This is a genomic window from Polaromonas sp. YR568 (assembly GCF_900116715.1).
Lineage (GTDB): Bacteria > Pseudomonadota > Gammaproteobacteria > Burkholderiales > Burkholderiaceae_C > Polaromonas.
This window is the reverse complement of sequence record NZ_FPBM01000005.1, coordinates 57,672-112,561: the sequence shown is the minus strand read 5'-3', so window position 1 is coordinate 112,561 and position 54,890 is coordinate 57,672. Positions and strand designations below refer to the sequence as shown.

At 64.1% G+C, this 54,890-nt stretch carries 56 protein-coding genes (2 of these 56 cut by a window edge); 27 read left to right on the top strand and 29 right to left on the bottom strand.

The genetic code is table 11. From position 1 onward, the window contains the following. From kdpE to BM408_RS12445, 3 genes are all read left to right on the top strand, one after another. Positions 1-565 carry the 3' portion of a two-component system response regulator KdpE gene (gene kdpE / locus BM408_RS12455; protein WP_092130191.1) on the top strand. 143 nt of this gene lie to the left of the window's left edge, so 565 of the gene's 708 nt are visible here — the last part of the coding sequence; its start codon lies off the left edge, out of view; the stop codon is at positions 563-565. Positions 566-609: 44 nt separating this feature from the next. Next, positions 610-1,464: a pseudouridine synthase gene (locus BM408_RS12450; protein WP_092130190.1), complete on the top strand. Its 855-nt coding sequence runs from the start codon at positions 610-612 to the stop codon at positions 1,462-1,464. A gap of 116 nt (positions 1,465-1,580) precedes the next feature. Next, on the top strand, positions 1,581-1,994 hold the full coding sequence (locus BM408_RS12445) for a response regulator (RefSeq protein WP_092130189.1): 414 nt from the start codon (positions 1,581-1,583) through the stop codon (positions 1,992-1,994). Positions 1,995-2,057: 63 nt separating this feature from the next. Here the strand turns inward: BM408_RS12445 and BM408_RS12440 are convergent, their stop codons facing one another. Next, complete coding sequence (locus tag BM408_RS12440) at positions 2,058-2,480, bottom strand: STY0301 family protein (RefSeq protein WP_139237340.1); 423 nt, start codon at positions 2,478-2,480, stop codon at positions 2,058-2,060. A gap of 248 nt (positions 2,481-2,728) precedes the next feature. Here BM408_RS12440 and BM408_RS12435 point away from each other — a divergent pair, with 248 nt between their 5' ends. Together BM408_RS12435 and BM408_RS12430 are read left to right on the top strand one after the other, a co-directional pair. Continuing rightward, positions 2,729-3,970 carry a serine hydrolase domain-containing protein gene (locus BM408_RS12435; protein WP_092130187.1) on the top strand — a complete coding sequence of 414 codons (1,242 nt, stop codon included), beginning with the start codon at positions 2,729-2,731 and terminating at the stop codon, positions 3,968-3,970. An 83-nt stretch (positions 3,971-4,053) separates the two neighbouring features. Further along, positions 4,054-5,391 (top strand): esterase/lipase family protein, encoded by a 1,338-nt coding sequence (locus tag BM408_RS12430; RefSeq protein ID WP_092130186.1) that lies wholly within the window; start codon positions 4,054-4,056, stop codon positions 5,389-5,391. 3 nt (positions 5,392-5,394) lie between these two features. Here BM408_RS12430 and BM408_RS12425 read toward each other — a convergent pair whose 3' ends face one another. The 5 genes from BM408_RS12425 to BM408_RS12405 form a co-directional block, all read right to left on the bottom strand. After that, the gene (locus BM408_RS12425; protein ID WP_092130185.1) at positions 5,395-6,315 is read right to left on the bottom strand and encodes a Csu type fimbrial protein; all 921 of its coding nucleotides are present in this window, start codon (positions 6,313-6,315) and stop codon (positions 5,395-5,397) included. Continuing rightward, on the bottom strand, positions 6,312-8,666 hold the full coding sequence (locus BM408_RS12420) for a fimbria/pilus outer membrane usher protein (RefSeq protein ID WP_254774795.1): 2,355 nt from the start codon (positions 8,664-8,666) through the stop codon (positions 6,312-6,314). Before BM408_RS12420 ends, BM408_RS12425 begins: the two co-directional genes overlap by 4 nt. Positions 8,667-8,744: 78 nt before the next feature. After that, positions 8,745-9,488, bottom strand: a complete 744-nt coding sequence (locus tag BM408_RS12415) for a fimbrial biogenesis chaperone (protein ID WP_092130183.1) — start codon at positions 9,486-9,488, stop codon at positions 8,745-8,747. A 3-nt stretch (positions 9,489-9,491) separates the two neighbouring features. After that, positions 9,492-9,923 (bottom strand): hypothetical protein, encoded by a 432-nt coding sequence (locus BM408_RS12410; RefSeq protein WP_139237339.1) that lies wholly within the window; start codon positions 9,921-9,923, stop codon positions 9,492-9,494. Positions 9,924-9,954: 31 nt separating this feature from the next. After that, the gene (locus BM408_RS12405; protein WP_092130181.1) at positions 9,955-10,410 is read right to left on the bottom strand and encodes a spore coat protein U domain-containing protein; all 456 of its coding nucleotides are present in this window, start codon (positions 10,408-10,410) and stop codon (positions 9,955-9,957) included. A 322-nt stretch (positions 10,411-10,732) separates the two neighbouring features. Here BM408_RS12405 and htpG point away from each other — a divergent pair, with 322 nt between their 5' ends. Beyond that, on the top strand, positions 10,733-12,616 hold the full coding sequence (htpG, locus tag BM408_RS12400; protein WP_092130180.1) for a molecular chaperone HtpG: 1,884 nt from the start codon (positions 10,733-10,735) through the stop codon (positions 12,614-12,616). Between the two features lie 76 nt (positions 12,617-12,692). On the opposite strand, the gene BM408_RS12395 is transcribed toward htpG, so the two are convergent. Further along, positions 12,693-13,607, bottom strand: coding sequence for a LysR family transcriptional regulator (locus BM408_RS12395; RefSeq protein WP_092130179.1), 915 nt, complete (start codon positions 13,605-13,607; stop codon positions 12,693-12,695). A gap of 287 nt (positions 13,608-13,894) precedes the next feature. On the opposite strand from BM408_RS12395, the gene BM408_RS12390 reads away from it, so the two are divergent. From BM408_RS12390 to BM408_RS12355, 8 genes are all read left to right on the top strand, one after another. Next, positions 13,895-14,680 carry a VOC family protein gene (locus tag BM408_RS12390; protein ID WP_139237338.1) on the top strand — a complete coding sequence of 262 codons (786 nt, stop codon included), beginning with the start codon at positions 13,895-13,897 and terminating at the stop codon, positions 14,678-14,680. A gap of 165 nt (positions 14,681-14,845) precedes the next feature. Continuing rightward, the gene (locus BM408_RS12385) at positions 14,846-15,307 is read left to right on the top strand and encodes a tripartite tricarboxylate transporter TctB family protein (RefSeq protein ID WP_092130177.1); all 462 of its coding nucleotides are present in this window, start codon (positions 14,846-14,848) and stop codon (positions 15,305-15,307) included. A gap of 21 nt (positions 15,308-15,328) precedes the next feature. After that, on the top strand, positions 15,329-16,837 hold the full coding sequence (locus BM408_RS12380; protein ID WP_092130176.1) for a tripartite tricarboxylate transporter permease: 1,509 nt from the start codon (positions 15,329-15,331) through the stop codon (positions 16,835-16,837). Positions 16,838-16,891: 54 nt separating this feature from the next. Beyond that, positions 16,892-17,869 (top strand): Bug family tripartite tricarboxylate transporter substrate binding protein, encoded by a 978-nt coding sequence (locus BM408_RS12375; RefSeq protein WP_092130175.1) that lies wholly within the window; start codon positions 16,892-16,894, stop codon positions 17,867-17,869. A gap of 156 nt (positions 17,870-18,025) precedes the next feature. Further along, positions 18,026-18,751, top strand: coding sequence for a molybdate ABC transporter substrate-binding protein (locus BM408_RS12370; RefSeq protein WP_175541770.1), 726 nt, complete (start codon positions 18,026-18,028; stop codon positions 18,749-18,751). 21 nt (positions 18,752-18,772) lie between these two features. Continuing rightward, the gene (locus tag BM408_RS12365; protein ID WP_092130173.1) at positions 18,773-20,158 is read left to right on the top strand and encodes an MmgE/PrpD family protein; all 1,386 of its coding nucleotides are present in this window, start codon (positions 18,773-18,775) and stop codon (positions 20,156-20,158) included. A 27-nt stretch (positions 20,159-20,185) separates the two neighbouring features. Then, positions 20,186-20,947, top strand: coding sequence for an SDR family NAD(P)-dependent oxidoreductase (locus BM408_RS12360; RefSeq protein WP_092130172.1), 762 nt, complete (start codon positions 20,186-20,188; stop codon positions 20,945-20,947). Then, positions 20,940-22,067 (top strand): AbrB family transcriptional regulator, encoded by a 1,128-nt coding sequence (locus BM408_RS12355; RefSeq protein ID WP_092130171.1) that lies wholly within the window; start codon positions 20,940-20,942, stop codon positions 22,065-22,067. Before BM408_RS12360 ends, BM408_RS12355 begins: the two co-directional genes overlap by 8 nt. A 5-nt stretch (positions 22,068-22,072) precedes the next feature. On the opposite strand, the gene BM408_RS12350 is transcribed toward BM408_RS12355, so the two are convergent. From BM408_RS12350 to BM408_RS12305, 10 genes are all read right to left on the bottom strand, one after another. Further along, the gene (locus BM408_RS12350) at positions 22,073-23,326 is read right to left on the bottom strand and encodes an Hsp70 family protein (protein WP_092130170.1); all 1,254 of its coding nucleotides are present in this window, start codon (positions 23,324-23,326) and stop codon (positions 22,073-22,075) included. A 6-nt stretch (positions 23,327-23,332) separates the two neighbouring features. Further along, positions 23,333-24,409: an isocitrate/isopropylmalate dehydrogenase family protein gene (locus tag BM408_RS12345; RefSeq protein WP_092130169.1), complete on the bottom strand. Its 1,077-nt coding sequence runs from the start codon at positions 24,407-24,409 to the stop codon at positions 23,333-23,335. A gap of 167 nt (positions 24,410-24,576) precedes the next feature. Further along, entirely contained in the window at positions 24,577-25,293 is a 717-nt protein-coding gene (locus BM408_RS12340) for a molybdate ABC transporter substrate-binding protein (protein WP_092130168.1), read from the bottom strand. Positions 25,294-25,314: 21 nt separating this feature from the next. Next, positions 25,315-26,292 (bottom strand): Bug family tripartite tricarboxylate transporter substrate binding protein, encoded by a 978-nt coding sequence (locus tag BM408_RS12335; RefSeq protein WP_092130167.1) that lies wholly within the window; start codon positions 26,290-26,292, stop codon positions 25,315-25,317. A gap of 31 nt (positions 26,293-26,323) precedes the next feature. Beyond that, positions 26,324-27,301, bottom strand: a complete 978-nt coding sequence (locus tag BM408_RS12330; RefSeq protein WP_092130166.1) for a tripartite tricarboxylate transporter substrate binding protein — start codon at positions 27,299-27,301, stop codon at positions 26,324-26,326. Between the two features lie 139 nt (positions 27,302-27,440). Next, entirely contained in the window at positions 27,441-28,505 is a 1,065-nt protein-coding gene (locus BM408_RS12325) for a serine/threonine protein kinase (RefSeq protein WP_092130165.1), read from the bottom strand. 75 nt (positions 28,506-28,580) lie between these two features. Beyond that, on the bottom strand, positions 28,581-29,687 hold the full coding sequence (locus tag BM408_RS12320; RefSeq protein ID WP_092130164.1) for a DUF2855 family protein: 1,107 nt from the start codon (positions 29,685-29,687) through the stop codon (positions 28,581-28,583). Positions 29,688-29,773: 86 nt separating this feature from the next. Then, positions 29,774-30,190, bottom strand: coding sequence for an organic hydroperoxide resistance protein (locus tag BM408_RS12315; protein WP_092130163.1), 417 nt, complete (start codon positions 30,188-30,190; stop codon positions 29,774-29,776). A gap of 75 nt (positions 30,191-30,265) precedes the next feature. Next, positions 30,266-30,715, bottom strand: coding sequence for a MarR family winged helix-turn-helix transcriptional regulator (locus BM408_RS12310; protein WP_092130162.1), 450 nt, complete (start codon positions 30,713-30,715; stop codon positions 30,266-30,268). A 190-nt stretch (positions 30,716-30,905) separates the two neighbouring features. Next, on the bottom strand, positions 30,906-31,310 hold the full coding sequence (locus BM408_RS12305) for an RNA recognition motif domain-containing protein (protein WP_092130161.1): 405 nt from the start codon (positions 31,308-31,310) through the stop codon (positions 30,906-30,908). A gap of 280 nt (positions 31,311-31,590) precedes the next feature. On the opposite strand from BM408_RS12305, the gene BM408_RS12300 reads away from it, so the two are divergent. Then, positions 31,591-32,520, top strand: a complete 930-nt coding sequence (locus tag BM408_RS12300) for a class I SAM-dependent methyltransferase (protein ID WP_092130160.1) — start codon at positions 31,591-31,593, stop codon at positions 32,518-32,520. On the opposite strand, the gene pcaQ is transcribed toward BM408_RS12300, so the two are convergent. Next, positions 32,517-33,473, bottom strand: coding sequence for a pca operon transcription factor PcaQ (gene pcaQ / locus BM408_RS12295; RefSeq protein ID WP_092130159.1), 957 nt, complete (start codon positions 33,471-33,473; stop codon positions 32,517-32,519). The two genes, BM408_RS12300 and pcaQ, sit on opposite strands and share 4 nt — an antisense overlap. A gap of 152 nt (positions 33,474-33,625) precedes the next feature. Between pcaQ and pcaH the strand changes: the two genes are divergently transcribed. The 3 genes from pcaH to BM408_RS12280 are packed head-to-tail and all read left to right on the top strand — an operon-like array spanning position 33,626 to position 35,621. Further along, complete coding sequence (gene pcaH, locus BM408_RS12290; RefSeq protein WP_371327012.1) at positions 33,626-34,339, top strand: protocatechuate 3,4-dioxygenase subunit beta; 714 nt, start codon at positions 33,626-33,628, stop codon at positions 34,337-34,339. 19 nt (positions 34,340-34,358) lie between these two features. Further along, positions 34,359-34,949 carry a protocatechuate 3,4-dioxygenase subunit alpha gene (pcaG, locus tag BM408_RS12285; RefSeq protein ID WP_092130158.1) on the top strand — a complete coding sequence of 197 codons (591 nt, stop codon included), beginning with the start codon at positions 34,359-34,361 and terminating at the stop codon, positions 34,947-34,949. A 60-nt stretch (positions 34,950-35,009) separates the two neighbouring features. After that, entirely contained in the window at positions 35,010-35,621 is a 612-nt protein-coding gene (locus tag BM408_RS12280) for a hypothetical protein (protein ID WP_092130157.1), read from the top strand. 71 nt (positions 35,622-35,692) lie between these two features. Here the strand turns inward: BM408_RS12280 and BM408_RS12275 are convergent, their stop codons facing one another. Then, positions 35,693-36,520, bottom strand: a complete 828-nt coding sequence (locus BM408_RS12275; RefSeq protein ID WP_092130395.1) for a siderophore-interacting protein — start codon at positions 36,518-36,520, stop codon at positions 35,693-35,695. Between the two features lie 229 nt (positions 36,521-36,749). On the opposite strand from BM408_RS12275, the gene purT reads away from it, so the two are divergent. Further along, complete coding sequence (purT, locus tag BM408_RS12270; protein ID WP_092130156.1) at positions 36,750-37,955, top strand: formate-dependent phosphoribosylglycinamide formyltransferase; 1,206 nt, start codon at positions 36,750-36,752, stop codon at positions 37,953-37,955. Positions 37,956-37,974: 19 nt separating this feature from the next. After that, positions 37,975-39,078, top strand: a complete 1,104-nt coding sequence (locus tag BM408_RS12265) for a mechanosensitive ion channel family protein (protein ID WP_092130155.1) — start codon at positions 37,975-37,977, stop codon at positions 39,076-39,078. Positions 39,079-39,080: 2 nt separating this feature from the next. Here the strand turns inward: BM408_RS12265 and ddpX are convergent, their stop codons facing one another. The 3 genes from ddpX to BM408_RS12250 are packed head-to-tail and all read right to left on the bottom strand — an operon-like array spanning position 39,081 to position 41,537. Continuing rightward, the gene (gene ddpX, locus BM408_RS12260; RefSeq protein ID WP_092130154.1) at positions 39,081-39,650 is read right to left on the bottom strand and encodes a D-alanyl-D-alanine dipeptidase; all 570 of its coding nucleotides are present in this window, start codon (positions 39,648-39,650) and stop codon (positions 39,081-39,083) included. 14 nt (positions 39,651-39,664) lie between these two features. After that, positions 39,665-41,164 (bottom strand): AMP nucleosidase, encoded by a 1,500-nt coding sequence (locus tag BM408_RS12255; RefSeq protein WP_092130394.1) that lies wholly within the window; start codon positions 41,162-41,164, stop codon positions 39,665-39,667. Positions 41,165-41,195: 31 nt separating this feature from the next. After that, positions 41,196-41,537 (bottom strand): hypothetical protein, encoded by a 342-nt coding sequence (locus BM408_RS12250; RefSeq protein ID WP_092130153.1) that lies wholly within the window; start codon positions 41,535-41,537, stop codon positions 41,196-41,198. A gap of 96 nt (positions 41,538-41,633) precedes the next feature. Here BM408_RS12250 and BM408_RS12245 point away from each other — a divergent pair, with 96 nt between their 5' ends. Both BM408_RS12245 and BM408_RS12240 read left to right on the top strand, forming a co-directional pair. Next, the gene (locus BM408_RS12245) at positions 41,634-43,004 is read left to right on the top strand and encodes a S1 family peptidase (RefSeq protein ID WP_254774793.1); all 1,371 of its coding nucleotides are present in this window, start codon (positions 41,634-41,636) and stop codon (positions 43,002-43,004) included. After that, positions 43,001-44,005 carry an FHA domain-containing protein gene (locus BM408_RS12240; protein WP_092130151.1) on the top strand — a complete coding sequence of 335 codons (1,005 nt, stop codon included), beginning with the start codon at positions 43,001-43,003 and terminating at the stop codon, positions 44,003-44,005. The genes BM408_RS12245 and BM408_RS12240 overlap by 4 nt, the downstream gene beginning before the upstream one ends. A gap of 21 nt (positions 44,006-44,026) precedes the next feature. Here BM408_RS12240 and BM408_RS12235 read toward each other — a convergent pair whose 3' ends face one another. From BM408_RS12235 to BM408_RS12225, 3 genes are all read right to left on the bottom strand, one after another. After that, a complete protein-coding gene (locus BM408_RS12235; protein WP_092130150.1) occupies positions 44,027-44,227 on the bottom strand; it encodes a YqaE/Pmp3 family membrane protein in 201 nt (66 codons plus the stop codon). A gap of 73 nt (positions 44,228-44,300) precedes the next feature. Next, on the bottom strand, positions 44,301-45,668 hold the full coding sequence (gorA, locus tag BM408_RS12230) for a glutathione-disulfide reductase (protein WP_092130149.1): 1,368 nt from the start codon (positions 45,666-45,668) through the stop codon (positions 44,301-44,303). A 55-nt stretch (positions 45,669-45,723) separates the two neighbouring features. Beyond that, the gene (locus BM408_RS12225; protein ID WP_092130148.1) at positions 45,724-46,614 is read right to left on the bottom strand and encodes a LysR family transcriptional regulator; all 891 of its coding nucleotides are present in this window, start codon (positions 46,612-46,614) and stop codon (positions 45,724-45,726) included. Positions 46,615-46,763: 149 nt separating this feature from the next. Between BM408_RS12225 and BM408_RS12220 the strand changes: the two genes are divergently transcribed. Next, entirely contained in the window at positions 46,764-47,417 is a 654-nt protein-coding gene (locus BM408_RS12220) for a glutathione S-transferase family protein (protein ID WP_092130147.1), read from the top strand. Continuing rightward, positions 47,414-48,370: a pyridoxamine 5'-phosphate oxidase family protein gene (locus tag BM408_RS12215; RefSeq protein WP_092130146.1), complete on the top strand. Its 957-nt coding sequence runs from the start codon at positions 47,414-47,416 to the stop codon at positions 48,368-48,370. Before BM408_RS12220 ends, BM408_RS12215 begins: the two co-directional genes overlap by 4 nt. 32 nt (positions 48,371-48,402) lie before the next feature. On the opposite strand, the gene BM408_RS12210 is transcribed toward BM408_RS12215, so the two are convergent. After that, positions 48,403-49,326 carry a LysR substrate-binding domain-containing protein gene (locus BM408_RS12210; protein ID WP_092130145.1) on the bottom strand — a complete coding sequence of 308 codons (924 nt, stop codon included), beginning with the start codon at positions 49,324-49,326 and terminating at the stop codon, positions 48,403-48,405. 95 nt (positions 49,327-49,421) lie between these two features. Here BM408_RS12210 and BM408_RS12205 point away from each other — a divergent pair, with 95 nt between their 5' ends. Genes BM408_RS12205 through dbpA form a run of 3 tightly spaced genes read left to right on the top strand, consistent with a single transcriptional unit; the run spans position 49,422 to position 51,940 of the window. Beyond that, complete coding sequence (locus tag BM408_RS12205; RefSeq protein WP_092130144.1) at positions 49,422-49,700, top strand: DUF2917 domain-containing protein; 279 nt, start codon at positions 49,422-49,424, stop codon at positions 49,698-49,700. After that, a complete protein-coding gene (locus tag BM408_RS12200) occupies positions 49,694-50,479 on the top strand; it encodes a crotonase/enoyl-CoA hydratase family protein (protein WP_092130143.1) in 786 nt (261 codons plus the stop codon). The genes BM408_RS12205 and BM408_RS12200 overlap by 7 nt, the downstream gene beginning before the upstream one ends. A gap of 36 nt (positions 50,480-50,515) precedes the next feature. Beyond that, positions 50,516-51,940 (top strand): ATP-dependent RNA helicase DbpA, encoded by a 1,425-nt coding sequence (gene dbpA, locus BM408_RS12195; protein WP_092130142.1) that lies wholly within the window; start codon positions 50,516-50,518, stop codon positions 51,938-51,940. Here the strand turns inward: dbpA and BM408_RS12190 are convergent. The 3 genes in view from BM408_RS12190 to BM408_RS12180 are tightly spaced (each overlapping or abutting the next) and all read right to left on the bottom strand, a layout consistent with a single transcriptional unit that may run on beyond the window. Then, complete coding sequence (locus BM408_RS12190) at positions 51,937-53,415, bottom strand: hypothetical protein (protein ID WP_092130141.1); 1,479 nt, start codon at positions 53,413-53,415, stop codon at positions 51,937-51,939. The genes dbpA and BM408_RS12190 overlap by 4 nt on opposite strands. Beyond that, positions 53,412-54,218 (bottom strand): ABC transporter ATP-binding protein, encoded by an 807-nt coding sequence (locus BM408_RS12185; RefSeq protein ID WP_092130140.1) that lies wholly within the window; start codon positions 54,216-54,218, stop codon positions 53,412-53,414. The genes BM408_RS12190 and BM408_RS12185 overlap by 4 nt, the downstream gene beginning before the upstream one ends. Further along, on the bottom strand, positions 54,215-54,890 hold the 3' portion of the coding sequence (locus BM408_RS12180; RefSeq protein WP_092130139.1) for an ABC transporter permease. It continues 266 nt past the right edge of the window; only the last 676 of its 942 coding nucleotides appear in the window; its start codon lies beyond the right edge, outside the window — the gene reads right to left on this strand; its stop codon occupies positions 54,215-54,217. Before BM408_RS12180 ends, BM408_RS12185 begins: the two co-directional genes overlap by 4 nt.

Below are 54,890 nucleotides of genomic sequence, written 5' to 3'. Positions count from 1 at the left end.
CAAGCCCGACCTGCTGGTGCTGGACCTGGGCCTGCCTGACGGTGACGGGCTGGACGTGATACGCGACGTGCGCGGCTGGTCGGCGGTGCCCATCGTGGTGCTGTCGGCGCGCGCCGACGAGGCCGACAAGATCGCCGCGCTGGACGCCGGCGCCGACGACTACCTCACCAAACCTTTTGGTGTGGGCGAGCTTCTGGCGCGTGTGCGCGCCAACCTGCGCCGCCCGCGCGCGGCCGGAGCCGACGGCGCGCCCGAGGAGCCGCTCTTTAGCTTTGGCGATGTGGAGGTGGACCGCCAGGCACGGCTGGTGCGGCGCGCAGGCGTGGAAGTGCACCTGACGCCCATCGAATACCGCCTGCTCACCGTGCTGATGAGCAATGCAGGGCGCGTGTTGACGCACCGCCAGCTGCTGCGCGAAGTGTGGGGCCCGGCGCATGCGGGGCAGAATCACTATTTGCGCATCTATATGGGCCATTTGCGCCAGAAGCTCGAAGCCGACCCGGCCCAGCCCAAACACCTGCTGACGGAAACGGCTGTGGGTTACCGGCTCTGGGTGGGACAATAAGCGGCGATCCGGCCGTCCAGGCCGGCCCCTACCTTACACAGCCCATGCAAGATCCCCTCAAACCCGGCGCAGGCCCCAAACCCGTGGGCGCCGCTGTTCGCATTCCCAAAGCCGCCGCCCCCGCAGCCGCACCCGGCGCGCCGGCAGCCACCGTGCGCCTGAACAAACGCATGGCCGAGCTGGGCCTGTGCTCACGCCGCGAGGCCGATGACTGGATCGCGCGCGGCTGGGTGCGCGTGAACGGCGCGCCCGCCGTGATGGGCCAGCCAGTGGCGGCGGATGCGCGCATCGAGGTCGACCGCCAGGCCGAGCAGCAGCAGCGCCAGCAGGTCACGATTCTGATCAACAAGCCGGTGGGCTACGTCAGCGGCCAGGCCGAGGACGGGCATGAACCGGCGGTGGTGCTGGTGCAGCCGCAAAACCGCTGGCGCGAATGCAACAGCCGCATGCGCTGGGGCCATGAGCAATTGCGCGGGCTGGCCCCGGCGGGCCGGCTGGACATCGACTCCATAGGCCTGCTGGTGCTGACGCAGGACGGGCGTGTGGCGCGCCAGCTCATCGGCGAAGACTCCGAGATTGAAAAGGAGTATCTGGTGCGGGTCAGCTACGGGCCTGAATCGGTCAATGTGCAGGCCTTGTTCCCGCGCGAAAAGCTGGCCTTGCTGAACCATGGCCTGAGCCTGGACGGCCAGGCGCTCAAGCCCGCGCAGGTGTCATGGCAAAACCCCGAGCAGCTGCGTTTTATCCTCAAGGAAGGCAAAAAGCGCCAGATACGCCGCATGTGTGAGCAAGTGGGTCTTTTTGTGACAGGACTCAAACGCGTGCGCATCGGCCAGGTCAACCTGGGCCACCTGCCGGTGGGGCAGTGGCGCTATCTGGCGCCGCACGAGCGCTTTTAACCCTACCGGCGTGGGGGCGGTTTTGTCCCTTTGCGGCGGCCGCGAGTGTGCTGTCCTACTCCGATGTAGGTCAACGGATGGCAGTGTCTTTTGACATGCGGCCTAAAGTGGGTTGCATGGCACTCATCACTTACCTCGTCGAAGACAACAAGATCGTTCTGGACAACCTCATCGAGGCGCTCCAGGAGATCGCCGCTGTCGAAATCACAGGGCACAGTGCCACCCAGGCCGAAGCCACCCATTGGCTGAAGACCCACAACGGTGATTGGCATCTGGCCATCGTCGACCTTTTCTTGAAGGAAGGCAGCGGCCTGGGCGTGCTGGCAGGTTGCCGCAACCGCAATTCGTATCAAAAGGTGGTGGTGCTGACCAACTATGCGACGCAGGACATCCGGCGGCGCGCCGCCGACCTGGGCGCCGACGCCGTGTTTGACAAGTCCAGCGAGCTGGAGGGCCTGTTTGCCTATTGCATGGCGCAGACAGCCCAGCACGCGGACCCTGCCGAAGCGCAGGCCCAGGGCCGGGGCTGAAATCTGTTTTACCGCCTGGCGGTGCGCACCAGCGCGTGGCGCGACGCCAGCGTGATGCGGCGCCTATTCACAGCGCAATTCCGGGCTGGCTTGCAGCGCGGCGTTGGGGCCTGTGTGCGTGGCGGTGCAGCGCGTCAAACCTGCGGGCAGGGGCTGGGCGGCCTGCAGCGCACTTTGGGTATAACCGCAGGCCAGCCAGTAGCGCTCGCTGCCGCCGGGCAGGTTCCAGGTCGATAGCAGCTGTTTGCCGCTGCGATTCTGTTTGTCCGGCACCAGGCTGGCCATCTCGCGCGGATGGCCAGAGAAAAGGCCGAGGTTGCTGAACGCACGCGGGTGGCCGGCCGGCACGGCCTCCCAGCCGGCGGGCGGCTTGGCGCTTTCCGCCACTGCAAGGGTGGAGGGGCAGGTGAGGACGACGGGCGCGGCGTGCGCCCCCAGGCTGGCCATCGACAGGGAGGCCAGGGCGATCCAGGAAATTCGGCGCATGTAAAACCTTTTGTTGTGGTTCATAGGCAGAGAGAGGCGCAGGATTGCCTCCGGAAGGGCTGCCTCACTCCATGCAGCCCATCACCCCGGATTTGAATTCATCCGCGGTGTTTTGAACAGGCCCCGGCGGTGGTGTCATGTTTCAGTTGCAATGCGGGCGCTGGTTCTGAAATACTCCGGACATCAAAAACGGCCCCGCGGCCGCTAAGCTGGCGGGCAGTTCAAACCCATACCGGAGGAGCAGGCAGATGCGAGTAGATGATCATGCAAAAGGTTTCCCGCGGCGAGTGATCGCGGGCTTGGTGGCGGCAGCGGCATGTTGCCTGGCGCCGGTGGCCGGCGCACAACCGGCGTTTGAACGTTCACCCGATATCTCACCGGCGCTTGCTGCGCAGATCGACGCGCTGGTGGCCGAGTATGTGCCGGCCATGCTGCCAGGCCTGCAACTGGCTATCGGCAAGGGCGGCACGGTTTTGTATGCGCGCGGCTACGGCGCGGCCGATATCAGGGCCGGCGTGCCCATGTCGGCCGCCACGCCGGTGAAGATCGGCTCGGTCACCAAGCAGCTGACGGCCGCCGCGCTGCTGAAGCTGCAGGAGCAGAACAAGATTTCGCTGGCCGATCCGCTGTCGCGCTGGATCCCCGAGGTGCGCTACCAGCCGGACCCGACCATAGGCCAGGTCATGCAGATGGTGGCGGGCATTCCCGGTGCGGTGCACGATGCCGATGACGTGCTGCTGGACAGCGTGCCGGCACTGTTGCAGGAGCCGCCCATCAGCAAAGAAAAGCTTTTTGCCAACCTCACCGCCCGCGGCCTCTTTGCACCGCCGGGCTCGGCCTACGATTATTCAAACGCCGGCTACATCCTGCTGGGCCGCGTGATCGAACGTGTCAGCGGCCTGCCGCTGGAGCAGGCCTTCACGCAACTGCTGTTCAGGCCTGCGGGCATGTCGGCGTCTTATCTGTTGGGGCCGGTGGCCCGGCCTGAAGCGGCGCGCGGCTACTACCGCGTCAAACCGGGCGATGCCTGGCTGATGTGCCCCGACCTCAATTCGGGTTTCGACGCGACGGGCGGCGTGGTGTCTACCGCTTCCGACATGGTGCGCTGGAACGGCGCGCTCAGGGGCGGCGCCGTGTTGTCGGCGCCCAGCCTGGCTTTGATGCGCACACCTGCTCGCTTGACCGACGGCAAGTTTGCCCCCATCGGCATGGGCCTGGCCTCGCTCGGTGGGCCGGGCAGCTATGGCGCGGCCGGGCAGACGGTGAGCTTTGCCGCGGCCAATGCCGGCTATGGCAGCGGCTATGACGTGATCTTGCTGGCCAATGGCAGCAACACCGTGGGCGACGCGGCTTATCCGCGTTTTGTGCTGGCGGCGCGCATCCACAATGTGCTCAACCCCTCGGCGCCCGAGCCTGTGCCGGCCTTGCCGCCTAATGGCGGCGTCATTGAGCCGGCGGTGCCGACGGAGTTGCTGCGCCTTTGCCAGTAGGGCGAGTAGGGCGAGTAGGGCGCTTGCGCCCGGCGGCACCGGCTTTGCTGGCCTCCGCGCGTGCGTAGCCCCACAATGGCGGCATGCACACACCAGACCCGACCACGCCTTCATCGAAGCTGCTGCCCACCTGGCTGCATGTCTCCGACATCCAGGGGCTGGCGCAACTGGCCACGCAGGCCACGCTAGGCATCACCGGCGTGGCCGAAACCGTGCAGGGCAATGTGTACAAAGCCGTCGCCGCACCTTTTGGGCAGGCAGGCGCGAAGTTTATTGATCGCATGCCCGGTAGCAGCGGCGTGCGGCGTCTGGGCATCACGGGGCTGGTCTACGGCAGCATCAAGGGCGTGACGAAACTGGCCGGCGGCGCGGCCAATGCGGCGCTCGCTCGCGCGGCGCCGCTGACGGCGCACAAGGCCTCGACGCCGCAGCGCGAGGCCATGCTGTCGGCCCTGAACGGCGTGCTGGGCGACCAGCTGCAAGAAACTGCCAATCCGCTGGCGATTTCCATGAGCTTGCGCAGCGAAGGCCGGCCCCTGGTCATGGAACCGCATGCGCTGGCCGCGCAACTGCCGGCCGCCACAGGCAAGGTGTTGGTGCTCATTCACGGCCTGTGCATGAACGACTTGCAATGGCTGGGCGGCAAAGCGGGCTCGCCGGGCCACGGCGAATTTCTCGCGCGCGAGCTGGGTTACACACCGGTTTATCTGCACTACAACACGGGGTTGCACACATCGGCCAACGGCGAGCAACTGGCCAACCTGCTGCAGCAACTGAGCAAGGCCTGGCCGCAGCCGGTGCAGGAGCTGACGCTGCTGGTGCACAGCATGGGCGGCCTGGTCGCACGCAGCGCCTGCCACCATGCGGCGGAAGCCGGCCACAGCTGGCTGGCGCAGCTCAAGTCGCTGGTGTTTTTGGGCACCCCGCACCACGGCGCGCCGCTGGAGCGCCTGGGCAGCTGGGTCGACGGCGTGCTGGGCAGCAACATCGTGACGCGCCCTTTCGCCAAAATCGGCCAGGTGCGCAGCGCCGGCATCACCGACCTGCGCCACGGCAATGTGCTGCAGTCGCACTGGCACGGCGCTGACCGCTTCAAGCGCGCGGCGGATGCACGTGAGCCGCTGCCTTTGCCCGAAGGCGTGGCGTGTTTCACTGTGGCGGCCAGCACCTCGGCCGAGCCGGCTGGCGCGCGCGCATCCGCGACCTTCAAGGCCTCACTGGCAGACGAGTTATGGGGCGACGGGCTGGTGCCCGTGCACAGTGCGCTGGGCTTGCATGCGGATGGCTCGCGCAGCCTGGTGTTTGCGCCGCAGCGGCAATACACCGCCTGGCAAACCGATCACATGGCTTTGCTGACCTCAGCGAACGTGCAGCGCTGCGTGCGCCAATGGCTGGCCGGTGAGGCCACCATTCAAGACTAATCGCTAATAGGTGATCGTGACGGTATGGACGATCTTGGCGGCGCAACTGCCGAGGGCGCAGGTGCCGGTCTGGCCGGCCGGCATGTTGCCAGTCAGCGTGATGGCCTGGTTGGCGCCGGTGCCGGTGCCGCTGGCCGGCGCGATGCTCATCGTGTAGTTGAGCCCGAGCGCCGTGCCGGTGGTCGGGCTGACCGCCACCGTCCAGGGCAGGCTGTCGCTGCAGCGCAGGTTGAAGGGTTCGGTGTCGGTCTGCGCCGTGGGGGAAAACGAGGTGTAGTTGAAGTTGATGCTGGTCGGGAAAGAGTTGAACACGCACTGCTCCTTCACGCCTATGGTGTAGTTCAGCGGCACCTCGGGCGTGAGCGCGCCGCCGTCCACACCCGGGTATTGCGCGTAGATGTACACCGTGTCGGTGTAGATGCCGGCCGTCGCGAAGATGTAGGAGATGATATTGACCGAAGGCAGCCGCACGCAGTAACCCCAGACGGCCGAGGCGCTGAGCGAGGTGCCGAAGTTCAGCGTGCCGGTGATGACATTGGTGTTGCCCGTGGCCGGCTCCAGCCAGTTGGTGGCGTTGGCGCAGGCGGCAGAGCCGCCCACCGTTGTTCCGCGTTGCAGCCAGTAGCCCATGTAGTTGCCGGAAGTGCCGAGCCGCGCGCGCCGCTGGGTGGAGTAATTCAGGCCGTTGTCGGCCTTGATGCGGTAGGTCAGCGTGGTGGCTTCGGCGCTGCTGCGCGTGCAGTTGAGTGTGACGGTGCCGTTGCTGTCCTGGTTGGCGCCGTAGGTGTCCAGCAGCACGCCGGTGCCCCCGGCCGACATGTTGCAGCTGTAAGACCAGGCGCTGCCGGCGAATAGGGCCAGGAGACCCGCGGCGATGCGGGGCAAGAGATGGGCGAGGATGCGGGCGCGCCAGAAATTCGTCATCGTTTTACTCCTGAGCAGCGCACCGGTCCGATGCGGGTAATGTCGTCAAGGGCGCCTGCGGGCAGCTCGATCGCCAGGTTGCAGCTTTGGCCGTTCCAGGCCAGGCGCAAATTGTTTTTGGCCTGCATGCCGGTGATAAAGGCTTCGCCGCGGCGCGCCACAAAAAATTCCTTGGCATCGCCGCCCAGCGTGACCAGGGCGCCTGCGGGTGCGGCCTCGCCGTCATCAAAATCAATCTTGATCAGCGCCGCGCGGCCCGAGCGCACCGGGAAGGTCACTTTAACCCCGGTGCGTGATGCCGGCACGGCGACCAGCTCGATGTTGTCGATTTCCGCGCTGATGGGCAGCTCGCTGGGGTCCAGCCGGATGCTGTTGCGCTGGTAGGGCTGCAGGCGCGGCAGCAGGGCGACGCCGTCCTTGTCGGTGTGCGTCAGCTTGCTGCCCTGAAAGCCCACGCTGACATCGGGGTAGCCCGCCACTTCAACCAGTGCAAAGCTGTTGTCCACACGGCGCGAGGCGAAGAAGCGGCCGTCGATTGCCACCGCACCGCCCTGGGCGCCCAGGCGCACCGTCTGCTGGTCGCGCGAGGCGCTGATGTCGGCCGTCAGCAGCGATTTGTCGCCCTGGACGTAAACGCCGCCTTCGCTGTAGGCCTTGTCGGCGCGCGTGCCGGCCAGCGCGCGCCAGCCGGTGCCGGTGTCGCTGCTGAGCGAGCGGCTGGCGCTGATGTAGGCGTCTGTCTCGCCGGAGCGGCGCGTGACGCTGGAGGACACCGTGATGCCGCTTTCCAGCGGCAGCAGCAAGGTGGCGCCGACCGAGTTGCCCTGCGAGCTGCCCGACACGCGCGTGGCGGTGAAAGACAACGCGCCGCGCTGGCCGACCCGCATGGAGTAGTTCAGGCTGGCGGTGGAAAGCGAGCCGCGGTCATAGGTGTTGATACGGGCATAGCCCAAGCCCCATGCGCCCCAGGTCTCGGTGGCGTAGTTGTAGCTGGCTGAAATCTGCATGCGGTTGGCCAGCCGCGTGTCTTCCCAGCCCAGTTCGCGGTAGTCCCGTCCGGCGCCTTCTACCCGCGCCGTGAAGCTTTGCTTGAGGCTGGTGCGCTCGACGCCGGCGGCCCACTTGCTGCCCTGGCCGGACAGCTTGCTGCGCGAGCGGCTGATTGCCAGCAGGCCCAGCGACTGCAGCGGCAGTTCGTAGCTCAGGCCCAGCGAAACGGCCGAGGCGTCGGCCGAGAGCTTGCCCTCGGCCTCGGCCGTGACGGATTTGCTCAGGCCCTGCCGCCAGAGGCCCGAAGCGAAGGTAGCGCCGTAGTTGGCGTTGTCCTGCCCGAGGTTGCGCCTGAGTTTGCCGGCCTCGAAACTCCAGTCCGACAAACCCTCTTCGAGCAGGTCGTTGTGGGTGAAAAAGGGCTGCACCACCACGGTCTCGCGGCCCAGCACGTCGCGCACCACCACGCGGGCCTCGCCCGTGCCGGTGATCAGCGGAAAGTTGTCGATGGTGAAGGGCCCCGTCGGCACGCTGGAGGTTTGCCTCAGCGCGTCATTGATATAGAGGTCCACCGTGCTGGGCGCGCTGGAGGTGCCGGCGATCACCGGGATCGGCTGCGTGATGAAGCCGGGGCGCAGCGCGAAGTTGCGCGTGAGCTGCACGCCGCCGTAATACAGGTTGTTGCCGAACACGCCGGTGCGCGTGATGGTGTCACCTATCCGTAGCGTGGTGGTGCTCTCCGGGAAATCGCGGCTGAAAACCGTCTCGAGCCGGCGCCAGCTGGCCGGGCCGGCGGGGCTGTTGGGGTCGGAGGCCGTCAGGTTGCGGCCCACATAACTGGAGGTCAGCACGCCCCAGTTGCCCGAAAAGCCCAGCTCGGTCAGTGCGCTCAGGTCGCGCACCGAAGAAGCGCCCCTGAAGCGGGAGCCGGTGTAGCTGATGTCGTAGTTCACAAAGGCCGACGGAACGGCCGGTGTGAGCGTTAGCGCGGCCTCGTTCTCGCGCGCCAGCCGCGTGGCGGCAAATGAGGCCGGCGAAAACACCAGGTCAACCGACTGGTTGGCAAAGTTGAAGCGGGCCTCAAAACCCGGCACGCCGGTCAGCGGGTACCAGGTCTGGCCGCGGTAGTCGACGGAGACGGCCGTGGCGCGCAGCTTGATGCGCCACTCTTCAAATGCGTCGGCCGGTGCGTACAGGATGCCGTTGCGCTCGAGCAGCGCCCACTGGCCGCTGACCGCGCCGTTGACGGAGACTTCGAGCGGAATGATCCGCTCCTTGCTGGTGGCGCTGACGACGGGAAGGCTGGCGGCCGGAGGTGATTGCTGCGCCTGCACGAGCTCCTGACCGCGTGCCACAGACATGGCCAGGGTGCTGGCCAGGACGATTGCAACGGGGCTTAGGTTTGCACGATTTTTTCTCAGGCCGGGCATCTTTGAGGACTAGGGGAGGACAGCCTCGAACGACTGGCTTTTCCCGTCATCAAAAGTCACCGTGACCTGCATTGGCCCGGGCGAGACGGGTTGGGTCGAGTTGGCGCTGAGCGGCCGGCTGGCGCCGGGCAGGATGTAAGTGCCGCCTTCCAGGCGTGCCAGCTGTTGCTCGCCGCGCTTGAAGGTGACTTCCCTGATCTGGGCGTAGGCGGTGCCGGTGTTGGCGCAGGTGGCGACCAATGCCTGCGCGGCGCCGCGTGCGGCCGTGCAGCTGATATCGCGTTTGGCCACGGGCGGCGTGATGAACACCGGCAGCGACAGCGCCAGGGCAATCGGCACTTCGATGGTTTTGTTGGAAGCAGCCGTCGCTTCAGGGACCTCGCGCACGATCATGCGGTAGGTCAGCTGACGGCTGGCATCGGCCGGCTTGAGCAGCGCCAGGCGCACGACTTGCCGCGCCTTGGGCGCCAGCTTGATGATGGGCGGAGACAGGATCAGGTCTTCGGTCAGCACCAGGTCGTCCGTGCCGTCGGGCTTTTGCGTCCAGACATTGATGTCGGCCTGCAGGGCGACTTCCGTGTCGCCCTCATTGGTCAGGGTGATGGCGACGGCCCGGTCGCGCGGCTGCATGTAGATGCGAACCGGTGTGACCGAGAAAACGCCGGCATCGGCGTGCCCGGGCAATGCGGAAAAAACTGCGCCCAGCAACAAGGCGGGCAACAGGGCTGCAATCCCGGGCTTTGGAGTATTCATGGCTCAGAAGCTTACCAAGAATTCCAGAATGCCCTCCTGGCCGCTGATGTCAAGCACACGCAGCGAGGTCACGGTGCCCGTCCCCACGTAGGGATTGAGCTGCGAGTTGGTGCTGGGGCCCGCGGCCATGCCCGGGCCGAAGATGTAGCGAAAAGCGCCGCCGTGGGTGCCGGTAAAGGGTTTACCCGGCATGGGGCGGATGCTGACGAACTGGCCGGTGCCGCAAACCACGGTGACCAGGGCGTTGCTGGCCTGGCTCAATGATTCGCTGGTGCAAAAACCGCTCGTGGCCGGGACCTGGCCCAGCCCGCTGTTGGGGCTGGCCGGCACCATGAGATTGATATTGACGTTAAAGCTGCCTGTTGCAGAGCCGGCCCCGGCCTGCGTTGACAGGCCGCCCAGGGCCAGCAGGGCTGCGGCAGCCATACGTCGCATGGTGTGCGGCATGAGGCTGGCCTTGCGCTGCTTAGTAAGAGATCGTCAGCGTGCGCTGCTTGTTGGCGCTGCCGGTGTTGGTACACACGCCGCCAGCCGTGGCGCAGGTGCCGCCCTGGTTGCCGGCGATAGAGCCGTTGACCGTGTAAGACTGTGCCGAACCGTTGCCGGTGGCGCTGGAAGAGCTCAGCGTCAGGGTGTAAGCCAGGTTGGTGGCCGCGTCGGTGTAGCTGCCTGCGCTGTCCAGTGCCAGGGTGTAAGGCAGCGTGTTGGTGCACTTGACGGTGAAGGCGCCGGCCGTGGTCTGGGCGGCGGCAGCGGTCTGGAATGAGGTGTAATTGAAGACCACGTCGGAAGTCTTGGTGTAGACACAGGCGCTGGTCAGCGTGATGTTGACGTCAAAGTTGCCGGTTTGCGTGGCAGCCTGGGCGGGGGCGGCAGCCATTGCGGCGAAACCGAGGGCGGCGATCAGTAGCAGTTTGTTCATGGTGGCTCCTTAGGGGGTTGGTAACAATTGGTGACTGAACTGTAAGCGCCCGCCAAAACCCTGTCAGTGATAAAAGTCTCACAAAATCAACGACTTGGATAAACCTCGTGAGACCGAGATATATGTCACAAATTGTGTTGCCTCTCTAAATTCCGGATACATGTAACTACTTTGTTTCAATTGCCCTCTGAAAATTCTTGAGATTTCACGGTCTATTTCCATATGCTCCGGGTCGCCTCCAAATCTGTTCCGGGCTGCTCTTTTTCCCGTTCTTCTCCCGTTTTTTCTCTTTTTTTCTTCCAAATTCATCTTTTCAGGTCCCATGAGCTCAAAACAAACGCTTTCTTTTCAAGCCGAAGTCGCCCAGTTGCTCAAGCTGGTTACCCATTCCCTGTACTCAAACCCCGAGATCTTTCTACGCGAGCTGATTTCCAATGCGTCGGATGCCTGCGACAAGCTGCGTTTTGAGGCGCTCAATGAGGCGGCGCTGTACGAAAGCGATACCGAACTCAAGGTGCGGGTGAGCTTTGACAAGAAAGCCAGCACCCTGACCATCACCGACAACGGCATTGGCCTGTCGCAGCAGGAGGCCATCGACAACCTGGGCACCATTGCCAAGAGCGGCACGCGCGACTTCATGGCCAAGCTCTCGGGAGACCAGAAAAACGATGCGCAGCTGATCGGCCAGTTCGGCGTGGGCTTCTACTCGGGCTTTATCGTGGCCGACAAGATCACGGTGGAAAGCCGGCGCGCCGGCCTGCCGGCCGGCCAGGGCGTGCGCTGGAGCAGCGACGGCACCGGCGAATTCGAGGTCAGCGAGATCGAGCGCGCCGAACGCGGCACCAGCATCATCCTGCACCTGAAAGAGGATGCGCTGGATTACCTCAACGCCTGGAAGCTCAAGGGCATCATCAACAAGTACTCCGACCACATCTCGCTGCCCATCCTCATGCAGAAAGAAGAGTGGAAAGACGGTGAGAACGACCAGCCTGGCGAGATGGTGTTCACCGGCGAATGGGAAACCGTCAACCAGGCGGCGGCCCTGTGGACCCGCGCCAAGAAAGACATCACCCAGGACCAGTACGACGAGTTCTACAAGCAGATCAGCTACGACAGCGAAGCGCCGCTGGCCACCACGCACAACCGGGTCGAAGGCTCGACCGAGTACACACAGCTGCTGTTCATCCCGGCCAAAGCGCCCATGGACATGTTCAACCGCGACAAGGCCGCGGGCGTGAAGCTGTATGTCAAACGTGTGTTCATCATGGACGACGCCCAGGCGCTGATGCCGACTTACCTGCGATTCGTCAAAGGCGTGGTGGATTCGTCCGACCTGCCGCTCAACGTCTCGCGCGAGCTGCTGCAGGAAAGCCGCGCCGTCAAAGCCATCCGCGAAGGCTGCACCAAGCGCGTGCTGTCCATGATCGAAGACATGGCGGCCAACGACGCCGAGAAGTTCAAGGCCTTTTACGCCGAATTCGGCGCGGTGCTCAAAGAAGGCCTGGGCGAGGATTTTGCCAACCGCGAGCGGCTGGCCAAGCTGCTGCGCTTTGCGTCATCGACGACCGATACCGTGAGCGTGGGCTTTGCCGACTACAAGGCCCGCATGAAGGAAGGCCAGGACGCGATCTACTACATCACCGCCGACACGCTTGCCGCCGCGAAGAACAGCCCGCAGCTGGAGATCTTCCGCAAAAAGGGCATCGAAGTGCTGCTGATGGCCGACCGAGTCGATGAGTGGGCGCTCAACTACCTGCACGACTTTGACGGCACGCCGCTGCAGTCGGTGGCCAAGGGCGCGGTCGACCTCGGCAAGCTGCAGGACGAGGACGAGAAGAAGGCCGCCGAAGAAGCGCAAACCCAGTTCAAACCCATCCTCGACAGGCTCAAGGATGCGCTGAAAGACAAAGCCAAAGACGTGCGCGCCACCACGCGCCTGGTCGATTCACCGGCTTGCCTGGTGGTACAGGACGGCGATATGTCCACCCAGCTGGCCCGCATGCTCAAGCAGGCTGGCCAGGCAGTGCCCGAATCCAAACCGATTCTTGAAGTCAATGCCCAGCACCCGCTGGTCAAAAAACTCGAAAGCGGCGAACACTTCGATGACCTGGCGCACATCCTGTTTGACCAGGCCTTGCTGGCCGAAGGCGGCATGCCGAACGACCCTGCTGCCTATGTGCGTCGGGTCAACGCGCTGCTTGTGTAAAGACCGCGTCTTTACACAAGCGCTTCCTCCGCCTACTCCACTTACTCCGAAAGAGCCCGCTTCATGCGGGCTTTTTTCATCGCAAGGTTTTCTTCCGCCGGGCTTTGGGCGCCAGCGCAGCCATCTGGTCATAGAGCTGCTGCGCGGCCGACGACAACGGGCGGCCGCGCCGGCGGATCAGGCCCACAGTGCGCGAAATGACGGGGTCTACCAGCGGCACGCTGACCAGCACCGGGTGGCCGTCCGGCGGCATGGACAGGCGCGGCACGGCGGCCACGCCCAGGCCGGCCTCGACCAGGCTGACGAGTGTGGAGACGTGCTGCGCCTCGCAGTACCAGCGCGGCCGGTTGGCGTTTTCGCTCAGGGCAAGGTCCAGCAAAAAGCGGTTTCCGCTGTTTTTGGTGACCGACATGTATTCGTGCGAGGTCAAGTCGGCCCAGGTGACTTTTTTCTTGCGCGCTAGCGGGTGTTCCACGCGGCAGGCCACCACAAAAGCTTCTTTCAGGATGGGCTCGAACTCCAGGTCGGGCTCCTGCGTGCCGATGTAGTTCAGGCCGAAGTCCGCCTCATTGCGCAGCAGGGTGGTCAGCACCTCGTTGGCGCCCTGGTCGATGATGCGCACCATGATCTGCGGATAGCGCTCGTGATAGGCCTTCAAGATGCCGGGCAGGAAATAGCGAACAGCCGACGGAATGCAGGCGATGGTGACCTCGCCGCTCACGTGTGTCGCGACGTCGCGTATGCCCATTAACGATTGCTCGAGGTTGCTGAGCAGCTCGTTCGCGCGGTGCGAAAACTCGCGGCCCACCGTCGTCATGTCTACCTTGCGTGTGGTGCGGTGGAACAGGCGCACGCCCAGGGCGCCCTCCAGTTTCTCGATACGCCGCGACAGCGCCGGCTGCGAAAGGTGCAGTTCTTCGGCGGCGGCGCGGAAGCTGCCCAGCTTGGCCACCGCCACAAAGGCGCGCAAATCGGGTAAATCGAAATTCATGTGCGTGACGCATTAATCATAAGAAAGATTGCATTTTACAGAGCAATAGTCTTGGCCCATCATTCGTCCCATGTTGTTTTCGATGTTGCTGCCCGCATGCGCATGCGCCGCGGCACCGTTGAAACGGCGAGGTGCCGGAATCTCCTGCAGTAAGAACCCTCCGGTGAGGCATGAACCCATTTTCGGAAGCTGTCTGGCGGCTTTGCGCTGAAGCTGCTGGCTGGCTACCGCCCAAAAAATCATCTTGGGGGACTCCCCGGAGTCCCTCAAACGTAAAGGAGATACCCATGAGCCGAATAGTCCATCTGTCGCTGAAAGTCGACGATATCCAGAAAACCGGTGACTTCTACCAGAAGATGTTCAACTTCCAGGACGCCGAAACCAAGAAGACGCGCGACCACACCTCGCGCCACATGACGGACGGTGAAATCGATTTCACGCTGCTCACCTATGACGACGACGCCACCTCGGCCGAGTCCACCGCGGCCGGCGACGGCCCCTGCATCCACCACTTCGGCATCGAGGTGGAAGACCTGGCCAAATCCACGGAAGAGATCAAGGCCAACGGCTGCGTGGTGGTGAGCGACCCGGGCGTGATTCCGGTCAAGTTCCGCGCGCCGGGCGGCACCATCGCCGAGCTGGTGGAAATCGGCCGCTACAAGACCGACAACCGGGGCCAGAAGATCAGCCGCATCACGCACATCTCGCTGAAGGTTGAAGACATCAAGGCCGTTGGCGACTTCTATATCAAGCTGTTCGACTTCCGCGACACCGAGACCAAGAAGACGCGTGACCACACCTCGCGCCACATGACGGACGGTGAAATCGACTTCACCCTGATCAAGTACGACGCGGGCACGACCTCTGCGGAATCCACCGCTTCCGGCGAAGGCCCCTGCATCCATCATTTCGCCGTCGAGGTGGAAGACCTGGAGAAGTCCACCCGTGACATCCAGGCCATGGGCTGCAAGGTCATCAGCGACCCGGGCGTGATTCCGGTCAAGTTCCGTGACCCGGGCGGCACCATTGCCGAGCTGGTGGAGATCGGCCGCTACACGCAGCTGGGCCGCTAAAGGGCCCGGTAGCAGACCAAGAGAAAAGGCAAGCCCGCAGGCCGTAGAGGGCCGGCGTGCATGCCGACAGGGACCATCCGCCGCCCGCGAAGAGGCGGTGAGAAAAACAAAAGACGCATAAGCCGGCGTGAGCCGGCATAAGTCGGAAGAAGACGGAGACAAGCAATGAACGCATTCACCCGAAAGGGCGATTTCTGGGCCGGCCTGGCATTGGCCGCGCTAGGCATCTACATCGTTACCCAGGCCTGGGGCTGGAACTACATGACCGAGGAAGGCCCGGGGCCGGGATTTTTCCCGCTCTGGTACGGCTCGGTGATGGTGCTGCTGTCGCTGGCGCTGGTCGCCGGCACGGTTCTGAAGAATGACCCCAAGAGCCAGAAAGTCCTGCGCTGGTCGGAGCTGCGCCGCGCCATGACCTGCTGGGCAGCGCTGGCGGTGTGCGTGGCCATCATCAAATACGTGGGCTTCATGATCGCGTTCGGCCTGCTCACCTGGTTCATCATCGCCATCATGTTCAAGCGCCCGCAAAAAGCGGCGCTGGCCTATGCCGTCGGTGGGGCTGTCGGCTTTTATGCATTGTTCTCGTGGGGGCTGGAGCTTCAGCTTCCCGTCGGCACGCTGTTTTAAGAATACAAAGAGACACCCACCATGGATATTTTTAATGGATTGATGCAGGGGTTTTCGGTCGCGTTGACGCCGATGAACCTGGGCATGTGCTTTCTGGGCTGCTTTCTGGGCACTGTCGTCGGCGTGCTGCCCGGCCTCGGCCCTCCGGCAACGATTGCAATGCTGTTGCCGCTCACCTTCAAGATGGACCCGACCGGCGCGATGATCATGCTTGCCGGCATCTATTACGGCGCCAAATACGGCGGCTCCACCACCTCCATCCTGCTGAACGTGCCGGGGGAGACCTCTTCCGTGGTGACCTGCCTGGACGGCTATCAGATGGCGCGCAATGGGCGCGCAGGCGCGGCGCTGGGCATCAGTGCCATTGCCTCGTTTGTCGCCGGCACCATAGGCACCGTGCTGCTGATGCTGGTGGCGCCGCCGCTGGCCAAGCTCACGCTGGCCTTCAGTGCGCCTGAGTACTTTGCCCTCATGGTGCTGGGCCTCACGATGGTGGTGCTGCTGGCTGGTGACTCATTGACCAAGGCCTTGCTGTCCATGATGGTGGGCCTGTGGATTGCCAGCATGGGCACCGACCTGTTCACGGCGACGTCGCGCTTTACCTTCGGCCAGACCGAGCTGCTGGGCGGGATTGAGTTCGTCATCGTCGCCATTGGTATCTTTGCCGTCGGTGAAGTGATGTCCAACATGGAGCCCGAAAAACCACTGGACATGCTGCCGGTGCCCAAGGGCCTGAAAAACCTGTTGCCGAGCTGGCAGGATCTGAAGGATTGCAAATACGCTTTCCTGAACGGTTCGCTGATCGGCTTTTTCATCGGCATCCTGCCCGGTGCGGGCGCCACGATCTCGTCCTTCCTGAGCTACGGCATCGAGAAGTCGTATTCCAAACACCCTGAAAAATTCGGCACCGGTGTGATCGAAGGCGTGGCCGCACCTGAAGGCGCCAACAACGCCGACACCGCCGGCGCGATGGTGCCCCTGCTGACGCTGGGCATCCCAGGAAGCGGCACAACGGCCATCCTGCTCGCGGCGCTGGTGCTCTGGGGCTTCAAGCCCGGCCCGCTGTTCATCGAAGAAAGCCCGGCGCTGTTCTGGGGCCTGGTGGCCAGCATGTACATCGGCAACGTGGTGCTGCTGATCCTGAACCTGCCACTGGTCGCGCTGTTTGCCCAGCTGCTCAAGATGCCGGGTTATGTGATGTATCCGCTGATCCTGGGCGTGTCCATCATCGGCATTTACACCTCCGACTCCAGCATCTTCCAGCTTTGCCTGCTGGTGCTGTTTGGCCTGGTGGGTTATGTGATGCGCAAGCTGGACTTCCCGACGGCGCCCCTGGTGCTGGGCCTGGTGCTCGGTGATTCGATGGAAAAAGCCTTGAGGCAGGCGCTCATGATGTCGCAGGGCCACCTGTCCATCCTGTTCCGCCCGATTCCCGCTGTGCTGCTGTGCATTGCCGCCTTCCTGCTGATCGTTCCGCTGATCAAGAAATTCAATTCGGCGCGGGTGCAGATGATCGACGCCGAAGCCTGATCCACGTATGAGTTCCCTTTGCATTCTTTCCATACCCAAAACAGGAGACAAACCATGAAATTTTCCAAAACACTTTGTGCCGTCGGCATGATGGCGCTGGCCGGCTTTAGCGGCCTGGCCCAGGCCCAGTGGAAGCCGACCAAGACGGTCGACGTCATCGTCCACACCGGCCCCGGCGGCGGCAATGACCTGCTGGCCCGCGCGGTCGCGCAAATGCTGGAGAAGGAAAAACTGCTGCCGGTGCGCATGCAGGTGGTCAACAAACCCGGTGGCAACGGCGCTGTGGCGGCCGCAGCGATCGCCGAGCGCAAAGGCGACTCGCACACCATCGGTTTTATCACCAGCGTGTGGATTGCCAACCCGCTGACGACCAGCGAAGCCAAGGTAACGCTGCACGACCTGACACCGGTGGCGCGCCTGCTGCTGGAGCCCGCGGTGTTCGCCGTGCGTGCCGACTCGCCCTACAAGACGCTGAAAGACTTCATCGACGCCGCCAAGGCCAAACCGGGTGAACTCAAGCAGTCCGGTGGTTCGGTCACTTCGCGCGACAACATCGTGCGCCAGCAGCTGCAACAGCACACCGGCGCCAAGTGGGCGTTTGTTTCCTTCCAGGGCGGTGGTGAGCGCCTGGCTGCCCTGCTGGGCGGGCACGTCGACATGATGGTGATCGAACCCCAGGAAGCCGGTGAGCAGATTCGCGCCGGCAAGCTGCGCGTGCTGGCGCAGATCGCAGACACCCCGCTGCCCGGTTACCCCAACACGCCTACGCTGAAGCAGGCCGGTTTTGACATCGTGGCCACGCCGCAGATCCGCGCTGTCGTTGCGCCCCCGGCGATTCCGAAAGAGGCGCTGGCCTATTACGAAGACCTGTTCTCCAAGCTGCGCCAGACCGCTTCGTGGAAGAAGTACGTGGCCGACAACCAGCTGGAAGACAGCTATGCCGGCGGCGCTGAACTGGGCAAAGCCATCGAGGCGATCGAAAAAGACATGCGCACCCAGTTCCAGCTTGCCGGCATGAAGCTGGTGCGCTGAGCGGCAATTATTTAAACGGTCGATTTTTTAAAACAGCGGCAGGGCCGCGGCGAGAAGCCGCACCCTGCCCGTGGGTGGACTTGCGCCTTTCAAGGTACGCGTCAACGTGTTGCCGGCTGCAAAAAGACGGCGAAGAAGCCCATTTTGGAGAGATGTTTGGAAGCTCTTAATATTCTCAGTGCCGGTGCCGCGCAGGCCGTGGTGGCACGGCTGGTGGAGGCCCTCCAGCTGGAAAACCCCGGCACCGTCAATGCCTGTTATGGAGCTGTCCAGTCCATGAAGTCGCGCGTGCTGGTGGGTGAACCTGTCGATGTCATCGTGCTGACCGACGGCCTGCTCGATGAGCTGGTACAGAAAAAACTCGTGGTGCCGGGTACACGCGCAGCACTCGGCACTGTGGGCACAGGCCTGGCCGTGCGCGCCGGCACCCCCGTGCCCGAGGTCGCCAACATGCAGGCCTTGCGCGCAAACCTGCTGGCTGCGGAAAAAATTGTCTGCCCCGACCCCGCCGTGGCCACCGCCGGCATGGTGCTGATCAAAGTGCTGGAGCGGCTGGAGATTCTGGAGCAGCTGCGCCCGCGCCTGGTTTATTGCAGCAGCGGCCACGCGGCCATGGCCGAGCTGGCGCGCGGCACCGGCCCGCGTGAGCTTGGCGTCATGCAGATGACGGAAATCATCGCCGGCGCCGGCATGGTGCTGGCCGGCCCGTTGCCGGCCGAGCTGCAAAGCAAAGTCATTTATTCCGCGGCCCTGGCCGCGCATGCCAAAAGCCCTGAGCGCGCCCGCGACTTCATGCGCCGCCTGACGGGCGACCGCCAGGCGCTTCGCGTCGCCGGTTTCGGTGAAGCCCAGAACGCCGGCGCCGCGCCCGCAACCCTTTAAAAGAAACGAGGAAACACGCACATGTCCAGCAGCCCTAAATCAACCGTCACCTCTCCCACTATTTCCGAACGCCTGGCCAAAGGCATCCTGGCTTGCAAGCCCGCGGACTACGCCGGCACGCGCGCTGTCGCCAACCGCCTGCTGCTTGACATCGCCGGCCTGTGCCTGGCCGCGCGCAGCCAGACCTATGTGACCGCGGCGCTGGCTTCGCTGGACGGCGACGGCCAATGCACCGCCATCGGATTTCCACGCAAGCTGACGGCCGAAGGCGCTGCCTTTGTCAACGGCATCGCCGGCCACGGCGAAGATTTCGACGACACCTATGAAGGCGGGCCCGTGCATGCCGGCGTGGTCATCATCCCGGCGCTGCTGGCCGCGGCCGAACGCCACCAGCTCTCGGGCGCCGACCTGCTGCGCGGCATCGCGGTGGGACTGGAAGTGACCTGCCGCCTGTGCAAGGTCGCGCCCATGCGTGTGCACAAAGCCGGCTTTCATCCCACCGCCATCTTCGGCGTGATGGGCGCTGTCGCCGGCATTGGCGCCGCGCTGCGCCTGTCGGAAGAAGAATTTGTCAACGCCTTCGGCATCGCCGGCAGCATGGCCGGCGGCTTGATCGAATACCTGGCTGACGGCTCCTGGACCAAACGCATGCACCCCGGCTGGGCGGCCCAGTCGGGCTACCGCGCCGTGCGGCTTGCCCAGGGCGGCTTCGTCGGGCCGCGCACCGTATTTGAAGGCCACCACGGTCTTTTCCATGGTTTTGCCAACACGCTGGACGGCAAGTTTGAAGAGATGATGGACGGCTTCGGCAAGCAGTGGCTGTGCACCACCATTGCCTTCAAGCCCTATGCCTGCGGCACCATGTCGCACCCCTACATCGACTGCGGCCGTGAATTCCGCGCCCGCAACATCGACCCCGAGCAGATCGCCACCATAGAAGCCGAAACCGCCGAAGGCATTGTTCACCGGCTCTGGGAGCCGCTTGCCATGAAGCAGTCGCCGCCCAATGGCTATGCCGCCAAGTTCAGCACGCCCTATGCGATTGCCGCCGGCATCCTCAAGGGCGACGCGGGCCTGGGCGAGTACGACGAAGACGTGGTGAAGGACCCGGCCATGACGCGCCTGGCGGGCAAGGTCTCTTACATCATCGACCCGGCCAACCCTTACCCCAACCAGTTCACCGGCCACCTGCGCATCACGCTGAAAAACGGCGAGGTGTATGAGCACCGCCAGGGCTACTTCAAGGGCGGCGCCGAGCATCCGCTCAGCGATGACGACATCAAACGCAAGTTTGTGGCCAACTGCCTCTACGGCGGGCTGACGGCCGCGCAGGCGCAGCAGATGGCCGACGTGATGGCCGGCCTGCTTGAGCAGTCCAAGGTTGACTTGTCCCGCCTGCCGGCTTGAAGGTTTTTGAAGACTGAAGGACGTTTCATGAGCAACCCAACAAAACCCCAGGCCGTCGCACTGGTCACCGGCTCGGGCCGCAACATCGGGCGCGAAATCGCGCTGGGCCTGGCCGCCACGGGCGTGGCAATTGCCGTCAATGTGCGCTCCTCCGCAGCCGAGGGCCAAGCCGTGGTCGATGAAATCATTGCTGCCGGCGGGCAGGCCTTGCTGTGTGTGGCCGACGTGACCGACCAGGCCGCTGTGGCGGCCATGGTTGTCAGCATCAAGGCCAGGTGGGGCCGCCTCGACATCCTGGTGAACAACGCAGCGATACGGCGCGAGGCCCCGCTGGACGCCATCTCCGCCCGCGACTGGCGCGACACGCTGTCTGTCATCCTCGATGGCGCTTTCTTTTGCACGCAGGCGGCGCTGCCGCTGCTGCGGGCTTCTGACCGCGCAGCCGTCATCAACATAGGCGGGATGACATCGCACACCGGCGCGCCTGAGCGTGTGCATGTGGTCACCGCCAAAGCTGGCCTGGGTGGGTTGACGCGCGCGCTCGCGCACGACCTGTCGCCCGAAGGCATCACGGTGAACTGCGTCTCGCCCGGCATGGTCGACACGCAGCGCGCCACCAGCAGTTCCACCGCCGCGCCCAAGCACCACGCCAAACACCATCCGCTGCTGGGCCGGCGCGGCACGGCTGCCGAGATTGCCGCGTCGGTGGTCTGGCTGGCCGGGCCATCGGCGCGGTTTATCACCGGGCAGACCCTGCACGTCAATGGCGGGACTTACTTGAGTGTCTGACAAGGCTCCACCACCAGTCACACCGCCAGCCACGCCACCGGCCACGCCACCAGTTCCACCGCAGTCGGCCTTCCAGCTGTGGGGACGCAGGCTGCTGACACTGGCCGCTGCGGCTGCCGGCGGCTATGCGGCGTTCTCGCTGAAGATCCCGCTGCCCTGGGTGCTGGGCGCGATGATGGGCACCGCGCTGGTAATGCTGCTGGGTGTGGGCGGGCGGCAACCGCTGCAGGGCCGGCGTGCCGCGCAGATCACCATCGGCACAGCGCTGGGGCTGACCTTCACCCAGGAGGTAATTCGCGAGGTCGCATCGCTGGGGCACTGGATGCTTGCGGGCGCCGCGTTTTCCATCATGCTCACCATGCTGTTTTCGCGCGTCATCCAGCGCCTGGCCGGCATCGACGGGCCGACGGCGATTTACTCCGTGGCGGTCGGCGCATCGGCCGAGATGGCCTTGCAGGCGCAAAAAGCCGGTGCCGACGGCGCGCAGGTGGCTTCTGCCCATGCCATTCGCATCATCCTGGTGGTCACGCTGGCCTCGGTCGTTGCGCACTACAGCGGCGAAAAAGCCGGCCCCTATATTTCAGCCGCCACGCCGGCCATCGGCTGGCAGCTCGCGTTGTTATTTGTTTTCCTGGCGCCGGCCTGCGGCTGGCTGGCCGACCGCATGCGTGTGCCCAATGCCTGGTTGCTGGGGCCGGTGATCATGGCCGGCTCGTTTGCCGCCTCGGGTGTGAATGGGCGGATGTTTCCTGAAGCGCTGGTGGTGGCACAGGTGCTGATCGGCTGGAGCCTTGGCCAGCACATGACGCGCCAGTTCTTCATCAAGTCGCCGCGCATGCTGGCCTCCGCTGCGGCGGTCACGCTCAGCATGCTGGCCATCTGTGTGCTGCTGGCCTGGGGCCTCAGCAAAACCGGTGTCATTACATTGCTGACGGCGTTCCTCGCCGTCGCGCCGGGCGGTACGGCCGAGATGGCCATCATTGCCAAGACCTTTGGCATAGGCGCGCCCATCGTGACGGCCTTTCATTTCTTCCGCGTGATCTCGACGGTGCTGTCGATACGCTGGGTGTTCAAGTTCCTGGTGCGCACGGGCTGGGTGCACGACAAGCCCGCCACCTGATCTTTCTAGCCGAACTTGCGCTTCGCATCCAGCGCCAGACCGGCGCCGATGCTGCCGAACAAATCACCCTCTACATGCCGCGCGTCCGGCAGCAAGGCGGCGACTCTTTGGCGCAGCAGGGGAACGCTGCTGGAGCCACCGGTAAAGAACACGGTATCTACGCCGTCCGCCGCCACGCCGGCCGTGCGCATCAGCTGCCACACGGTGTGCTCAATGTCCGACACCAGGTGGCCGATGGCGGCATCAAAGGTGTCACGGCTCAAGGTAAAGCTGTGGCCGGGCTGGATGCGGCCTAGATCGATTTGTGTGGTGTCACTTTCCGACAGTGCAATCTTCGCGGCTTCGACCTGCAGCGCAAGCCAGTGGCCGGATCGCTGGCGAACCAGGTTCATCAGCCGCTCCAGCTTGTCTTTTTCCATCGCCTGCCGGTGCATGTCCTGGATCTCGGGCCAGGCCTTGCGCGTGTAGGCGAAGTTGATGGTGTGCCAGGTGGCCAGGTTGAAGTACTGGGCTGAGGGCATCTGGCGGCCGCTGACCAGCAGGCTGCCCATGCCCAGCAACGGCATGACGCTGGACAGGCTCAGGTACTTGTCGAAGTCCGTGCCGCCTATGTGCACGCCGCCACTGGCCAGGATGTCTTCGCGCCGGTCGGCCTTCCGGGCGCGCTCCGGCGACAGCCGCACCAGCGAAAAGTCCGAGGTGCCGCCGCCTATGTCGACCACCAGCACCAGCTCTTCGCTGTCAATCTGCGATTCAGAGTCAAAGGCCGCGGCGATCGGCTCGAACTGGAAGGCCACGTCCTTGAAGCCCACCGCTTTTGCGATCTCGCGCAGCGTGTCTTCGGCGCGCTGGTCCGCAGTCGGGTTGTCGTCGACAAAAAACACCGGCCGCCCCATCACCGCCTGGGTGAATGTGCGGCCTGCGGCCTGCTCGGCGCGCAGCTTGAGCTGGCCGATAAATTGCTCCAGCAGGCGGCGAAAGGGGATGGCCTGGCCCATCAGCTCGGTGTACTCGTCCATCATGGATGTGCCGAGCAGGCTCTTGAGCGAGCGCATCAGCCGGCCTTCATGACCGCCCAGGTAGTCGGCCAGCGCGGCCCGCCCGTAGGTGGCCTCCAGGTCCTCCGCGTGAAAGAACACGACGGAGGGCAAGGTCACCTTGCCGTCTTCAAGAGGCAGCAGCGCAGGCTGCCCGGGCCGGCTCCAGCCGACGGTGGAATTGGACGTCCCGAAGTCGACGCCGCACGATGCAAAAGCCATGGTGAATTATTTGAGCGCCTTGATGATGGCGGCGGTGAAACTTGCGGTGTTGCCGCTGCCGCGTATGTCGCCGGTGCGCGCCGCGGCATTGCCCAGCGCTTCGCCCGTGGCCAGGTACATGGACTTCGCGGCGGCCACCGCCTGCGGAATGTTTTTGCGGCGGCCCAGCCAGTCGAGCAGCATGCGCGTCGACTCGATCATGGCGTAGGGGTTGGCGCGGCCGCTGCCCGCGATGTCGGGCGCCGAGCCGTGCGTGGCCTGCGCCATCGCGAAGTCGCCTTCGCCTATGCACAGGCCAGGCGCCATGCCCAGGCCGCCCACCAGGCCGGCCGCCTCGTCCGACAAAATATCGCCGAACATGTTGGTGGTGACCACGACGTCGAAGTTGTGCGGGTCGCGCACCAGGCGCATGGCCATGGTGTCGACGATGACTTCATTGACGGTGACGTCGGGGTAGTCTTTCGCGGCCTTGTGGCACTCTTCCACAAACATGCCGCAGCCCAGCTTGAACACCGTGTTCTTGTGCACCAGCGTCAGCAGCTTGCGGCGCGAGCGGGCCAGCTCCAACGCGACGCGCGCTACCTTTTCACTGGCCGCGCGGGTGATGACGCGCACCGACAGCGTGATCTCGTCGGTGGGCCGGAACTCGCCGATGCCCAGCAGCATGTTGCGGTCAGGCTGAAAGCCTTCGTTGTTCTCACGCACGATGATCAGGTCTACGTTGTCATAAAGGCAGCCGATGTCGGGGTAGGAGCGCGTGGGCCGCACATTGGCAAACAGGTTGAAGTGCTTGCGCATGATGGGGTGCGGGTTGATGGCGCCCGGGCCCTTGGGGTAGTCGCGGTGGCCTATGGGGCCCAGCACAAAGCCGTCCATCTTCTGCAAGGTTTCCAGCGTGCCCTCGGGCAGGGTGGAGCCGTGCGTGTCCAGCGCCCTGCGGCCGACCGGCATGGGGCGCCAGTCGATGTTGAGCCCATGCAGCTTGGCGGCGGCGCTGGCCACTTCAACCGAAGCGGGAACGATTTCATGGCCGATGTCGTCGCCGTTCAAGGCGCCGAGGACGAGGTGGGTCTTGTTTGTCATGCAGGCTTTGTCTCTGGATGGCCCGGCTGAGCGTGAGCTTGCAGGGCTGTTTTGAAATGGCCGTGGCTAGGCCGGAGTGCCCGATGATGCTTGAGCGCTCTATCTATGTAAATTGCAAAGATGCTGAAGTTTGATGCAGTGCGCGCATCAAACTCTGTAAGATGGTGTCAGGGCTCGAATCCGCAGGCCAGCCGTGTCGCGGTGTTGGCAGGGCTGCCCAGCATGGCGATCAGTTCAGTTGCAGCCTTTGCGTTTTGCGAGGCGGTGCACACCGCTGCCGTGTAGACGGTCGCCAGTTCAAACGCCTTCGGCAAGGTGGCCACCAGTTCCACGCCGGGCGTGAACAGGATTTCCGTCACCTGAGTGCAACCGAGCAGGCCGGGCTCATCGCATTCGGCCATGGCTTTCATGGCGGTCGCGCCATTGGGGTAAGGCCGCAGCCGGCCGGCAAGTTCGCCTTCCAGCCCCAACTCCTTGACCACCCGCATGAAATGGATGCCCGCCGTGGCCTTCACAGGGTCGGGGAAATAGATGCCGCGCGCGGCCTGCAATGCGGCCTTGAGCGCGGCGGGGCTGGCCACATCCACAACCGGCTCGCCGGCCTTCACGGCCACGCCGGTTTTGACCGCGCCCAGGGCGCGCGCACTGCCGGCTTGCACATGCCCGCTCTCAAGCAGTTGCGAGATTAGCGCCTGGCTGAGGATGATGACGTCGCATGGCGCGCCGGCCAGCAAACCGTCTTTCATCAAGCCAACGGCCCCGAAAGTGCCGGCGATGCGGAAGTGGTGTTGCGCCAGGAAGCGGTCTTGCAACTGCGTCACCAGTCCTTGCGCCGCGCCGCCGCTGAGGATGTGCAGCAAACTGAAAGATGAAGACGCTGTCATGAGCTTGAAGTTGACGCTGCCTCAATCCACCGTGATGTGCGCGGTCTTGATCACACCCGCCCATTTGGCGATGTCTTCACGCATGTACTTGTCAAAGGCTTCCGGGCTCATCACCATGGGCGTGGCGCCCTGTTTGCCCCAGAGCTGTTTGATCTCCGGCTGGCCCACGATTTTTGACATGGCCTCATTGAGTTTGTCGACAACGGCTTTGGGTGTGCCGCGCGGCGCCATCAAGCCCAGCCAGATGGTGGCCTCGTAGCCGGGCACGCCGGCTTCGTGCAGCGTCGGCACATCGGGCAGCACCTCGGAGCGCTGCTTGCCGGTGGTGGCCAGCGCCTTTACCTTGCCGGCCTTGACCTGCTCGGCCATGGTGGTCACGGCGTCGAACATCACGTCGACCTGGCCGCCGATGACGTCTGTGCGCGCGCCGCTGCTGCCGCGGTAGGGGATGTGCACCAGGTAGACGCCCGCCATGCTTTTAAAGAGCTCGCCGGCCATGTGGTACGGCGTGCCGGGGCCGGACGATGCGTAGTTGAGCTTGCCCGGCCGCGCCTTCGCATCGGCAATCAGCGCTTTCAGGGTCGAGTCCGGCAGCGAAGGCGTGGCTACCAGCACCAGGTCTGAGTAGTTGATGGGCGCCACCGCCACAAAGTCACGCATCAGCTGGAAGGGCTTGTTGGCGATCAGCGATTCATCCACCGTGTGCGCATTCGACATCAGCAGCAGCGTGTAGCCGTCTGGTGTGGATTTCGCCACGGCGTCGGTGCCGATCACGGAGCCTGCGCCGGGCCGGTTGTCCACCACAAACGATTGCCCCAGCGCATCCTGCAGGCGTTGCGCCATGAAGCGCGCATACACGTCGGCGGGCCCACCCGCCGCAAAGGGCACGATGATGCGGACCGGTTTGGCGGGGTAGCTTTGCGCCATGGCCGGTGTGATTGCGGCCATGGAGACCAGCCCCAGCGCCAGCAGTGTGCGGCGAATGAAAAGGATAGGCATAAATTCCTCCGAATGAAGAACCCAAAGACGCTTACTCGACCTTGCCGATGCGCTTGACCACCTCGACCATGCGCTTCGCGTCGGCCTGCACATACTTTTCAAAGTCCGGGCTGTCCTGGTACAGCACCGGGCTGCCGGCGCCCAGAATCACTTCTTTGACCTTGGCATCCTGCGCGGCCGCCTTGGCCGCGGCGCGCAGGCGCTGGGCGATGGGCTCAGGCGTTGCCGCTGGAATAAACAGCCCCGACCACTGCGCGTATTCGGCATTGAAGCCGGCGTTCTTCAGGCTGGACAGCTCAGGAAGTGCGGGCAGCACATCAGGGCCCCAGTGCGCCAGCACACGCAGCTTGCCGGCCTTCACCTGTTGCAGCACGGTGGCCGGGCCGGTTGACACGGCATCGATCTGGCCGCCCAGCAGCGCCACCACCGCCGGGCCGGCGCCGGTGAACGGAATGTGCGTGAGCTTGATGCCGGCGTTTTGCGCCAGGATTTCCATGGGCACATGCATGGTGCCGTAGTTGCCCGATGAACCGTAGTTGATCGCACCGGGGCGTTTTTTGGCATCGTCCACAAACTGCTGCACGGTCTGCCAGGGCGCATCGGCGCGCACGGCCAGCACGGTCGGGTCGGCGGTGTAGCGCGCAATCGGGCGCAGGTCGGCGAGCGCAAACATCGGGGCCCGGCCAAGCAGAACGTCAGCTTCCGGAATCACGGTGAAGGAAGAGAGCGCCATGACCACGGTGTAGCCGTCGGGTTTGGCCTTGGCGGTGTAGGCCATGCCGATGCCGCCGCCAGCGCCGGCCTTGTTCTCTATCACCACTGGCTGGCCGAGGTCGCGCGACATCGCTTCGGCCACCGGCCGCGCCACCAGGTCGGCCAGGCCGCCCGGCGGGAAGGGCACGATCATGGTGATGGGTTTGGCGGGCCAGGCGGATTGGTTGGATTGGGCGGCGCACCAGCTGTGGGACGCCAACAGCACAGCGGCCAGCAGAAGCGGGCGAACTTTCATTGAATTGTCTCCAGACGTGCCGCCGTCAAGCGCGGGGCTGCTGGACATACTAGCGATGAGTGGCGCTTACCCTCTCATCGCAATCCCTATGTGTACTTAGCAACTAACCGGCTTTGCCGGGTTTACCAGTTCTCCGGCTTTACACGACCAGCGGCGTTTCCTGCATGGCCTCGGTCTGCTCTTCCAGCATGTCGACCTGGCCTTTCCAGTAATCGCTGGTGCCGAACCACGGAAAGTTGATCGGAAAGATCGGGTCGTGCCAGCGCTGCGCCAGCCAGGCGCTGTAATGCACCAGGCGCAGGGTGCGCAGCGGCTCGATCAGTGCGAGCTCGCGCCTGTCGAATTCGCGGAACTCTTCATAGCCGTCCACCAGCGCGCCCAGCTGCCGGGTGCTTTGGGCGCGGTCGCCCGACACCAGCATCCACAAATCCTGCACGGCCGGGCCGCTGCGGGCATCGTCGAGGTCGACAAAATGCGGCCCCGCCAGCGGCAGGCCTTCGGGCGTCCAGAGGATGTTGCCGGGGTGGCAGTCGCCGTGCAGGCGCAGGTTCTGCACATCACCCACGCTCTCAAACACGGTTTGCGCCACCAGCATGGCTTCGTCAAAGGCCTTGCGCCAGCGTGACTCCATGTCCAACGGAATGTAGCCATGGCCGCCTTGCCCGCTGCCGCCCAGCAGGATGTCCCGGGGGCCGTAGCCAAAAGTCTGCAGGCTGAGCGCCGGGCGGTGCGCAAAAGGCTTGGCGCTGCCCACGGTGTGGATGCGCGCGAGGAAGCGGCCTATCCATTCCAGCACGTCGAGGTTGTCGAGCTCGGGCCGGCGCCCGCCGCGGCTGGGCGAGACGCTGAAGCTGAAGCCGCCGAAATGGTTTAGCGTGGCGCCTTCCAGCATCAGCGGGCCGACCACCGGGATTTCAGCCGCCATCAGCTCGGCGGCAAAGGCGTGTTCTTCGGTGATTTGCGCGTCGCTCCAGCGGTCGGGCCGGTAGAACTTGGCCACCACCACATCGCCCGCCAGGTCGGCATCGCCCACGGGGCTTTCCAGATGCACCTGGTAGACCCGGTTTTCATAGCTGGACAAAGCCATCAGCCGGCCGTCGCCCAAAAGGCCCACGCTGGCCAGCGCGTCCAGCACGCGGTCAGGGGTCAGCGCTTCATACGCATGTTGTGCGGCGCTGTCAGGGGCCTTGCTTTTTTCAGTCATGCCCTGATTGTCGGCGCAGATGCCCGCGCTCAGCCAGTGGCGGCTGGTAAGCGCCTGTGTTTTAAGCGGGGCCGGTCAGGGCAGAAGGATGTGGCCGGTGCGCGGGTCGCCCTTGCCGGCCAGCACGTCCTGGTAAACAGCCTGCATTGCCGCCTGCCCGGCATGCCGCTGCGCGATGAGCCAGGGCGGCTCGGCCGCCGTGACGTGCTGCGTGAAGTCCTGCCACGCGCCGGCCACCTGTTGGGCAAAAGCAGCACCGCCCCAATCGGCCACACGCTTTTTGATTTGGGCTGGGGCAAAGAACAAGGTGGGCCGGGGGCCGGGCAGGTCGCGAGTGCTGCCTTTGGCGGCCAGCTCGTCCACATGCGTGCCGCCTATCGAGCAGTTGTGGCGCAGCTGGCCAAAGTGGCTGTGGATCTGGTGGCGCAGGCTCGCGCTTCCGGCGAAGTCGACATAAACGCAGGCCGTATCGGCGGCGATGGTGTCCAGCTGGTCATAGGTGACAACGCGGCTGTAGCACCCGAGGCTTTCACAAAACGCCCGGTTGCCCGGTGATGTCAGACCGATGATCTCAATACCAGGCCGCTTGGCCAGCTGAAAAGCCGTGCCGTAGGCCGTCTTGCTGGAGGCGCTGGACAGCAGCATCGCGTTGGCGCCGAAGAACGCGTTGTCGGCCAGGAAGTCATCGATCAGGAAGGAGGTGATGAACAGCGGGCGCAAGAGCGATTGAATGTCCTCGGTGGCCGCGCTGTAGAACGGGTCGGTGCTGCAGCGCATGTACTGGTTGTAGACGGCGGGCAAGGCCTTGCGATGGTCGGCGCCGTCCCAAAAGCCCGCAGGGGTGATCCGCTCCGGTTGCAACACCAGCGTGTTGGCCATCGGGTAGTAGCCGTAAAACTTTTCCCCCACGGCAACCCCTTCGCATAACGATTCGGTCACGGTGGCAAAACCCCACACCGGAATGCAGCCCCAGCCCTCTTCGCCGGTCGGGAAAAACTGCCAGTAGCTCATTGCGTCGCCAAAAGCGGCGTAGGTGATGTTGTTGGCTGTGAGCGCAAACGACTCCACGGTGAGCCGAACCTGCCCGGGCGAAAGTGGTGCAGGCGCGCTGGCGTGCCAGCGAGTTTGGGGCAGGGCGTTCTTTTGAACCTGGAAGGCGGTAGTGGTAGCGACGGTGTTCATACACAACACCGTAAATGAAACGGCCCGCCGGTTCAACACCGGCGGGCCGCCTTGGTGACAGCAAGTTGCCTTGCCAGTCGCTTGAATTACTTCAGCGTGATCGTGACGTCAATGTTGCCGCGGGTAGCGTTGGAGTAAGGGCAAACCTGGTGAGCAGCGTCAACCAGCGCTTGTGCAGCGGCGCGGTCCATGCCGGGCAGGCTCACTTCCAGTCGCACGGCGATGCCGTAGGCATTGGGGATCTTGCCCAGGTCAACGCTGGAGTCGATGGACACGTCTTCAGGCACGGCAATCTTCTTCATGCCGCCAACGGCCTTCATCGCGCCGATGAAGCAGGCTGCGTAGCCGGCGGCAAACAGCTGCTCGGGGTTGGTGCCGGTGCCGGGGGTGCCGGGCGAGCTCAGCGTGACGTCCAGACGGCCGTCGTCGGTGCGGGACTTGCCGTCACGGCCGCCGGTGGTGTGTGCGTGGGCGGTGTAGAGAACTTTTTCGAGAGTGGTCATGGTGGCTTCCTTGGAAAAATACCCCGTGTGGGGCGGGTTAAAAATCAGGTGAACGGGAAATGAATCTGGCGCCCGTCAGGCGGTAAGGCGGTTGCGGAAAGACTGCACTTGCTGCGTCAGCGACACCAGCTCGGGGATGGAGCATTGCGTGGCGCTCATGATGCAGCCGGGGATTTTTGCCGCCTTGGCCTTGAGCTTGCGGCCCGCGGCTGTCAGCGTGATGTGAACGCGGCGCTCGTCCTGCACGGCACGGATGCGCGAGACCAGCCCGGCGGTTTCCATGCGCTTGAGCAGCGGCGTGAGCGTGCCCGAATCGAGGTAAAGCCGCTCGCCGAGCTCGGATACTGTGAGGCCGTCTTGTTCCCATAACACCAGCATGGCAAGGTATTGCGGATAGGTCAGGCCCATGTCTTCAAGCATCGGCTTATAGAGTTTGGTCATGGCCAGCGACGTGGAATAAAGCGCGAAACACAGCTGGTTGTCCAGCTGGAGCATGGCGTCAACGGTGTCGGTTTTGTGTGGCATGACTGAATTGTAGCTCACAATTAAATTGTGTGCAAGTTAATTTGTTGAAAGATGTTTCAGGCGCTTTGAATGTTGTGGAGGGAGGCCCTGCAGGCCGGGCGGGCCCCAAAAGAAAAAGGCCTCAAAACCGAAGTTTTGAAGCCTTTAGTGCTTTGCTCAGCGCGAGGCTGAGTCAGCGGGTTCGCAGGGCTTAGTAGCCGCCGCGGCCACCGCCACCACCGCCGTAGCCGCCACCACCACCGGAACGGCCACCACCGCCGCCGTAGCCGCCACCGCCGGAGCGATCGCCGCCACCGCCGTAACCGCCACCACCGCCGCCGAAGCCGCCGGTACGGGGAGGACGTGCCTCCATCGGACGGGCTTCATTCACGGTGATGCTGCGGCCGCCCAGGGACTGGCCGTTCATGCCGGCGATTGCGGCTTGAGCTTCGGCATCATTGCCCATTTCGACGAAACCAAAGCCTTTGGAGCGGCCGGTGTCGCGTTCCATCATGACTTTGGCGCTGGTGATGGAGCCGAAGGCGCCAAAAGATTGTTGCAGGTCTTCGTCACGAACCGTGTATGGCAGATTGCCGACGTAAAGTTTATTGCCCATGGGGACTCCTCAAAAAACACATAAAAACAAAGCGATGGGGTCCCGAAAGCACAACAAACCAAAGAAGTACCGCCGTAGCGCGCGAAACTGACCGATCACTAACCTGTGCGGGTGTTTTTCAACCCGTACTGCTCGATTATGCGCCCAGAACTGCTAAAACCGCTTTTTTATTCATATTTCTGATAAAGACATCCCGCCACCCCAGCTTGGGGCGCGGCCATGGAAGGGCTTTGCACCGCAGCAGGCAGGGGCACAAAGCGCTCCCACTAAACTCAAGGCCATGCAAACCACCCGCCCCGCGCGCGCCGCAAAACCCCTAAAAGGCGCTGGAAAGCCCGCGCCCGCCACGCAGGTGATTGAAGAATTGCGCCCCGGCCAGTCCATCGAGCTGCTCAAGGAACTGCACATCCTCACCCGCGAAGGCAAGCTCAACCAGGACACGCGGCGCAAGCTCAAGCAGGTCTATCACCTCTACCAGTTCATTGAGCCTTTGTTGAACGAGGTCGCCGCTGAAAAAGCCGTGTTCACCCTGGCCGACCACGGCGCCGGCAAGTCTTACCTGGGCTTCATCCTGTATGACTTGTTCTTTAATGTGGCGCACGCAGGCGAGCCCATGGCCGGCCACGTTTATGGCATTGAAACCCGCGCCGAGCTGGTCGAAAAGTCGCGCACCCTGGCCGCGCGCCTGGGCTTTGCGCGCATGTCTTTCCTGAATTTGTCGGTGCAAGAGGCGACCACTTCGGCTGAGCTGCCGCCCACCGTCGACATCGTCACCGCGCTGCATGCCTGCGACACCGCCACCGACGACGCCATCGCTTTCGGCCTGGCTAAAGGTGCGCGCCACATGGTGCTGGTGCCCTGCTGCCAGGCCGAAGTGGCGGGCGTGCTGAAGAAAAGCCGGGCGCTGTCGCTGGCCAAAACCCCGCTGGCCGAACTGTGGCGTCACCCGCTGCACACACGCGAATTCGGCAGCCAGATCACCAATGTGCTGCGTTGCCTGCAACTCGAAGCCAACGGCTACCAGGTCACCGTGACCGAGCTGGTCGGCTGGGAGCATTCGATGAAAAACGAGCTCATCCTGGCCAGCCGGCCGGCGCAGCCCAATGCCGGCAAGACCCGCGCGGCCCAGGCGCGGCTGCGCGAGGTGCTTGCAGAGCTGGGCCTGGGCGAATTGACCGCGCGTTTTGCGGTGCAGGCCGAGCCGGCCTAAGCCAGGGCCGGGGCGTCGCCGCGGCGCTCTGCCGCCAGCAGGCGGATGTTTGCAATCAGCGCCTGCTGCGCCGGGTTGGGCGCCATGTCGGCGCGCAGCGTCAGTCCCACCAGTTCCTCCGTGCCCGCCATGCTGACGGGCAGCGCCAACAAGGCGCCGCTCTCCAGATCGGGCCGCACCGCGCCCAGCGGTGACACCCACACGGCATCGCTTTGCCGCGCATAGCCGCGCGCGATTGAGACCGACAGCGTTTCGATAACGCGTGCCGGCGGCGCCAGGCCGCGCGTGAGGAAAAAACTGTCGGCCGTATGGCGGATCGCCGTGCCCTGCATCGGCAGGATCACGGTAAAGCCTTCAACCCCCGCCAGCAGGTTGGCCTTCAGCCCCGCCTCGGCCAGCAGCGGATGCCCGGGGCGTACCGCCAGCACCAGCGGGTCGGCATAAAGATGTTCAAAGGTGAGGCCCAGCATATGGGCCGGCTCGGCAAAACGGCCTATCACCAGGTCCAGCTCACGCTGGCGCAGGCTGGCCAGCAGCTCGGGGTTGGAGCCGGTCGCTATGCGCAGACTGGTGTGCGCGCCAGGCTCGGCCACAGCATCCTGCCGCAGCAGCAATTGCGGCATCAGCCAAGGCGCCACAGTGGGCAGCACGCCGATCGCAATCACCGCGTTGCCCTGCCGCCGCGTTTGCGCCACGCTGGCCACGGCCTCGCGCAGCGCGCTCACGCTGGCGCCTGCATGGCGCAAAAAGGCCTCGCCCTCGCGCGTGGGCACGGCGCCTTTGCGGCCGCGGTCAAACAGCCGCACGGCCAGCAAGTCTTCCAGCTCCTTCAGCGTTTTGGAGACCGCCGGCTGGGTGATGGCCAGCACGTCGGCCGCCTTTTGCAGGCTGCCGTGCTGCGCCACCGCCAGAAAGCACTGCAGATGACGGTATTTGATGCGTTCGTCGACCATGCCGTGATTTAACCACTGTCAAACCCAATCGGCTAGTTTGGTTATGGATAAGTCGATCAAATGTCAATATACATAACCATTTGGCGCGATTAAAGTAGCGCCAAACCTGAAATCGCCTGGAAACCATCCGGGCAGCCCACGGAGACTTCCACATGAAACCCGACCTGAACAACAGCTTTCTCGCTCCGCGCGACTGGACCAGCCATTCGCCGCACATTTATCCCGGCTACAAGTCCACCCTGCTGCGCGGGCCCAAGCAGCCGCTGATCCCGATCAAGCAGGCACTCGCGCAGCTCAACGCGCCGGTCTACGGTGCAGAGCAACTCGGCCCGCTGGACAACGACCTGACCAAAAACGCCGTGATGAACGGCGACCCGCTGGGCGAACGCATCATCGTCACCGGCCGCGTCATGGACGAAGACGGCCGGCCCGTGCGCAACACGCTGGTGGAAGTCTGGCAGGCCAATGCCGCCGGCCGCTACGTGCACAAGGTCGACCAGCACGACGCGCCGCTGGACCCGAACTTCCTGGGCGCCGGCCGTTGCATGACCGACAACGAAGGCCGCTACAGCTTCAAGACCATCAAGCCCGGCGCCTACCCCTGGGGCAACCACCCCAACGCCTGGCGGCCGCAGCATATTCACTTCTCGCTGTTCGGCGACTACTTCGCCAGCCGCCTGGTCACGCAGATGTATTTCCCCGGCGACCCGCTGCTGAGCTACGACCCCATGTACATGGGCGCGCCCGACAGCGTGCGCGAACTCATGGTCTCCAAATTCAGCCTCGACGTGACCCAGGCCGACTACGCGCTCGGCTATGTGTTCGACATCGTGCTGCGAGGCCCCAAGGCCACGCGGTTTGAATAAGCGGCAGGAAGAGATCACCATGACTCAGCTCAAACAAACCCCTTCCCAGACCGTCGGCCCCTTCTTCGCCTACGGCCTCACACCCACGCAATACGGCTACGACCTCAAAAGCCTGTTCACCCCCGTGCTGGCCCAGCCGAACGTGCAAGGCGAACACATCCGCATCACCGGCCAGGTGTTTGACGGCGCTGGCAACGCTGTGATGGACGCCATGGTCGAGATCAGCCAGCCCGACGGCAGCGGCCAGCCCATCACCTCGGTGGCGGACGCCGAAGCACGCGGCTTCACCGGCTTCGGCCGCTGCGGCACCGGCACCCTGCCGCAAAGCCACTATGAGTTCTTCACCGTCAAGCCGGGCGCCGCTGTTGCGGGGCAAGCGCCTTTTATCAATGTCTGCGTGACCATGCGCGGCTTGCTGGTGCATACCTTCACGCGCATCTACTTTGACGATGAAGTGGAAGCAAACAGCAAGGATGCGGTGCTGGCCAGCGTGCCGGCCGCGCGGCGTGGGACGCTGGTGGCGAAGCGCGAGGTGACAGGCGCTGGGCCTGTTTATCGCTTTGACATCCATATGCAGGGTGACAAGGAAACGGTGTTCTTTGACCTCTGAGCAGAGCTTGTAGCTGGACATCGGCTCGAGTACAGTCCGCACAACATGAGGCGGCACACCATGATCCATGCACTTTCCGGTACTCTGAGCCGAACCTTGGCCGGGCTATTGGCGGCTGTCTTTTGCAGTGCCGGCCATGCCACGCTGCCCCTGCTGGACAGGGTTGAGTACCAGGGGCAAACGACAATAGTTGGACCGCAAGACAAACCATGGCTTGCCATCCCCCGAAGTGACGCCGTGCAGGCGATCAGGCGGGAAGACAACTGCTCCGCTATCGGCGCGCCGAGGGCGATATGGCGCATCTCTGATGGTCGCTTGTGGCTCACCGGCCTTTTCGGATGCGGTGGCAGCATCAGCCTGAAGAGTGTTTATGGCGGCAGCGGTGAGCCAATGCTGGCTGAATGGATCAGCGAGCCCTTGGTGACCTACCGGGGCGAGCATTTGTGCCCGTCAGAGATGGGTGGCCCCGGAATTCATGAGACAACTCTGATCTTTCACGTCGACAAGGGCGTGGTGACAAAGATCAGCGAGACCGACAACACGAACCACCCGGCCATTCCCGACCTGGCCTATATCGAAAAATTTCTTCGTGACAACCGCCTGGACGTCAAAGAAGCCAAATCGCTCCTGGGTCGTTTGCCTTGCCGGCGAATTGAGGCGAGCAAGCCATAAGGTTAGGGGGTCAGTGAACGGAGCGGCTTTGCCGGGCTTCCGGCGCAGCGCCCCCCGAGGGCGTGGAGGCTTCAGTCCTCGCCGTAATCGTGATCCGGGTGATTGACGGTGCCCAGCTTCCAGTAGCCGCGGCCCACGATACGGCTGCGATCCACACCAAGTTCTTCAATCAGCAGCTGGCGGATGCGGCGCATCGCGGCGGCTTCGCAGGCCAGGTAGATGCGGGCGTCGGCCGCAGGCGCACCGGCCTGGCGCAAGGCTGCTTCCAGCGCCTGGCCGGCCTGGGTGTTGTCGGTGCCACGGGCGACCCATTGGGCGGTCACTTTGGCGGGGCTTTGAAGTGCGCGCTCTTCAGCGGCATCGACCACCTCGACCAGCACCTTGGCCTGGGCGCCGGCCGGCAAGCTGGCCAGGATGGTTTCAAACGCGGGCAGGGCGCTGTCGTCGCCGATCAGGAAATGCGAAGGCGCATCCAGCTGCACCTTGTAGCCCGGCCCGGGGCCCATCAAAAACAGCACCTGACCGGGCTGCGCCTGGGCGGCCCAGGTGGAGGCAGGGCCGTCGCCGTGCAGCACAAAATCCACGTCCACCTCGTGCACGCCCGCGCGCACCGCCAGCGGTGTGTAAGTGCGCATGGACTTCGGCCGTGGCCCGTCGGGCAACGGGCGCTCGGGCTCGGTCTGGCCGGGCTCCGGAAAAATCAGCTTCATGTAGCAGGCTGGGTCGTTGACTTCAAAGCCTTCAAGTTCCGCGCCCTGCAGGGTGATGCGGCGCATCAGCGGGCTCAGGGTCTGCACACGGGTGACTTGCACCCGGCGTGGCGGGCGGCGTTTGCGCGGTGCGGCTTCGGGTGTGGAGGCCGGCGAGGGAGAGAGCGGAGAAGAAGGCGTTGTGGACATGGTGTCTTTCAAAGGACTGCGCATCGCGCGCTGCCGGGGTTGGATCGTTCTAGTTGAGAATAATTATCATCTGAAGCCAATGGGCCGGTGGTTTGCAGGGGCAAGCGGCCATGAGGGGCGATGTCCTACCCAGTCGCGCCGGGCGCGTGCAGTAAAGTAAGTGCCAGCGGCGCCCGCCCTGCGGTTCTCGCCTCCCCAGCCCCCATTCCCTCATCCACTTTCAGCGCTTATGACCACTTTCGGAACCCCTTTGTCCCCCCACTCCACCAAAGTCATGCTGCTCGGCTCCGGCGAGCTTGGCAAGGAGGTGCTGATCGCGTTGCAGCGCCTGGGTGTGGAGACGATTGCCACCGACCGTTATGAAAACGCTCCGGGCCAGCAGGTCGCCCATCATGCGCGCACCATCACCATGAGCGACCCGGCCCAGCTCAAGGCCCTGATTGAAAAAGAAAAGCCCGACCTGGTCGTGCCCGAGATTGAAGCCATTGCCACACCCATGCTCGAGGAGCTGGAAGCCGCCGGCACGGTGCGCGTGATTCCCACCGCCCGCGCCGCGCGCCTGACCATGGACCGCGAAGGCATTCGCCGCCTGGCGGCCGAAACGCTGGGCGTGCCGACCAGCCCTTATGTGTTTTGCGACTCGCTGCAAGAGCTGCAAGCCGCCATCGATTCAAAAATCGGCTACCCCTGCATCGTCAAGCCGGTGATGAGTTCATCCGGCAAAGGCCAGAGCAAGATCGCTGGGCCCGATGACGTAAAAAAAGCCTGGGACTACGCCATGGCCGGCGGCCGCGTGAGCCACGGCCGGGTGATTGTTGAGGGTTTTATCGACTTCGACTACGAGATCACCCAGCTCACCGTGCGCGCTGTCGGCGCCGGTGGAAAAATTGAAACCCACTTTTGCGAACCCATAGGCCATATCCAGGTCAGCGGCGACTATGTGGAAAGCTGGCAGCCGCATCCCATGCGCCAAGCTGCGCTGCAAAAAAGCCGCGACATCTGCAAGGCCGTGACCGACAACCTGGGCGGCCAGGGGCTGTTTGGTGTGGAGCTGTTCGTCAAGGGCGACGACGTCTGGTTCAGCGAAGTGAGCCCGCGCCCGCACGACACCGGCATGGTGACGATGTGCACGCAGTGGCAAAACGAGTTCGAGCTGCATGCACGCGCCATCCTTGGCCTGCCGGTCAACACTGCGCTCAAGAGCCCCGGGGCCAGCGCCGTGATCTACGGCGGCGTGGATGCGCAAGGCATCGTGTTTGACGGCGTGGCCGAGGCGCTGCGTGTGCCCAACACCGACATCCGTCTCTTCGGCAAGCCCGAAAGTTTTGTGAAGCGCCGCATGGGCGTGGCGCTGGCCTTTGATGCCGATGTGGAAGCCGCGCGCGTCAACGCCAAGAAAGCTGCCGCGCTGGTCAAGCCGCGCAAGGCTGGATGAACCTGAACCCAGGTCCTGGATGAACTTCGGCGAACTCAACATGCTTGAAGACTCGGCCTGGCGCGTCCTGGTCCTTGCGACCCTGTCCGTGGTGCTGGCCCTGGTGGTGCACCGCGTCGGCGCCGCAGTCATTTGGCGCCTTACACGCAACTTGCCCATATCGAGCGCAGTGGCGCGCCGCAGCTGGCGGCCCACGCGTTTTGTGCTGCCGCTGGTGGCGCTGCAAGCCGTCTGGCAAGCCGCGCCTGACGCGCTGCCGCTGATCTCGCAGGTGCGTCATGGCAACGCGCTGCTGTTGCTGGCCACACTCACCTGGCTGGCGCTGCGCGCGATTGACGGTGTGGCCCAGGGCGTCATCGGTCAGCACTCGGTGGAGGTCGAAGACAACCTCAATGCACGCCGCATCCACACCCAGACAAGGCTGCTCGCGCGCACGGCCGGTTTTATGGTGCTGGTGGCGGGGCTGTCGCTGATGCTAATGACCTTTCCCGGCGCGCGGCAAGTGGGCACCAGCCTGCTGGCGTCGGCGGGCGTGATCGGCATCGTTGCCGGTATCGCGGCCAGGCCGGTGTTCAGCAACCTGATCGCCGGTTTGCAGCTGGCGCTGGCCCAGCCGCTACGCATCGATGATGTGCTAATCGTGCAGGGCGAGTGGGGCCGCGTGGAAGAAATCACCGGCACTTACGTCGTGCTCAAGATCTGGGACGAGCGCCGGCTCATCATTCCGCTGCAATGGTTTATTGAAAACCCATTCCAGAACTGGACGCGCAACAGCGCACAGATCATCGGTACGGTGTTTGTGTGGGTGGACTACCGCATGCCGCTGGAGCCGCTGCGGCAGGCCGCGCGCCGCGCCTGCGAAGCCGCCCCCGAATGGGACAAGCGCCTGTGCCTGTTGCAGGTGGTGGAGGCCGGCGAGCGCAGCATGCAGCTGCGTGTGCTGCTGACTTCTGGCAACTCCAGCCTCAACTGGGACTTGCGCTGCAAAGTGCGCGAGGCGCTGGTGGACTTCATGCAGCGCGAGTATCCGCAGTTCTTGCCGACGATGCGGGCCGAGGTCGCGCAGGCCGGCGAAGGCGCTGAAGAAGCAAAAAGCGCCGGCAAGCTGCCCGCGCAAGCCTGAGCTCAGGCCGCGGCGTCCAGGCAGCCGGCAAACACCGAGCTGCTGACCAGCTCGAACTCCTTGGCCTCAGGCAGCTGGTAATGCCACCACTCCGTGGGATGGTGCACAAAGCCCGCCTCCAGCATGATGGTCAGCAAATACATGCGGTTCAGTTGCACTGCGGCAGACAGGTCGGGATAAAAGTGGTGTGAGACCTCTGTCATGGTGTCGACCGACGTGCCCATGTCCAGCTCTTGGCCCCCCGCGTCCAACAGCGTCAAATCCACCGCCACGCCGCGGGTGTGGTTGGAGCCTTTGGCCGGGTCGGCCACATAGCCCGGCACGGGCAGCACCGCCCAAAGCGCTTCCTGCGCCTCGTGCGGGCGGAAGGCGTCAAAAATCTTCAGCTTGAAGCCAAAGCCGCGCGCCCCTGCCACGGCGCGGCGCAGGCAGGCTTCAGCCTCGGGGTGCAAAAAACACAGTGAATGGTTGTAGATCACCTTGCCGGTGAAGTTGTCCGCCCGCGCATACATCATGTCGATGACGACATCGTGCGTGGCTTCGCGGATCTGGACCAGGGGCGCTGGCGTCATCGCGGGCGGCCGGCTTACTGGAAGGCCACTTCCGAGAAGCTGCGCAGCTTGCGGCTGTGCAGCTGCGTGATGCCCTCGGCGCGCAGCAACTCGACGGCGCGTATACCGATGCGCAGGTGCTGGTCGACGCGTTCGCGGTAGAAGTGGTTGGCCATGCCGGGCAGCTTGATCTCGCCGTGCAGCGGTTTGTCGCTCACGCACAGCAGGGTGCCATAGGGCACGCGAAAGCGAAAACCGTTGGCTGCAATCGTGGCGCTTTCCATGTCGAGCGCCACGGCGCGGCTCTGACTGAAACGGCGCTGCGGCTGGTTGCCGGGCAGCAGCTCCCAGTTGCGGTTGTCGGTCGAGGCCACGGTGCCGGTGCGCATGATGCGTTTGAGGTCGGGGCCTTCCGCGTGTGTCACGTCAGCCACGGCTTTTTCCAGCGCGACCTGGATTTCGGCCAGCGCCGGGATGGGCACCCACAGTGGCAGCTCTTCGTCCAGCACATGGTCTTCGCGCACATAGCCGTGGGCCAGCACATAGTCGCCCAGCTGCTGGCTGTTGCGCAGGCCCGCGCAGTGGCCCAGCATGATCCAGGCGTGCGGGCGCAGAACGGCGATGTGGTCGGTGATGTTCTTGGCGTTGGCCGGGCCCACGCCGATGTTGACCATGGTGATGCCGGTGCGATCGGCGCGCAGCAGGTGGTAGCCCGGCATTTGCGGCAGGCGCGGCGGCTGCACGCCGAGTTCGTCGTCCGGCTCCGCGGGCAGGCCGGTGCGGCGCGTCACAACGTTGCCAGGTTCGATGAAGGCGATGTAATCGCTGTCCGGGTCGGCCATGGCTTCATGGCCCAGGCGCACAAACTCGTCGATGTAGAACTGGTAATTGGTGAAGAGCACAAAATTCTGGAACCAGTGTGGCGACGTGCCCGTGTAATGGCGCAGGCGCTGCAACGAGTAATCGACACGCGCTGCGGTAAACAGCGACAGCGGCTGCGGCTCGCCGGGCAGGGGCTCGTAGGTGCCGTTGGCAATGCCGTCGTCCATCGCACCCAGGTCGGGCAGGTCGAACACATCGCGCATCAGCATGCGGCGCGCGGCATCCATGCTGCCTTCGATGTGGTCGTTTTCCGCAAACGAGAAATGGATGGGGATGGGCTGCGAGCTCGTGCCTATCTCCAGCTCCACATCGTGGTTCTGCATCAGCAGGCGGAACTGCTCCAGGTAGTAATTGCCGTAGAGGTCGGGTCGCGTCAGCGTGGTTTCAAAACGGCCGGGCCCGGCCACAAAACCAAAGCTCAGTTGCGAGATGTCCGGCGTCTCCAGGATGGCGCGCGCCACCGTGTCGGTGTGGATGCGCACGAAGGGGTAGCAGGCGCGCACATGGCCGGGCAGGGTTTCGCCGGCCACATAGCGCTGCATCGCATCGCGCAGATGGGCGATCTGCTGGTCGTAAATCGCGCGAACCTGGGCCAATGCGGCGGCTGGGTCGCTGTAGCGGGTGGGGGCGATGAAAGGCGGGAGGTAGGGCATGAACAATGAGCCTGTCTTGTGATTGTTGGTGTTATTTTTTGGTGGCAACTGGCGCCAGGGTAATTTGATCGGCCTCGGTGACCACGGCTTCGCGCTTCTTGCGGTCAAAGAGGCACAGGACGCGGCCCGGCCGGTTCTTCATATGCGCCTGCGGGTAGCGGCCAGCCACCAGCAGGGCGGTCAGGCCCACGCTGTCATCGTAGGCCATGGGCTGGCCGGCGGGTTTGGCATTCTTCAGGCCGCTGGCCTTGACGCAGGCGGCGGCGACTTCCTTGTCATGCGCGGACCAGGCGTCGGGGGAAGAAGCCTGTGCAGCGCCGGCTGCCAGAGCCAAGGTCGACAGGAAGATGGTGTTGAGCAGCAGGCGGCGCATGGAAACTCCTTGGGACGAAAGAGGCGGGCGACGAAAAGTCGAAGGCATGCACCTCATTGTGCGGCAAGTGTCATGGCCCCGCCCTAGAATGCATCGATGAACCATTACAAGCCATCAGGGCACTTGGGACGTATGCAGGTCGTGCTGGGGGCCCTCGCGGCGGCCCTGTGCCTGCATGCGGCTTACGCTCAAACCCCGGCGCCCGCACGCGGCGCCCCGGCAGCGGCCCCAGCGCCGGCTCCTGCCCAGATCTCGCGCGACGCCCAGCGCGCCTACGAAACCACACGCGACAAGCTGGTGCAAATACGCACACTGCTGCGCAACTCCAACACCCAGGCCAGCGTGGGTTCGGGCTTTTTTGTGTCGGCCAACGGGCTCATCATCACCAACTTCCATGTGGCCAGCCAGCTCGCTCTGGAGCCCGAGCGCTACCGCGGCGTTTATGTGCCGGTCGACGGCAAGGAGGCCGAAGTCGAGCTGCTGGCCTTTGATGTGCGCAACGACCTGGCCCTGCTGCGTGTGAAGGCGCCCGCTAGCGGCATGCCGCAACTGGCTTTCCGCGATGCGGCCAAGCCGCTGGCGCGCGGCGAGCGCATCTATTCGCTGGGCAATCCGCTGGACATCGGCTTTGCCGTCACCGAAGGTACTTATAACGGCCTGGTGCAGCGCAGTTTTTACCCGCGTATCTTCTTCGGCGGTGCGCTCAACCCCGGCATGAGCGGCGGCCCTGCGCTGGATGATTCGGGCCAGGTGGTGGGCGTCAATGTGTCCAAGCGGCTCGATGGCGATTTGCTGAGTTTCCTGATCCCCGCCGAATTCGCCCAGGCCCTGCTGGCCAAGGCCGCGTCGGCCAAGCCCATCACCAAACCTGCGCATGCCGAAGTGGCGCGCCAGCTCGGCGAGCACCAGGCGCTGCTGACACAGCGTTTTACCGCGACGCCGCTCACGCCGCAAAAACACGACGGCTACAGCGTGCCCGTGCCTGACGACGCGCTGGCCCGCTGCTGGGGCCGCGGGCGTGAGCCCGACTTCAAGGCCTTTGAGCTCGAGCGCACCGACTGCCAGATCGACAGCCACGTGTTTGCGGGCGACTTCAACACCGGCTACATACGCCTGCGCTATGAGGCCTATAACGCGCCCAAGCTGGGGCCCTTGCGCTTTGCCGCCATGTATTCACAAAGCTTTGCCAATGAATATTTCTCCACCCGGGGCTCGCGCAAGGCCACGCCGGCCGAGTGTTCGGAACGATTTATCGAGACCGGCGGCATGCCGATGCGCGCCGTGGTCTGCATGAGCGCCTACCGCAAGCTGCCGGGCCTTTACGACGTGTCGGTGCTGACCATGTCGGTCAACCAGTCCACGCGTGGCGTGCAAGGGCGCATGGACGCGCAGGGGGTGAGCTTTGACAACGGCCTCAAGCTGGTCGAGCACTACCTGGGCGGCTTTAAATGGGAGGCCGTACGATGAGCGCCGGCATCCTGGGCCTGTTGCAGGCGACTGATCGAAATGGGGCCCTGGTGGCCAAGCTGGACGTGCGGCACTGGCCCGTCACCGTGGGCCGCGCGCTCACGGCCGACCTGGTGCTGGACGACAGCCATGTGGCCGGCGAGCATCTGCGCATAGACCGCACGCCGGAGGGCGTGGTCACCGTGCAGGTGCTGGACACCGTCAACGGCGTGGCGCTGGGGCGCGCACAGCATGGGCAGGGCACACAATTCAACTGGCCTGACAGCGAAGCCCTGACCCTGGGCCGCCTGAAGCTGGGCCTGCGCCTGGCCGAGGCGCCCATCGCGGCCGAAGAGCCGCTGCCGCGCTTCCCGTGGCGCACTGTGGCCTGGACGGTATGGGCCGTCATGGGCATGCTTGCCCTGGTGGTGGGCCAGTCGTGGCTTACGCTGACCGAGCCGTCCCAACTGGCGCGGCAATTGCCCGGCCTGCTTGCGGCAGTGGCGATGGGCACGGCTGTCTGGGCGGGTTTGTGGGCCCTGGCGACCAAGCTCTTTACCCACCGCCTGCAGTTCTGGCGGCATGTGCGCATCGCCTGCGCCAGCGCCTTGGGGATTCAGCTGGTGTCCGTACTGGCCGGCTTGCTCGCTTTCATGTTTTCGCTGGAAAGCCTGTCGCGCTTTGAAGTGCAGCTGACCTTGCTGGGTGCTGCTGTGGCGATTTACCTGCACCTGACGGTGATCGTGCCGCAGCGGCGCCGCGGCCTGGCGGGGCTGGTGGCGGGTGTGGCTGTGCTGGGCCTTGTGGCCATGCTGGGCACCAACTGGCTGCAGAACAAGCGCCTGTCGAACAAGCTGTATATGTCGACCATCTACCCGCCGGCTTTGCGTATGGCGCCGGCGGTGCCTGTGCCGCAGTTTCTGGATGAGGCCGGCGCTATTCGGGAGCGGCTGGCGGCGCGGCTGAAAGACCGTGAGCCGGATGCCGGCGCCGCGGACGACAGCGACTCCGACACGGATTAAGCGCAGCCTGCGGGCGGGCGCCTAGCCGCGCCCCTGGCTGGCCAGTGCCTCTTTGATTTTCTGGTCCGTTTTGTACTGGCTCAGTGCATAAACGGCCCAGATCGTGGCCGGCAACCAGCCGATCAGGGTGATTTGCAGCAGCAGGCAGAAAATGCCCGCAAATGGCCGCCCGATGGTGAAGAAGGTCAGCCACGGAAGAATCAGCGCAATCAGTAATCTCATTTTTCTTTCTCTCCTTGGGTGCTCTCGGAATAAAGAATAGCGCGAGGCCACCGGCGACGGCATTGCGCTGAGCTCAATCCTTGACCGGATCCCGCATCGTCACGAACTCCTCGGCCACCGTGGGGTGGATGCCTATGGTGCTGTCAAAAACCGCCTTGGTCGCGCCGGCCTTCATCGCCACCGCAAAGCCCTGCACGACCTCCCCGGCGTCGGGCCCCACCATGTGCAGGCCCACCACGCGGTCGGTGGCGTCTTCCACCAGCAGCTTCATTAGCGTGCGTTCGGTGCTGCCGCTCAGCGTGTGCTTGAGCGCCTTGAAGTCGGCGCGAAACACCGTGACCTTGCCGAATTTTTTGCGCGCATCGGCTTCCGAATAACCGACCGTGCCGATGTTGGGGTGGGTGAACACGGCGGTCGGCACAAACTCGTAGCTCATGTTGCGCGGTTTTTTGCCGGCGGCGGGGCCAAAGAGCTGGTCCACCACCACCATGGCTTCACCAGTTGCCACCGGGGTGAGCTGCAGGCGGGCCGTCACGTCGCCCAGCGCATAAATCGACGGCACGGAAGTCTGGTACTGGTCATTGACCTGAACAGCGCCGGCCGCATTCAACGCCACGCCAACAGTTTCAAGCCCGATGCCATTGGCATTGGCTACGCGGCCGGTGGCGTAGAGCACGGTATCGACTTCAAGGCTGGTACCGCCTTTGAGTTCCACCTGCAGGCCGGAATCGGTCTTCTTGATGGCCGCCACTTCAGCGCCCAGTTGCAGCTTGATGCCGGTCTTGCTCATTTCGGCGGCGATAAAACGCCGCACATCGTCGTCAAAGCCCGTAAGCAGCATGTCGCGGCGGTGCACCTGCGTCACCTCTGAGCCCAGGCCATTGAAGATGGAGGCGAATTCGCTGGCGATGTAGCCGCCGCCCACCACCAGCAGGCGCTTGGGAAAGGGCTTGAGGTCGAACATGTGGTCGGAGGTCACCACATGCTCACGCCCCGGCACGGCCGGCACGGTGGCGGTGCCGCCGGTGGAGATCAGGATGTATTTGGCCGTGAACTTCTTGTCGTCGACTTCGACGGTGTGCTCATCCAGCAGTCGCGCCCAGCCTTTGATGATCTTCACGCCGGCCGTGTCAAGCAGCTGCACGTAAATGCCGTTGAGCCGCGCGATCTCCCGTGCGCGGTTGGCCTTGAGCAGGTCCCAGTCGAATACCGGCTTCTCGCCCACCCAGCCGAAGCCGTGCGATTCTTCAAAACTGTCGCCGTAGTGGGCGGCGTAGCTGTAGAGCTTTTTTGGGATGCAGCCCACATTCACGCAGGTGCCGCCCATGGCGGCAAATTCAGCCAGGGCCACGCGCGCGCCGCGCTGGGCCGACATGCGCGCCGCGCGCACACCGCCGCTGCCGCCGCCGATCACAAAAAGGTCAAAGTCAAAAGTCTGCATGCGCTGTATTCCTTCTTCTCTTTTCTTCTCTTATCTGGTGCCTGAATGCCGGCTGTCAAGACTGGAACTCCCGCAGTTCCTTTTTCATCCACTCGATGAACACCCGCGTGCGCATGGGCAGTAGCCGGGCGTGCGGATAGACCAGGTTGATGGGCCGGGGCGGCGGCTCAAAATCCTGCAGCACGGTGCGCAGCTGCTTGGTCTTTAAAAACGGCGCCACCTGGTATGAGAAAAAAGAACCCAAACCCGCCCCCGCCACGCATGCCGCCACGGCCGGTGCGATCTGGTTGAACTCCAGATTACCACTGACCGCCAGGCGCAGGGGCCGGCCCCCGTCATTGAACGGGCCCCATGTGGGGGAATGGTCGGTGATGCGCACGCAGTTGGCCTTGAGCAGGTCTTTGGGGTGCTGGGGCACACCGTGGCGGCGCAGCCAGGCCGGGCTGGCCACCACCAGGCGGCGGATATAGCCCACGTTCTGCGCCACCAGGCTGGAGTCCTCGGGCTCGCCAATGCGTATGCCCACATCGATGCCTTCTTCGAGCAAATTGACCACGCGGTCCAGCAGCACCATGGAGCAGCGCATCTTCTCGTGGTGCTGCACAAAGCGTGTCACGGCGGGCGCCACATGCATTTCCCCAAACAGCATGGGCGCGGTGATGGTGAGGTGGCCGGCGGGCTCGGCAGCGTCGGCCGAAAGCGCCGCCTCGGCATCGGCCAGCGAAGTCAGGATCTGGCGGCAGCTTTCCAGGTGGCGGCGGCCTTCCTCTGTGAGCGAGATGCGCCGCGTGGTGCGGTTGAAAAGCCGCACGCCCAGCTCTGCTTCCAGGCCCGCCAGCGTGCGCACCATGGCGGGCAAGGAGGACTCCATGACCTGCGCCGCGGCGGTGAGGCTGCCTTGCTCGGCAATGTGAATAAAGGCCTCCATGGCCTTGAGCTTGTCCATGGCGACATGCTACGCCTGTTGAGGCAATTCATCCAGTTATCGGATTAGTTAAATGTGATGCACGCCATTTATTCAATTAAACGGTTCAAACAGAATCCACATCTGACCAAGCCATTTCCTGGCGTTCACCCCAAAACAGAAAGACCACCATGAGCACACCCACCGCCAAAGCCGCCCCCGCCCAGCCCATCCGCTTGCACCGCGTCGCCATCTCCGGCCACTCGCACCGGGTGGAGCTGTTTCTCTCCCTGCTGGGCCTGCCCTTCGAACGCATCGAGATCGATCTGGCCACCAAGGGCCACAAGACGCCTGCCTTCTTGGCGATGAATGCCTTCGGCCAGGTGCCGGTGATCCAGGACGGTGATGTCACGCTGGCCGACTCCAACGCCATCCTCGTCTACCTCAATGCACGCTACGCACCGGATGCGGACCAGTGGCTGCCGCGCGACCCGCTGGCTGCGGCGGCTGTGCAGCGCTGGTTCTCGGTGGCGGCCGGCCAGCTCGCTTATGGTCCCGCTGCGGCGCGTGTGATCCAGCTGTTCAAGCGGCCCGAAAGCCCGGAGGCGATTGAACGCGCCCACGCCCTCTTCGCTGTGATGGAGCAGCAACTCGGCCAGTCCGCTTTTCTGGCGGGCAGCACGCCTACGCTGGCCGATATTGCCAACTACAGCTATGCGGCTCATGCGCCAGAAGGCAATGTGTCACTGGAGGCTTATCCCAAGCTGCGCGCCTGGCTGGCCCGCATCGAAGCCTTGCCGCGCTTTGTACCCATGGTGAGGACCCCCGTGGGGTTGGCCGCATGACCGCCCCGGCATTTCACGAAGGTGAGCGCGCCGTGCAGGCGCGTGTGGGCGCGGCCGTGCGTGAGCGCATGGCGGAAATCGGCCCGCGGGTGATCCGCGACTTCATGCCCGACCAGCACCGCGAATTTTTCGAACAACTGCCTTTCGTTGTGGCCGGCACGGTAGACGATGCCGGCCAGCCCTGGGCTTCGATACTGGCCCAGCCGCCGGGTTTTATCCACTCGCCGGATCCGCATCACCTGGTGCTGCGCGCGCAACCGTTGGCGGGCGACCCCTTACAAGCAACCCTGGTTGATGGTGCGCCCATCGGCCTTCTGGGTCTGGAGCCGCACACGCGCCGGCGTAACCGCATGAACGGCATCGTTCGCGGCCTCAATGCTTCGGGCTTTGCGGTGGAAGTGAGCCAGAGTTTTGGCAACTGCCCCAAGTACATCCAGGCGCGTGAGCCGGAGTATGTGGATCAGGCGCGTTCCCCCAAACCGGTGATCCACGAATCCGCGCAACTGAACGACGCCGCACGCCGCATGATCGGGCTGGCCGACACCCTCTTTATCGCTACCGCCTATGCGGGCGACAGTGAGCAAGCCGGCCGCGCAGGCGGTGTGGACGTGTCGCACCGTGGCGGCAAGCCGGGTTTTGTGCGGGTGGAAGCCGATGGCACGCTCACCATGCCGGATTTTTTTGGCAACTTTTTCTTCAACACACTGGGCAATATTGTGGTGAACCCGCGCGCCGGTTTGTTGTTTGCCGACTTCGACAACGGCGACCTGCTTTACCTGGCCGTCATGGCGGAGATCATCTGGGATGGCCCGGAGGTCGAATCTTTCACCGGCGCCCAGCGTCTGCTGCGCTTCAAGGTGCAGTCCATGCGGCTGGTGGAGAACTCACTGCCTTTGCGTTGGGGTGAGGCGGAGTTGTCACCTGCCCTGGCAACCACAGGTGTCTGGGCGTAAGGAGCGTAAGAGGCCTCAGCTCCGTCGCGTTATCAGGCGATGGCTTCGAGTGCGAGTTCGCGCTCCAGCCAGGCGCGGAATTTTTGTACCGCCGGCCGTTCCGCGCTGTGGGTCGAGATGATGATGCGATAGCCCAGTCCCGGGACCGACTCGCCAGGCAGGACCACTTGCAGCTGGCCGCTGCGCAGCAGCGGTAACACCAGCGGTGTGCGCCCTATGGCAATGCCAGCGCCCTGCACGGCGGCGGTCAACACATGCTCGTACTGTGAAAAGTAGAGGCACGGTTGTTGGGCCGATTGTTTGAGCCCCAGTCGCTCGTACCAGGCCGGCCATGACATCCAGGGAAAGCGCGTAGCCGGGTCGTAGTAAACAAGCAGCGGTGTTTGCAAGATACCGTCAGCGGCGTGGATGCGCGCCGCAACCTCAGGCGCGGCCACCAGCAGCGCCTGCTCCTGCAGCAAGTGCGGCGGGGCGGGGTCGTCCGGCAGCACCTGGCTCAGCCGCACAGCCATGTCCAGGCCTTCGCGCTCCAGGTTGGCCCGTGCCTCCGAGGCATCGACACGCACATCAATCGCGGGCTCCATTTGCTGAAACTGTGCGAGCTTGGGTGCCAACCACAGCGCCGCAAATGAGGGCGTGGTGCTGACGGAGACCGAGACCCTGTCTGCTGCCAGCAGGCGGTCTACGGCCGAGGCCAGTTGTGCGAGTGAGTTGCGGGCCGCCTCAAAGAGCTGACGGCCCTCGGGCGTGAGGCTCAGCCCTTTTCCGCCGCGCAAGAACAATACCGTGCTCAGCGCATCTTCCAGACTTTTGACTTGTTTGCTCACCGCCGACTGCGTGATGCACAACTCTTCGGCCGCGGCCGTGAAGCTCAGGTGGCGCGCGGCCGATTCGAAGCCGCGTATGGCATCGAGCGACATGGCGCGCAGCGCATGGGAGGAAGAAGGGCTCAGCATGGCATGAGTGATTGGAATACCCCGGATGACAAACCATCCGGCCACGCGGGCCGGCTCCGTTGAAGAATCAAACCACACTTTTCAAGGAGTCCGCAATGCATGCTCTGCAAACCCCGTTGAAGCTCGGGCCTATCCCGAAACACTTTCGCCTGCCCCAAGGCCAGGCCCTGACCTGCGCCGAAGGCACCCTCTGGATCACCAGCGATGCGCTGGCCGGGCTCGGCCCGGAGAGCGACGTTGTGCTGGAGCGCGGCCAGTCCTTTGTCACGCCGCAGGCCGCAACTTACTTTGTGGGCGCCCCGCGCGGCTCCGGCGTCCTGTTATGGGCATCACCCGGCGCCGCCATGTCAAATCCCATGGAGACAAGATGCTGATAGAAACCGAACGCCATGGCCAGCACGTGGTGCTGACGCTGAACCGGCCTCACAAACTCAATGCCCTCAGTTACGAGTTGATCGACGAACTGATGGACCGGCTCAACGCGCTGGAGCGCGACGACAGCGTGCGCTGCCTGGTGCTGACGGGGCAGGGCGACAAGGCTTTCAGCGCGGGCGCCGACATCGCCGGCTTCGCGCCCGACATCGCCGCATCGCCCGAAGCAGCCTACCGGAACTTCGTGATGCGCGGCCAGGCCATGACCCGCCGCATTGAAAACTACCCCAAGCCCATCATCGCGGCGGTCAACGGCATGGCCTTTGGCGGCGGTTGCGAAACCATGGAAGCCTGCAGCCTTGCGATTGCGGCTGAGCATGCCAGTTTTGCCAAACCGGAAATCCGCCTCGGTTTTCCGCCGCCCTTTGGCGGCACGCAGCGCCTGCCGCGCCACATCGGCCGCAAACGCGCCAATGAAATGATCCTGACCGGCGAGGCGATCAGCGCGGAAGAGGCTTTGTTGATCGGTCTGATCAACCATGTGGTGCCTGCCCATGACTTGCTGCCGGCATGCCTGCGTATGGCGGACCTGATTGCCGCCAACTCCGCCGTGGCGGTGACAGCTTCGCTGCGCGCGGTGACGCGTGGCCTCAATGTTTCCATCGACGAGGGCCTGGCGTTAGAGGCCGCGCAGTTCATGATTGCGGCAGGCTCGCAGGATGCGCGGGAGGGTACGGCCGCCTTTGTGGAGAAGCGCCGCCCGGTGTTTTGCCATCGCTGATAAGGGCTGAAATAGGGCTGGAGCGGATAATGAGGGATGAGCTCCTCTTCTTCTCCTTCCTCCGCTGGCAGCACCGACTTCGCCAGCCTGCCCCTGAACGCCGCCGTACTGGCCAACCTGAAGCAGCTCGGCTACCTCAGCATGACGCCCATCCAGGCTGCCAGCCTGCCGGTGGCGCTGCTGGGCAAAGACCTGATCGCCCAGGCCAAAACCGGCAGCGGCAAAACCGCGGCCTTTGCCATTCCTCTGCTGGCCAACCTCAATGTGCGGCGCTTTGCGGTGCAGGCCATGGTGCTGTGTCCGACGCGCGAGCTGGCCGACCAGGTGGCGACCGAGATCCGCCGTCTGGCGCGGGCCGAGGAAAACATCAAGGTGGTGGTGCTGTGCGGCGGTGTGCCGCTGCGCAACCAGACCGCCAGCCTGGAAAACGGCGCACACATTGTGGTGGGTACGCCCGGCCGCATCATGGACCATCTGGCCCGCGAGAACCTGACCCTGGAAGCGCTGAACACTCTGGTGCTGGATGAAGCCGACCGCATGCTGGACATGGGCTTCTTCGAAGACATCGTCACCGTCGCCAAACAGTGCCCCAAAGAACGGCAGACCCTGCTTTTCTCGGCAACCTACCCTGAAGGCATCGCCAAGCTGAGCCAGCAGTTCATGAAGACGCCGCAAACCATCACGGTGCAGGCCCAGCATGAGAAAACCAAGATCCAGCAGCGCTGGTACCAGGTGCCCGACAGCGACCATGACGAAGCCCGTCTGGGCGCGGTTGCGCAGGTACTGCGGCACTTCCGCCCGGCCAGCACGCTGGCGTTTTGCAACACCAAGTCGCAGTGCCGCGCACTGGTGGCGTATTTGAAAGAGCAGGGCTTCAGCGCACTGGCTCTGTTTGGCGAACTGGAGCAGCGTGAGCGCGACCAGGTACTGGTGCAGTTCTCCAACCGCAGCTGCTCCGTGCTGGTGGCGACCGATGTGGCCGCGCGTGGGCTGGACATTGCGCAACTCGCAATGGTAATCAATGTGGACGTGACACCAGATGCCGAAGTGCATATCCACCGTATCGGCCGCACCGGCCGCGCCGACGAAGAGGGCTGGGCCATCAGCCTGGCCAGCATGGACGAGATGGGCTACGTCGGGAAAATCGAGGTGCTGCAGAAAGCCGAGTCCGACTGGCACAAGCTGACCGAACTGACGCCGGCAAGCAACGAGCCCTTGCTGCCGCCCATGGTGACCTTGCAGATCGTCGGCGGCCGCAAGGAAAAAATCCGCGCCGGTGACGTGCTGGGCGCGCTGACCGGCGAGGCCGGTTTCACGCGCGAGCAGGTCGGCAAGATCAATGTCAACGAGTTCTCGACCTATGTCGCGGTCGATCGCCACATCGCCGCCGAGGCTTTGCACAAGCTTTCCACTGGCCGCGTCAAGGGCAAGAGCGTGAAGGTGCGCCTGCTGGAGGATTAAGCGTCTGCGGCAATCCTGTCGCCCCAATCCTGAATCAGTTTGAGCGCCAGCAACTGGCCGCGCACCACCAGGCGTACGCGCTCTTCGTCGAGTTCACCATTCGCATTAAAGGTGCCCGCACCCGGCGTGATCAGGATGTTGGCGTCATCCGACAAATTGGGCACGATGCCCATGCGAGCCAGCGCGTTGTTCAGCACATTGGTCTGTGCAATACGGTCTTCGTGGGTGAAGATCGGTATGCCGAAAGATCCCTCCGCCAGGCCGTCCCAGGTTCGCTCGTAGTTGATCTCCACGCCACCGGCATTAACCGAGCGCGTGATCTGTATGCCCGGCTTGAAGCCACTGCTCAGCTTCGCAAATTCTTCCTTCACGATGGCGAAGGTGGTGTCTATCGGGTCCAGGATGGCGCGCGGCTCGTCGCGCAATACCCGCAACGCCGCCAGCGTGCCTGCCAGCGCTTCTTTGCCTGGGTCGAATGCGACGTGTGAGGCTTTGCCATGTGCGGAGACGCTGCCGAAGCGCTCGCTGTGCACGCCCAGCGCGCGGCGTATGTTCACCATGGGTTCTTCGCGGCCGATGATGAGGCCGGCCGTCGGCCCGCCGGCTACTTTGTCCATGCTGTAGAAGGCCACGTCGGCGCCTATGCGGCGCAGGTCGGTGCCCAGGAAAGGCATACCCCAGGCGTTGTCGACCACAAAGGGCACGCCACGTTCGGCCGCCACCTCACCGAGACGGCGGTGCAGCACCGAAGTGCCGTCGGCATCTTTTTGCCCGTGGCCGAAGCCGGGTGTGTCATACCCCAGCGCCACAAAACCCGCCAACTGCGCGGCGTCCACGTCAGCCGCGCGTGCCAATGCGGCCGCCGAGGCTTCCGCATCGACGTTGAGCAGCAATGGCACCGGATAAGACTTGATGCCATGCACCGGGTAGCGCGCACCGGCGAGTTTCACCAGCGCGATGTCCACGTTGTGCAGGCGGCGGCCCAGCAGGCCGAGTTCACCCGCGGTGGCGCCGCGGTCGGCGAACAAGTCTTTGTAGATACCGGGCACAGTGCGGCCGTAGCTGGCGTGATGCTCGATATGGCGTTCATAGGGCACGACCACGCGCGCACGGGCACTGTCACCGGCGCCAACCTGCGACGGCGCCAGCAAGGCGGCATAGCTGGTCGCCAGGCCCGCTTCCGCGCCGTTGACCACAGCCGCGTCATAGCCATCGCCCAGCACCGACTTGACCACGCGGCGCACGTCGTCGCCGATCTGCACCAGCGGAACATAGTCGCCCGAGCCGCGCACCAGCGCTTCAACCACCGCAGGCCGCAAGGGGCCCGGCGCACTGGAGTTGCTGGCCGACACGCCTATGCGGCCTTTGAGCGCATCCGGAACACCCAGCGTGCGGCCCAGAGCCTCGGCTTCTTCGAGGATGTCGTTTTGCCGCAGGCGCAGGCCGCGGTACAGGTCAAATTTAAAAATCGTCACAAGCTTGTCTCCAGGGCCGCCGCCGCGCGCGCTTCATGGCGCACCACCTTGAGCACATCGCGCTTGAGCTCGCCAAAGCGCGGGTCGGCCACGATGTCTTCCAGCTTGCGGGGCCGTTCGAAAGGAATAGTCCACTCTTCACAGATACGGCCCGGCCGGGCCGACATCACCAGCACGCGGTCGGCCAGCGCGATCGCTTCGTCCACGTCATGCGTGACAAACAGCAGCGTGGTGCCGGTGCTTTCCCAGACCGAGGTCAGCAGCTCCTGCATCACCAGCCGCGTCTGCGCGTCGAGCGCACCGAAGGGCTCGTCCATCAGCAGCGCCTTGGGTTTGGGCAGCCAGGCGCGCGCCAATGCCACGCGCTGCCGCATGCCGCCTGAGAGCTGATACGGCGCGTGCTGGCCAAAGCCCTGAAGCCCGACAAGGCGCAGGTAGCGCTCGGCCTGCGGGCCGTAAACATCGGGTGAGACGCCTGCCAGGCGCGGCCCGAAGGTGATGTTGTCGATCACATTGAGCCAGGGAAACAGCATAGGCTGCTGAAACACCACGCCGCGCTCGGGGCCCGGCCCGCGCACCTGTGCGCCGTCAAAGCGTACGTTGCCGCTGTCGGCGGCCTCAAAGCCGGCGACGAGATTCAGGATGGTGGACTTGCCGCAGCCCGAGGGCCCCAGCAGGCAGACAAATTCGCCCTCGGCAATCGACAGCGATACATGGTCCAGTGCGAGTGTGCGTTCCCGGCCCGCGCCGCCGGCCGCAAAAGACTTGGCCACGGACGTGATTTCGATCAATGGGCGGCTCATGCGTCTTTCCCTGCCCAGGGTACGGTTGCCCGCTGCGCCAGCACCAGCAACAGGTCAAACAAATAGCCCGTTCCACCCAACAGCACGATGCCCAGCATGACCACATCGGTGCGCAGGTAAGCGCCGGCGTTCATCACCATCCAGCCGATGCCGGACGTTGCGGCCACCATCTCGGCGGCGATCAGCGAAGTCCAGCCTATGCCCACCGACAGGCGCACGGCAGTGAACAGCTCAGGGGCGGCATGGGGCAGCACCACGTGGGTGTAAATCTGCCGGCGGTTTGCGCCCAGCACCTGGGCCGCGCGTATGCGGCCCTGGCTGACGCTGGCCACGGCCGCCGCAGCGCCCACGGTGACGCTCAAAAAGCAGGAGATAAAGATCAGGAAAAACTTGGAGCCTTCGCCGATGCCGAACCACACCACGGTGAGCGGAATCAGTGCGATCTTGGGCAGCGGCCGCAGGAATTGCACAAAAGGATTGAGCACGGCATTGAAGGTCGGCGACAAGCCCATCGTCAAACCCGCCGGAATGCCCACCAGGATGGCGACGAAGAACGCGGCCAGGGCGCGCAGCACGCTCACACCGAAGTGTTGCCACAGCGGCACCTGGCGGTAGCCGGTCTCCAGCAGCTCGAGTGTGCTGGTGGCAATCTCGCTGGGTGGTGGCAGCAGC

Excerpts from the sequence above, each read along its gene's own strand:
- BM408_RS12450 (WP_092130190.1), top strand. The coding sequence starts at position 610 with ATGCAAGATCCCCTCAAACCCGGCGCAGGCCCCAAACCCGTGGGCGCC.
- BM408_RS12445 (WP_092130189.1), top strand. The coding sequence starts at position 1,581 with ATGGCACTCATCACTTACCTCGTCGAAGACAACAAGATCGTTCTGGAC.
- BM408_RS12440 (WP_139237340.1), bottom strand. The coding sequence starts at position 2,480 with ATGCGCCGAATTTCCTGGATCGCCCTGGCCTCCCTGTCGATGGCCAGC.
- BM408_RS12435 (WP_092130187.1), top strand. The coding sequence starts at position 2,729 with ATGCGAGTAGATGATCATGCAAAAGGTTTCCCGCGGCGAGTGATCGCG.
- BM408_RS12430 (WP_092130186.1), top strand. The coding sequence starts at position 4,054 with ATGCACACACCAGACCCGACCACGCCTTCATCGAAGCTGCTGCCCACC.
- BM408_RS12425 (WP_092130185.1), bottom strand. The coding sequence starts at position 6,315 with ATGACGAATTTCTGGCGCGCCCGCATCCTCGCCCATCTCTTGCCCCGC.
- BM408_RS12420 (WP_254774795.1), bottom strand. The coding sequence starts at position 8,666 with ATGTCTGTGGCACGCGGTCAGGAGCTCGTGCAGGCGCAGCAATCACCT.
- BM408_RS12415 (WP_092130183.1), bottom strand. The coding sequence starts at position 9,488 with ATGAATACTCCAAAGCCCGGGATTGCAGCCCTGTTGCCCGCCTTGTTG.
- BM408_RS12410 (WP_139237339.1), bottom strand. The coding sequence starts at position 9,923 with ATGCGACGTATGGCTGCCGCAGCCCTGCTGGCCCTGGGCGGCCTGTCA.
- BM408_RS12405 (WP_092130181.1), bottom strand. The coding sequence starts at position 10,410 with ATGAACAAACTGCTACTGATCGCCGCCCTCGGTTTCGCCGCAATGGCT.
- htpG (WP_092130180.1), top strand. The coding sequence starts at position 10,733 with ATGAGCTCAAAACAAACGCTTTCTTTTCAAGCCGAAGTCGCCCAGTTG.
- BM408_RS12395 (WP_092130179.1), bottom strand. The coding sequence starts at position 13,607 with ATGAATTTCGATTTACCCGATTTGCGCGCCTTTGTGGCGGTGGCCAAG.
- BM408_RS12390 (WP_139237338.1), top strand. The coding sequence starts at position 13,895 with ATGAGCCGAATAGTCCATCTGTCGCTGAAAGTCGACGATATCCAGAAA.
- BM408_RS12385 (WP_092130177.1), top strand. The coding sequence starts at position 14,846 with ATGAACGCATTCACCCGAAAGGGCGATTTCTGGGCCGGCCTGGCATTG.
- BM408_RS12380 (WP_092130176.1), top strand. The coding sequence starts at position 15,329 with ATGGATATTTTTAATGGATTGATGCAGGGGTTTTCGGTCGCGTTGACG.
- BM408_RS12375 (WP_092130175.1), top strand. The coding sequence starts at position 16,892 with ATGAAATTTTCCAAAACACTTTGTGCCGTCGGCATGATGGCGCTGGCC.
- BM408_RS12365 (WP_092130173.1), top strand. The coding sequence starts at position 18,773 with ATGTCCAGCAGCCCTAAATCAACCGTCACCTCTCCCACTATTTCCGAA.
- BM408_RS12360 (WP_092130172.1), top strand. The coding sequence starts at position 20,186 with ATGAGCAACCCAACAAAACCCCAGGCCGTCGCACTGGTCACCGGCTCG.
- BM408_RS12350 (WP_092130170.1), bottom strand. The coding sequence starts at position 23,326 with ATGGCTTTTGCATCGTGCGGCGTCGACTTCGGGACGTCCAATTCCACC.
- BM408_RS12345 (WP_092130169.1), bottom strand. The coding sequence starts at position 24,409 with ATGACAAACAAGACCCACCTCGTCCTCGGCGCCTTGAACGGCGACGAC.
- BM408_RS12340 (WP_092130168.1), bottom strand. The coding sequence starts at position 25,293 with ATGACAGCGTCTTCATCTTTCAGTTTGCTGCACATCCTCAGCGGCGGC.
- BM408_RS12335 (WP_092130167.1), bottom strand. The coding sequence starts at position 26,292 with ATGCCTATCCTTTTCATTCGCCGCACACTGCTGGCGCTGGGGCTGGTC.
- BM408_RS12330 (WP_092130166.1), bottom strand. The coding sequence starts at position 27,301 with ATGAAAGTTCGCCCGCTTCTGCTGGCCGCTGTGCTGTTGGCGTCCCAC.
- BM408_RS12325 (WP_092130165.1), bottom strand. The coding sequence starts at position 28,505 with ATGACTGAAAAAAGCAAGGCCCCTGACAGCGCCGCACAACATGCGTAT.
- BM408_RS12320 (WP_092130164.1), bottom strand. The coding sequence starts at position 29,687 with ATGAACACCGTCGCTACCACTACCGCCTTCCAGGTTCAAAAGAACGCC.
- BM408_RS12315 (WP_092130163.1), bottom strand. The coding sequence starts at position 30,190 with ATGACCACTCTCGAAAAAGTTCTCTACACCGCCCACGCACACACCACC.
- BM408_RS12310 (WP_092130162.1), bottom strand. The coding sequence starts at position 30,715 with ATGCCACACAAAACCGACACCGTTGACGCCATGCTCCAGCTGGACAAC.
- BM408_RS12305 (WP_092130161.1), bottom strand. The coding sequence starts at position 31,310 with ATGGGCAATAAACTTTACGTCGGCAATCTGCCATACACGGTTCGTGAC.
- BM408_RS12300 (WP_092130160.1), top strand. The coding sequence starts at position 31,591 with ATGCAAACCACCCGCCCCGCGCGCGCCGCAAAACCCCTAAAAGGCGCT.
- pcaQ (WP_092130159.1), bottom strand. The coding sequence starts at position 33,473 with ATGGTCGACGAACGCATCAAATACCGTCATCTGCAGTGCTTTCTGGCG.
- pcaH (WP_371327012.1), top strand. The coding sequence starts at position 33,626 with ATGAAACCCGACCTGAACAACAGCTTTCTCGCTCCGCGCGACTGGACC.
- pcaG (WP_092130158.1), top strand. The coding sequence starts at position 34,359 with ATGACTCAGCTCAAACAAACCCCTTCCCAGACCGTCGGCCCCTTCTTC.
- BM408_RS12280 (WP_092130157.1), top strand. The coding sequence starts at position 35,010 with ATGATCCATGCACTTTCCGGTACTCTGAGCCGAACCTTGGCCGGGCTA.
- BM408_RS12275 (WP_092130395.1), bottom strand. The coding sequence starts at position 36,520 with ATGTCCACAACGCCTTCTTCTCCGCTCTCTCCCTCGCCGGCCTCCACA.
- purT (WP_092130156.1), top strand. The coding sequence starts at position 36,750 with ATGACCACTTTCGGAACCCCTTTGTCCCCCCACTCCACCAAAGTCATG.
- BM408_RS12265 (WP_092130155.1), top strand. The coding sequence starts at position 37,975 with ATGAACTTCGGCGAACTCAACATGCTTGAAGACTCGGCCTGGCGCGTC.
- ddpX (WP_092130154.1), bottom strand. The coding sequence starts at position 39,650 with ATGACGCCAGCGCCCCTGGTCCAGATCCGCGAAGCCACGCACGATGTC.
- BM408_RS12255 (WP_092130394.1), bottom strand. The coding sequence starts at position 41,164 with ATGCCCTACCTCCCGCCTTTCATCGCCCCCACCCGCTACAGCGACCCA.
- BM408_RS12250 (WP_092130153.1), bottom strand. The coding sequence starts at position 41,537 with ATGCGCCGCCTGCTGCTCAACACCATCTTCCTGTCGACCTTGGCTCTG.
- BM408_RS12245 (WP_254774793.1), top strand. The coding sequence starts at position 41,634 with ATGAACCATTACAAGCCATCAGGGCACTTGGGACGTATGCAGGTCGTG.
- BM408_RS12240 (WP_092130151.1), top strand. The coding sequence starts at position 43,001 with ATGAGCGCCGGCATCCTGGGCCTGTTGCAGGCGACTGATCGAAATGGG.
- BM408_RS12235 (WP_092130150.1), bottom strand. The coding sequence starts at position 44,227 with ATGAGATTACTGATTGCGCTGATTCTTCCGTGGCTGACCTTCTTCACC.
- gorA (WP_092130149.1), bottom strand. The coding sequence starts at position 45,668 with ATGCAGACTTTTGACTTTGACCTTTTTGTGATCGGCGGCGGCAGCGGC.
- BM408_RS12225 (WP_092130148.1), bottom strand. The coding sequence starts at position 46,614 with ATGGACAAGCTCAAGGCCATGGAGGCCTTTATTCACATTGCCGAGCAA.
- BM408_RS12220 (WP_092130147.1), top strand. The coding sequence starts at position 46,764 with ATGAGCACACCCACCGCCAAAGCCGCCCCCGCCCAGCCCATCCGCTTG.
- BM408_RS12215 (WP_092130146.1), top strand. The coding sequence starts at position 47,414 with ATGACCGCCCCGGCATTTCACGAAGGTGAGCGCGCCGTGCAGGCGCGT.
- BM408_RS12210 (WP_092130145.1), bottom strand. The coding sequence starts at position 49,326 with ATGCTGAGCCCTTCTTCCTCCCATGCGCTGCGCGCCATGTCGCTCGAT.
- BM408_RS12205 (WP_092130144.1), top strand. The coding sequence starts at position 49,422 with ATGCATGCTCTGCAAACCCCGTTGAAGCTCGGGCCTATCCCGAAACAC.
- BM408_RS12200 (WP_092130143.1), top strand. The coding sequence starts at position 49,694 with ATGCTGATAGAAACCGAACGCCATGGCCAGCACGTGGTGCTGACGCTG.
- dbpA (WP_092130142.1), top strand. The coding sequence starts at position 50,516 with ATGAGCTCCTCTTCTTCTCCTTCCTCCGCTGGCAGCACCGACTTCGCC.
- BM408_RS12185 (WP_092130140.1), bottom strand. The coding sequence starts at position 54,218 with ATGAGCCGCCCATTGATCGAAATCACGTCCGTGGCCAAGTCTTTTGCG.